Origin of the sequence: Rhizobium sp. FKY42 (genome assembly GCF_005222835.1) — a bacterium.
Classification (GTDB): Bacteria; Pseudomonadota; Alphaproteobacteria; order Rhizobiales; family Rhizobiaceae; genus Neorhizobium.
Window position 1 is genome coordinate 171796 of sequence record NZ_STGA01000029.1, and the last position, 56746, is coordinate 228541.

General features: G+C 57.6%; 58 protein-coding genes (2 of these 58 running past the window's edge). 40 read left to right on the forward strand and 18 right to left on the reverse strand.

What is annotated here, in order from left to right; genetic code table 11:
- Both E8M78_RS11635 and E8M78_RS11640 read left to right on the forward strand, forming a co-directional pair.
- Positions 1-954 carry the 3' end of a prolyl oligopeptidase family serine peptidase gene (locus tag E8M78_RS11635; protein WP_137135203.1) on the forward strand. Its footprint begins 1113 nt before the window's first position, so the window shows 954 of its 2067 coding nt (coding positions 1114-2067); its start codon lies beyond the left edge, outside the window; the stop codon is at positions 952-954.
- A 101-nt stretch (positions 955-1055) separates the two neighbouring features.
- Positions 1056-1904 carry a polysaccharide deacetylase family protein gene (locus tag E8M78_RS11640; protein ID WP_137135204.1) on the forward strand — a complete coding sequence of 283 codons (849 nt, stop codon included), beginning with the start codon at positions 1056-1058 and terminating at the stop codon, positions 1902-1904.
- 65 nt (positions 1905-1969) lie between these two features.
- On the opposite strand, the gene E8M78_RS11645 is transcribed toward E8M78_RS11640, so the two are convergent.
- The 3 genes from E8M78_RS11645 to E8M78_RS11655 form a co-directional block, all read right to left on the reverse strand.
- Complete coding sequence (locus tag E8M78_RS11645; protein WP_137135205.1) at positions 1970-2563, reverse strand: nitroreductase family protein; 594 nt, start codon at positions 2561-2563, stop codon at positions 1970-1972.
- Positions 2564-2768: 205 nt separating this feature from the next.
- The gene (locus E8M78_RS11650) at positions 2769-3218 is read right to left on the reverse strand and encodes a DNA polymerase III subunit chi (RefSeq protein ID WP_137135206.1); all 450 of its coding nucleotides are present in this window, start codon (positions 3216-3218) and stop codon (positions 2769-2771) included.
- An 8-nt stretch (positions 3219-3226) separates the two neighbouring features.
- The gene (locus tag E8M78_RS11655; protein ID WP_137135207.1) at positions 3227-4714 is read right to left on the reverse strand and encodes a leucyl aminopeptidase; all 1488 of its coding nucleotides are present in this window, start codon (positions 4712-4714) and stop codon (positions 3227-3229) included.
- Positions 4715-5004: 290 nt separating this feature from the next.
- Between E8M78_RS11655 and E8M78_RS11660 the strand changes: the two genes are divergently transcribed.
- From E8M78_RS11660 to rsmA, 7 genes are all read left to right on the forward strand, one after another.
- Positions 5005-5679 carry a phosphatase PAP2 family protein gene (locus tag E8M78_RS11660; RefSeq protein WP_246658299.1) on the forward strand — a complete coding sequence of 225 codons (675 nt, stop codon included), beginning with the start codon at positions 5005-5007 and terminating at the stop codon, positions 5677-5679.
- 112 nt (positions 5680-5791) lie between these two features.
- Positions 5792-6967 carry an LPS export ABC transporter permease LptF gene (gene lptF / locus E8M78_RS11665; protein ID WP_137135208.1) on the forward strand — a complete coding sequence of 392 codons (1176 nt, stop codon included), beginning with the start codon at positions 5792-5794 and terminating at the stop codon, positions 6965-6967.
- Complete coding sequence (lptG, locus tag E8M78_RS11670) at positions 6967-8055, forward strand: LPS export ABC transporter permease LptG (protein ID WP_137135885.1); 1089 nt, start codon at positions 6967-6969, stop codon at positions 8053-8055. Before lptF ends, lptG begins: the two co-directional genes overlap by 1 nt.
- The gene (locus E8M78_RS11675; RefSeq protein ID WP_137135209.1) at positions 8055-10376 is read left to right on the forward strand and encodes an LPS-assembly protein LptD; all 2322 of its coding nucleotides are present in this window, start codon (positions 8055-8057) and stop codon (positions 10374-10376) included. Before lptG ends, E8M78_RS11675 begins: the two co-directional genes overlap by 1 nt.
- A 129-nt stretch (positions 10377-10505) precedes the next feature.
- Complete coding sequence (locus tag E8M78_RS11680) at positions 10506-11447, forward strand: SurA N-terminal domain-containing protein (protein WP_137135210.1); 942 nt, start codon at positions 10506-10508, stop codon at positions 11445-11447.
- Positions 11448-11449: 2 nt separating this feature from the next.
- Complete coding sequence (pdxA, locus tag E8M78_RS11685) at positions 11450-12472, forward strand: 4-hydroxythreonine-4-phosphate dehydrogenase PdxA (RefSeq protein ID WP_137135886.1); 1023 nt, start codon at positions 11450-11452, stop codon at positions 12470-12472.
- Positions 12472-13299, forward strand: a complete 828-nt coding sequence (gene rsmA, locus E8M78_RS11690; RefSeq protein ID WP_137135211.1) for a 16S rRNA (adenine(1518)-N(6)/adenine(1519)-N(6))-dimethyltransferase RsmA — start codon at positions 12472-12474, stop codon at positions 13297-13299. Before pdxA ends, rsmA begins: the two co-directional genes overlap by 1 nt.
- Positions 13300-13462: 163 nt before the next feature.
- Here the strand turns inward: rsmA and gmk are convergent, their stop codons facing one another.
- From gmk to fabD, 7 genes are all read right to left on the reverse strand, one after another.
- Complete coding sequence (gmk, locus tag E8M78_RS11695) at positions 13463-14131, reverse strand: guanylate kinase (protein WP_137135212.1); 669 nt, start codon at positions 14129-14131, stop codon at positions 13463-13465.
- 3 nt (positions 14132-14134) lie between these two features.
- Complete coding sequence (locus E8M78_RS11700; RefSeq protein WP_137135213.1) at positions 14135-15022, reverse strand: YicC/YloC family endoribonuclease; 888 nt, start codon at positions 15020-15022, stop codon at positions 14135-14137.
- Positions 15023-15120: 98 nt separating this feature from the next.
- Positions 15121-16332, reverse strand: coding sequence for an endolytic transglycosylase MltG (gene mltG / locus E8M78_RS11705; RefSeq protein ID WP_137135214.1), 1212 nt, complete (start codon positions 16330-16332; stop codon positions 15121-15123).
- A gap of 110 nt (positions 16333-16442) precedes the next feature.
- Positions 16443-17705 carry a beta-ketoacyl-ACP synthase II gene (gene fabF / locus E8M78_RS11710; RefSeq protein WP_137135215.1) on the reverse strand — a complete coding sequence of 421 codons (1263 nt, stop codon included), beginning with the start codon at positions 17703-17705 and terminating at the stop codon, positions 16443-16445.
- Between the two features lie 114 nt (positions 17706-17819).
- Positions 17820-18056 (reverse strand): acyl carrier protein, encoded by a 237-nt coding sequence (locus E8M78_RS11715; protein ID WP_003502080.1) that lies wholly within the window; start codon positions 18054-18056, stop codon positions 17820-17822.
- A gap of 290 nt (positions 18057-18346) precedes the next feature.
- Positions 18347-19084 (reverse strand): 3-oxoacyl-[acyl-carrier-protein] reductase, encoded by a 738-nt coding sequence (gene fabG, locus E8M78_RS11720; RefSeq protein ID WP_137135216.1) that lies wholly within the window; start codon positions 19082-19084, stop codon positions 18347-18349.
- Between the two features lie 18 nt (positions 19085-19102).
- The gene (fabD, locus tag E8M78_RS11725; RefSeq protein WP_137135217.1) at positions 19103-20047 is read right to left on the reverse strand and encodes an ACP S-malonyltransferase; all 945 of its coding nucleotides are present in this window, start codon (positions 20045-20047) and stop codon (positions 19103-19105) included.
- A gap of 227 nt (positions 20048-20274) precedes the next feature.
- Between fabD and E8M78_RS11730 the strand changes: the two genes are divergently transcribed.
- The 6 genes from E8M78_RS11730 to rplI all read left to right on the forward strand — a co-directional run bounded on the left by E8M78_RS11730 (position 20275) and on the right by rplI (position 25135).
- Positions 20275-21318: an aldo/keto reductase gene (locus E8M78_RS11730; protein WP_137135218.1), complete on the forward strand. Its 1044-nt coding sequence runs from the start codon at positions 20275-20277 to the stop codon at positions 21316-21318.
- A 195-nt stretch (positions 21319-21513) separates the two neighbouring features.
- Positions 21514-22395, forward strand: coding sequence for an RTX toxin (locus E8M78_RS11735; protein ID WP_137135219.1), 882 nt, complete (start codon positions 21514-21516; stop codon positions 22393-22395).
- Between the two features lie 284 nt (positions 22396-22679).
- Positions 22680-23135: a 30S ribosomal protein S6 gene (gene rpsF / locus E8M78_RS11745; protein WP_137135220.1), complete on the forward strand. Its 456-nt coding sequence runs from the start codon at positions 22680-22682 to the stop codon at positions 23133-23135.
- A 26-nt stretch (positions 23136-23161) separates the two neighbouring features.
- Positions 23162-23410, forward strand: a complete 249-nt coding sequence (gene rpsR, locus E8M78_RS11750; protein WP_137135221.1) for a 30S ribosomal protein S18 — start codon at positions 23162-23164, stop codon at positions 23408-23410.
- 227 nt (positions 23411-23637) lie between these two features.
- Complete coding sequence (locus E8M78_RS11755; protein WP_137135887.1) at positions 23638-24534, forward strand: DUF2232 domain-containing protein; 897 nt, start codon at positions 23638-23640, stop codon at positions 24532-24534.
- Positions 24535-24559: 25 nt separating this feature from the next.
- Positions 24560-25135, forward strand: a complete 576-nt coding sequence (rplI, locus tag E8M78_RS11760) for a 50S ribosomal protein L9 (RefSeq protein ID WP_137135222.1) — start codon at positions 24560-24562, stop codon at positions 25133-25135.
- A 77-nt stretch (positions 25136-25212) separates the two neighbouring features.
- Here the strand turns inward: rplI and E8M78_RS11765 are convergent, their stop codons facing one another.
- From E8M78_RS11765 to E8M78_RS11775, 3 genes are read right to left on the reverse strand one after another with little or no spacing between them, the layout of a single operon-like run.
- On the reverse strand, positions 25213-26274 hold the full coding sequence (locus tag E8M78_RS11765) for an HlyD family secretion protein (RefSeq protein ID WP_137135223.1): 1062 nt from the start codon (positions 26272-26274) through the stop codon (positions 25213-25215).
- Positions 26275-26278: 4 nt separating this feature from the next.
- Complete coding sequence (locus E8M78_RS11770) at positions 26279-28006, reverse strand: MFS transporter (RefSeq protein ID WP_246658300.1); 1728 nt, start codon at positions 28004-28006, stop codon at positions 26279-26281.
- Positions 28003-28458, reverse strand: coding sequence for a MarR family transcriptional regulator (locus tag E8M78_RS11775; protein ID WP_137135224.1), 456 nt, complete (start codon positions 28456-28458; stop codon positions 28003-28005). Before E8M78_RS11775 ends, E8M78_RS11770 begins: the two co-directional genes overlap by 4 nt.
- A 381-nt stretch (positions 28459-28839) precedes the next feature.
- Here E8M78_RS11775 and E8M78_RS11780 point away from each other — a divergent pair, with 381 nt between their 5' ends.
- Positions 28840-30336: a replicative DNA helicase gene (locus E8M78_RS11780; RefSeq protein ID WP_137135225.1), complete on the forward strand. Its 1497-nt coding sequence runs from the start codon at positions 28840-28842 to the stop codon at positions 30334-30336.
- A gap of 42 nt (positions 30337-30378) precedes the next feature.
- On the opposite strand, the gene E8M78_RS11785 is transcribed toward E8M78_RS11780, so the two are convergent.
- The 3 genes from E8M78_RS11785 to E8M78_RS11795 form a co-directional block, all read right to left on the reverse strand.
- Positions 30379-30681, reverse strand: a complete 303-nt coding sequence (locus E8M78_RS11785; protein WP_137135226.1) for an AzlD domain-containing protein — start codon at positions 30679-30681, stop codon at positions 30379-30381.
- Complete coding sequence (locus tag E8M78_RS11790) at positions 30678-31379, reverse strand: AzlC family ABC transporter permease (protein WP_137135227.1); 702 nt, start codon at positions 31377-31379, stop codon at positions 30678-30680. The genes E8M78_RS11785 and E8M78_RS11790 overlap by 4 nt, the downstream gene beginning before the upstream one ends.
- Before the next feature lie 65 nt (positions 31380-31444).
- On the reverse strand, positions 31445-32302 hold the full coding sequence (locus E8M78_RS11795) for an AraC family transcriptional regulator (RefSeq protein ID WP_137135228.1): 858 nt from the start codon (positions 32300-32302) through the stop codon (positions 31445-31447).
- An 81-nt stretch (positions 32303-32383) separates the two neighbouring features.
- On the opposite strand from E8M78_RS11795, the gene alr reads away from it, so the two are divergent.
- From alr to E8M78_RS11860, 13 genes are all read left to right on the forward strand, one after another.
- Positions 32384-33550: an alanine racemase gene (gene alr / locus E8M78_RS11800; RefSeq protein WP_137135229.1), complete on the forward strand. Its 1167-nt coding sequence runs from the start codon at positions 32384-32386 to the stop codon at positions 33548-33550.
- A gap of 114 nt (positions 33551-33664) precedes the next feature.
- Positions 33665-35065, forward strand: a complete 1401-nt coding sequence (gene radA, locus E8M78_RS11805; protein ID WP_137135230.1) for a DNA repair protein RadA — start codon at positions 33665-33667, stop codon at positions 35063-35065.
- Between the two features lie 123 nt (positions 35066-35188).
- The gene (locus E8M78_RS11810; RefSeq protein ID WP_137135231.1) at positions 35189-35770 is read left to right on the forward strand and encodes a CvpA family protein; all 582 of its coding nucleotides are present in this window, start codon (positions 35189-35191) and stop codon (positions 35768-35770) included.
- Positions 35771-35901: 131 nt separating this feature from the next.
- Positions 35902-37392 carry an amidophosphoribosyltransferase gene (purF, locus tag E8M78_RS11815; RefSeq protein WP_137135232.1) on the forward strand — a complete coding sequence of 497 codons (1491 nt, stop codon included), beginning with the start codon at positions 35902-35904 and terminating at the stop codon, positions 37390-37392.
- A gap of 54 nt (positions 37393-37446) precedes the next feature.
- The gene (locus tag E8M78_RS11820) at positions 37447-38187 is read left to right on the forward strand and encodes an SDR family NAD(P)-dependent oxidoreductase (protein ID WP_137135233.1); all 741 of its coding nucleotides are present in this window, start codon (positions 37447-37449) and stop codon (positions 38185-38187) included.
- Positions 38188-38212: 25 nt separating this feature from the next.
- Positions 38213-39100: a DMT family transporter gene (locus E8M78_RS11825; RefSeq protein ID WP_137135234.1), complete on the forward strand. Its 888-nt coding sequence runs from the start codon at positions 38213-38215 to the stop codon at positions 39098-39100.
- Positions 39101-39361: 261 nt separating this feature from the next.
- Positions 39362-40819: a cysteine--tRNA ligase gene (cysS, locus tag E8M78_RS11830; protein ID WP_137135889.1), complete on the forward strand. Its 1458-nt coding sequence runs from the start codon at positions 39362-39364 to the stop codon at positions 40817-40819.
- A gap of 139 nt (positions 40820-40958) precedes the next feature.
- Positions 40959-41426, forward strand: a complete 468-nt coding sequence (locus E8M78_RS11835) for a GFA family protein (RefSeq protein ID WP_137135235.1) — start codon at positions 40959-40961, stop codon at positions 41424-41426.
- Positions 41423-41902, forward strand: a complete 480-nt coding sequence (locus E8M78_RS11840) for a GFA family protein (RefSeq protein ID WP_281405071.1) — start codon at positions 41423-41425, stop codon at positions 41900-41902. The genes E8M78_RS11835 and E8M78_RS11840 overlap by 4 nt, the downstream gene beginning before the upstream one ends.
- A 1-nt stretch (position 41903) precedes the next feature.
- Complete coding sequence (pip, locus tag E8M78_RS11845; protein ID WP_137135237.1) at positions 41904-42863, forward strand: prolyl aminopeptidase; 960 nt, start codon at positions 41904-41906, stop codon at positions 42861-42863.
- Positions 42864-42924: 61 nt separating this feature from the next.
- Entirely contained in the window at positions 42925-44541 is a 1617-nt protein-coding gene (gene cimA, locus E8M78_RS11850) for a citramalate synthase (RefSeq protein WP_137135238.1), read from the forward strand.
- Positions 44542-44653: 112 nt separating this feature from the next.
- A complete protein-coding gene (gene rarD / locus E8M78_RS11855; protein ID WP_137135239.1) occupies positions 44654-45562 on the forward strand; it encodes an EamA family transporter RarD in 909 nt (302 codons plus the stop codon).
- A 15-nt stretch (positions 45563-45577) separates the two neighbouring features.
- Entirely contained in the window at positions 45578-45907 is a 330-nt protein-coding gene (locus E8M78_RS11860; RefSeq protein ID WP_137135240.1) for a DHCW motif cupin fold protein, read from the forward strand.
- Here E8M78_RS11860 and E8M78_RS11865 read toward each other — a convergent pair.
- The gene (locus tag E8M78_RS11865; protein WP_137135241.1) at positions 45904-46509 is read right to left on the reverse strand and encodes a TIGR00730 family Rossman fold protein; all 606 of its coding nucleotides are present in this window, start codon (positions 46507-46509) and stop codon (positions 45904-45906) included. The two genes, E8M78_RS11860 and E8M78_RS11865, sit on opposite strands and share 4 nt — an antisense overlap.
- A 167-nt stretch (positions 46510-46676) precedes the next feature.
- Between E8M78_RS11865 and E8M78_RS11870 the strand changes: the two genes are divergently transcribed.
- The 5 genes from E8M78_RS11870 (at position 46677) to E8M78_RS24040 (ending at position 52638) form a co-directional block, all read left to right on the forward strand.
- Complete coding sequence (locus E8M78_RS11870) at positions 46677-48515, forward strand: LysM peptidoglycan-binding domain-containing protein (RefSeq protein ID WP_137135242.1); 1839 nt, start codon at positions 46677-46679, stop codon at positions 48513-48515.
- A gap of 122 nt (positions 48516-48637) precedes the next feature.
- A complete protein-coding gene (locus E8M78_RS11875) occupies positions 48638-50524 on the forward strand; it encodes an ABC transporter ATP-binding protein/permease (RefSeq protein WP_137135243.1) in 1887 nt (628 codons plus the stop codon).
- A gap of 243 nt (positions 50525-50767) precedes the next feature.
- Positions 50768-51469: a phosphatidylserine decarboxylase gene (locus tag E8M78_RS11880; protein WP_137135244.1), complete on the forward strand. Its 702-nt coding sequence runs from the start codon at positions 50768-50770 to the stop codon at positions 51467-51469.
- 25 nt (positions 51470-51494) lie between these two features.
- Complete coding sequence (pssA, locus tag E8M78_RS11885; protein ID WP_137135245.1) at positions 51495-52310, forward strand: CDP-diacylglycerol--serine O-phosphatidyltransferase; 816 nt, start codon at positions 51495-51497, stop codon at positions 52308-52310.
- Between the two features lie 196 nt (positions 52311-52506).
- Positions 52507-52638, forward strand: a complete 132-nt coding sequence (locus tag E8M78_RS24040) for a hypothetical protein (protein ID WP_281405061.1) — start codon at positions 52507-52509, stop codon at positions 52636-52638.
- 59 nt (positions 52639-52697) lie between these two features.
- Here the strand turns inward: E8M78_RS24040 and E8M78_RS11890 are convergent, their stop codons facing one another.
- Positions 52698-53462, reverse strand: a complete 765-nt coding sequence (locus E8M78_RS11890) for an SOS response-associated peptidase (RefSeq protein WP_137135246.1) — start codon at positions 53460-53462, stop codon at positions 52698-52700.
- Between the two features lie 180 nt (positions 53463-53642).
- On the opposite strand from E8M78_RS11890, the gene E8M78_RS11895 reads away from it, so the two are divergent.
- The 6 genes from E8M78_RS11895 to E8M78_RS11925 form a co-directional block, all read left to right on the forward strand.
- On the forward strand, positions 53643-54068 hold the full coding sequence (locus E8M78_RS11895; protein ID WP_137135247.1) for an NUDIX hydrolase: 426 nt from the start codon (positions 53643-53645) through the stop codon (positions 54066-54068).
- A gap of 4 nt (positions 54069-54072) precedes the next feature.
- Positions 54073-54516 carry a TIGR02301 family protein gene (locus E8M78_RS11900; RefSeq protein ID WP_137135248.1) on the forward strand — a complete coding sequence of 148 codons (444 nt, stop codon included), beginning with the start codon at positions 54073-54075 and terminating at the stop codon, positions 54514-54516.
- A 107-nt stretch (positions 54517-54623) separates the two neighbouring features.
- Positions 54624-54881, forward strand: a complete 258-nt coding sequence (locus E8M78_RS11905) for a hypothetical protein (RefSeq protein WP_062552757.1) — start codon at positions 54624-54626, stop codon at positions 54879-54881.
- A 66-nt stretch (positions 54882-54947) separates the two neighbouring features.
- On the forward strand, positions 54948-55709 hold the full coding sequence (locus E8M78_RS23285) for a hypothetical protein (RefSeq protein ID WP_170973400.1): 762 nt from the start codon (positions 54948-54950) through the stop codon (positions 55707-55709).
- Positions 55710-55792: 83 nt separating this feature from the next.
- Positions 55793-56635 carry a folate-binding protein YgfZ gene (locus E8M78_RS11920; protein ID WP_137135251.1) on the forward strand — a complete coding sequence of 281 codons (843 nt, stop codon included), beginning with the start codon at positions 55793-55795 and terminating at the stop codon, positions 56633-56635.
- Positions 56632-56746, forward strand: the start of a protein-coding gene (locus E8M78_RS11925; protein ID WP_170973401.1) for an HD family hydrolase. 503 nt of this gene lie beyond the right edge of the window; 115 of the gene's 618 nt are visible here — the first part of the coding sequence; it begins with the start codon at positions 56632-56634; its stop codon lies off the right edge, out of view. Before E8M78_RS11920 ends, E8M78_RS11925 begins: the two co-directional genes overlap by 4 nt.

A 56746-nucleotide genomic window follows, 5' to 3' on the forward strand; every position in this document is an offset into this window, starting at 1 on the left:
TCCTTGCAGCATTCCGACTTGCATCTCGGGATGGACCGTTTGTGGGTCACCGGGCGAGGTTTTCTGACGCCACCTACATGCTTTGAACTGGATCTTTCGGATCGCTCAACGCTGCCCGTCCTGAAGAATGGTCGCTCGTCTCCAGCCTATTTCGACGCGGAGGGAATGCAGTCACTGCTTCTGGAGGCGACTTCCGAGGATGGCACGCAGATTCCCTATCACCTGGTCTTGCCGAAAACCTGGGAAAACGGCGAACTTCCGGTTCTGATCTATGGATATGGCGGGTTCAGCGTGCCGCTTTCGGCCGGCTATTCCGGCGTGACCGGCGGTTGGCTGCAACAGGGTGGCGCCTACGTGCAGGCTTATATCCGCGGCGGAAGCGAGCTCGGCCCCGACTGGCACACCGTTGCCAAGCGCGAGGGCAGACACAAGGCCTTCGAGGACTTTGTGGCGATCGCACGAGATCTCGTAAAGCGCGGTTATTCCAAGCCAGCACGCATTGCCTGCACCGGCGGCAGCAATGGCGGCCTGCTGACGGGCGTCATGTTGACGCGCTATCCCGACGATTTCGGCGCTGTATGGTGCCGCGTTCCGGTCCTTGACATGATGCGGTTCCACGAGTTCCCGGCAGGACGCGCCTGGATGGACGAGTATGGCAATCCTGAAAAGCCGGAGGATAGAGCGTTCCTGCTCGACTACTCTCCGCTCCAGAACGTGCAGCCTTCTGCCGCCAAACGCTATCCGCCGATCTACATCGAAAGTTCGAGCAATGACGACCGCGTCCACCCCTCCCATGCACGGCGCTTTGCAAAGCGCCTGGAAGAGGCCGGACATCAGCCACTGTTCCATGAATATGGATCAGGCGGGCACGGCGGCGCCGGAAATTCGGCAGAGATGGCTCGACGTACCGCCATGGGTTACAGCTTCCTGCGGCAGACGATCATGAAGTCCTGACTCGATCCTTTGCTGCATCGCATAAACGGGCCATTAACGATGTTGAGTGAAAGTGGTGAGGCATATCAGTGCTTTGCCTCCTTCACCTCAAAGTTGGTTTCATGTCCGCCCGCGTCCTTTGCGCCATAGCTTCTCTCGCCTGCCTGCTCTCCTCCTGCGCCGGACGCCCTGTATCGGAAGGCGGTACGCTGATCTCCTCCTTCGCTGCGGCACCCGCCATAGATACGCCGGTGAAAAAGGGACCACAGGATCCCGTCGCTCTGACACCGGTTGCCTGGGGCCGCCTGAACAATCCTGCCGGCCTTTCCGGACGAACCATCGAAGTCGCCTCCATCGCCGATCTCAAGCTTCGCGACAAGGAAGTGGTGCTGACCTTCGACGACGGGCCGATGCCAAAGAAAACCGAGCGAATTCTGGCGACGCTCGACGAGTTCGGCGTCAAGGGCACCTTCCTGATGGTGGGTGAGATGGCAAAAGCGCACCCGGATATTGCAAAGTTGGTGGCGCGCTCCGGCCATACGATCGGTAGCCATACCTATCGCCACGCAAATCTAAGATCGCTCTCCTTCGATGCGGCGGTTGAAGAGATCGAAAAGGGCAAGTTGGCAGTCAGCCACGCGACAAATGAAGAGGTCGGTTTTTTTCGGTTCCCCTATCTGGCGGACAGTTCGCGGTTGCGAAGCTGGGTAGCTGCCAATGGCATGGTGGTTCTGGATGTCCAGATCGACTCGAAGGATTATTTCAGCGATTCACCGGCCGCCGTCGCAACTCGGACCATGAATGCCTTGCGCAATCACGGCCGCGGAATCATCCTGCTGCATGACATTCACAATCGCACTGCGGCGATGCTGCCGGCTCTGCTGACGCAGTTGAAGGCTGAAGGATACAAGGTCGTCAACCTTCAGCATTCTCACAAGCCATCGCTGCTGATGGCATCTCTCGCGAACTGATTTTTGAGCGGTTAAACAAGAAAGACGGCCCGGAGACCGCCTTTCTTGAGAATAATCAATTGGCATCAGCCCTTGAAACCGCCATGGAAGGCAATCTGGCCGACGGCATGGCGTGGGCTTGGCACTTCACGCGCCTGCAAGGGCTCAGGCAGCAGAGACGCATCGCCCTGCTTTCCAATAGCGACGGCTGCATGCAGCACATGATTTTCGGGCAGGCCAACCACTTTTGCCAAGGCTTCCTTGTCGAACCCGGCCATGCCATGCGCTGCAAATCCTGAGATGTGCGCCTGCAGTGCGAGATAACCCCAGGCAGCGCCTGCATCGAACACATGGGTACCGTTGTCGACAGCTTCTGTCTTGCCGGGAGGAACGAACTTCGTTTCGCTGGCAACAATGACCAAAGCTGACGCGGTCTTCGCCCAAGTCTGGTTGAACGGCAGCAGAGCGCCAAGAATTGCATTCCAGGCAGCATCGCCGCGCAGGGTGTAGATGAAACGCCAGGGCTGCGCGTTGAAGGCGGATGGCGCCCAGCGCGCGGCTTCCAGAATGGTCAGAAGCTCATTTTCACTGATCGTTGCCTCGGTAAATGCACGGGGCGACCAGCGACCTGGAAAAATTTCTGCGACAGGATGATCTGCCTTACGGGTATTTGTAGTCATTAAGCGGCTCCAGCTCAAGCGCGTCGCGATCTTTCAGATTCGCTCCTGGCGCTTTATCTCTTTGTTTTTCCGCATGTCGTTATCGCAAAACCGCTGCACACTTTTGCGCGCCATGCTCTAGGGGTAGCAAAAACTCCCGCCTATCAGCTAGCAATACCTTTCGCATCGCACAAGCGAAGGAGAGTTGCTTTCTGGACCATTCTGATCAGGCTTTCTTGACCCAGCGGCCTTCAGGAGATTGCTGCCAATAGGTCAGAGCATGGCCTCGAGCCTTCAGGCTCTTCCACTGTTCGCGCGCGCCCTCCAATTGAGCATTGTCATAGCCGTCAAACATGAAGACCACCCGCTCATAGGGATCGAGTTCAGGGGGCTGCGCTCCATCAACGATGAAGCGCACACTTGCTGCGTTGCCGTTCGCCGAACTCTCGGTCAACAAAACAGGCTGATCGCGTTCAAACGTATCCCCATCCGCGCCATGAGGCAGGAAACTGTCCTCTCGAAACGTCCAGAGGTGTTGATCCAGCATGTCCACGCGATCCCTGCCGACCGTCTGGACGATGACCCGCCATCCGCGCTCGACGCTTTTTTCCAGAAGGGCCGGAAGGGCATCCTCCAGCTTGGATTCGGTCAGATGATAAAACAGCACCTCTGTCATGCGATAGGTCAGCCTTCGTGACGATCCCGGATCAACTGGTCGAGCAGCCGGACGCCATAGCCGGATCCCCAAGATTGATTGATCTCAGTCGAGGGAGATGCCATGGCCGTACCCGCAACATCAAGATGTGCCCAGGGAGTTTCTCCCACGAAGCGTTTGAGGAACTGGGCGGCGGTAATGGAGCCGCCATAGCGACCGCCGGTGTTTTTCATATCCGCGAACTTGGAATCGATCAGTTTGTCGTATTCCTTGCCGAGCGGCATGCGCCAGACCTTTTCGCCGGTCTTTTCTCCAGCGGCAAGAAGCCCTTCGGACAACGGATCGTCATTGGAGAACAGGCCCGCGTGGAGATTGCCGAGTGCCACGACAATAGCCCCGGTCAGGGTCGCAAGGTTCACCATGAATTTCGGCTTGAAGCGGTCGTTGCAGTACCACAGTGCGTCCGCCAGAACGAGGCGCCCCTCCGCATCGGTATTGATGATTTCGATCGTCTGGCCGGACATGGATGTTACAATATCGCCGGGACGCTGCGCCTTGCCATCGGGCATGTTTTCGACCAGACCCAGAATACCGACCGCATTCACCTTCGCCTTGCGGGCCGCCAACGTATGCATCAGGCCGATGACGGCTGCTGCGCCGCCCATATCGCCTTTCATGTCCTCCATGTTGGCAGCTGGCTTGATAGAAATGCCGCCCGTATCGAAGACTACTCCCTTGCCGACGAAGGCCAGCGGCTTATCTCCTGCCTTGCCGCCCTTCCACTGCATGACCGCCAGGCGCGGCGGCCGCTCCGAACCCTGGGCCACGCCCAGCAGCGCACCCATTCCAAGCGCCCTCATCTCGGTTTCAGTCAGAATTTCGACCTCGACACCAAGTGTGACCAGTGCCTTGGCATGATCTGCGAACTCTATGGGACCAAGAACATTCGGCGGAAGATTGACGAGTTCGCGCGCGAGATTGACACCGCCCGCCACTGCCTGAACGTCGCCGAGCAATGCGGCTGCTTCATCCGACACTGCGCTGATGATAGTGACGGAGACGGTCTTCACGTCGGTTTCTTCATCTTCGCCCTTCCTGGTCTTGAACCGGTCGAAGGAATAGGCGCGAAGCAGCATTCCAAGCGCAACATCCGCGACCTGACGGGGGGTTGGCATCGTTCCCGGCGCATCGAGATAGACCGCTACAGTCTCGGCTTTCTTGATGAGACTTGCGGCCTTGCCTCCCGCCCGCAGCCAGTCATGGTCCGTCAGAGCCTGCGTCTTTCCAAGGCCAATGACAGAGACGCGATCGAAGGGTGATTGATGCGGAGCAATCAAATCCAGCACCGTCATCGATTTTCCATGAAACTTCGCTACACCCGCAGCCCTTTCGAGGATCTCTGCAGGATCGGCCTCACGTGCCCCTGCAGGCCGTTTCTCGTCAGAGACCTGAAAGAGGATTGCAAGATCGGCACGCTCCGTGCCGGAGGCAAAGCGGATATCGAGTTTGGAAGACATGTCTTCTCCGTGGGACACAAAAAGGCAGGATTGATTTGACAGGCATCTGGCGTGCAGACGCGCAACGACAAGCCCTGAATCGTTCAGGTATAGTTTACCGCACCGCTCTATCCCTTGCTAGAAGACAGTTCTCGTGGCAATTGTCTGCCGCGGTTGGGGCCGGAAAATAGAGCGTGGCGTATATCTTACAATCTAACTCTCTGTCATTTAAGGATGCCTTCGTCGGTTTGCTTCGTCGGCCTGTAACCTGGTTCGTTTTTTTGTTCGCGCTTTGGTGGATATTGCTCGGCGTGTTCTACGTGTTTCCACAGATTGACCTGTGGGTGGCCAATGCGTTCTTTCGCGAGAGTGGGTGTGCACTTGGAAGTGCGGATGTGAGAACATGCGGCTACTTTCCGGCGGCGCGAGAGCCTGTCCTGATTTTCGTTCGGAAATTCTACTTCTATGTTCCGATTGCTGTGGCCCTGGTGATCATCGCGTTGATGATCCGCAATTTCCAGCAGCACGGATCTACCTATGACGCGACAAGAACCAGACGCTATTCGGTTGCGCTTCTGTCTTCGATCTTGGGTCCCTATCTGTTGGTCAACCTGATCCTGAAAACCATTTCGGGTCGGCCTCGCCCCTACGAAACAGATCTGTTTGGCGGCACCCATGCCTTCGCTTCAGCCGGAACTCTAGATGGATCTTGCCTGTCGAACTGCTCTTTCATCTCTGGCGAGGCAGCAGGAGCCGGCTGGCTGGCCTGTCTCGTGGTGCTGCTGCCGCATCGTTTTCGTATTGTTCTTGCACCACCCATTCTGATGCTTTGCCTCGTCTCCCCCTATCTCAGGGTCGCCTTCGGCGGGCATTATCTATCGGATGTGACACTGGGCTTCCTCTCCTCCTGCGTGGTCTATGCTGCAGTGGCGGTGTACTACGAGACACAGGAAGAAAAAAATCGGTGGTCGAAAACGGCTTTGTGAGCAGGCGACTGTCGCCTTGACCACATAAATTGCGTAAGAGCCGATTAAGGCGTAGCTCAATTTCATTGGGCTGCGCATCTAGCCGCAGCAGATGTTGGCGTATCGGATCCGTATGAAAATACTCGAACTCTACATTTTCCGGCGTGCTTTCCAGATGTTTCTGGTCACATTGGTGCCGGTCCTGACAATCATCTGGACGATCCAGGTGTTGGGACGGATCAATCTGGTGACCGATACCGGTCAGTCCATGGGCTCGTTCATGACGTTGGCAACGTTTATCCTGCCGACGATCATTCCCGTCGTGCTGCCCTTTGCAATCGTCATTGGCATCACTCAAACGCTGAATGCGATGAACAATGATTCGGAGCTTGCAGTCATTGATGCCGCCGGTTCCGCACGGTCGATCATCTATCGTCCGGTGATGATCCTCGCGATTACCATGGCAGCGTTCTCGTTCCTGATCACCAATTTCGTCGAGCCTGCTGCTCGCGTCAAAGCGCGAGAAATGGTCGCCGCAGCCTATGCGGATCTTTTGTCTTCGGTCATTGAGGAAAAAACGTTCCGCAGCATTGAAGACGGACTTTACGTTCAGATCTCCGAGCGGCATTCCGGTCGCGTTCTGACCGGGATTTACATGGTCGACTATCGCGATCCAAACATGGATCTCATCTACTACGCCCGCGAGGGATCGATTGCCGAAGACGGCAAGACGCTCACGATGCGCGATGGTGAGGTTCACCGCAAGACGAAGGAAGGTCGCATCTCCATCGTCAAGTTCGTGTCCTATGCATTCGATTTGTCTTCCATGACCGAATCGACTGATGGCGCGCCTGTGTTTGCGAGTGACAGAAGCCTGTCCTTCCTGCTGAAGCCCGACCCGACAGACAAAACCTTCCTGTTTTCGCCGGGCAGCTTCCGCTCGGAGCTGCATAGACGCATGTCCGATTGGCTCCTGCCCGTTGCTTTCGCCCTTATTTCGCTGGTCGTGGCAGGCGGCGCTCGCTCCAGTCGTCGGGCGCGCCTTCATCCCATGGTCCTGGCGCTCATCTTCTGCTTTACCCTTCGATGGCTCTCGTTCTATGTGACGAATCTTTCGAAGAACAATTCCGCGGTGACCCCGCTCGTCTACGCCGTTCCGATCGGTTTCGGCCTGATATGCACTTACATGCTGATGACGAACAGGCAGTTGGCAATGCCGCGCTTCATTTCGCAGCCATTGGGTCGCCTTTCGGATCTGGCGCGCCGTCGCCTGGCGAGCGTCAACTCGGTCCAGGGAGGTTCGCAATGATTGCAGCGCCGACCCTCAGCCGCTACTTCTTCAAGCGCTACATCATCACCTCCGTCTGGTTCCTGCTCGGCGTCTGTGGCATTATCTTTCTCGCCGATTTCAGCGAGACAAGCCGTCGTATGTCCGGCTTCGTCGGTTATAGCGTCACAGGCGGCTTGCTGATGAGCGCTCTGCGCCTGCCGCTTATCTTGCAGCAGACCATTCCGACACTCACCCTTTTCATCGGCATGACGACCCTGATTGCGCTGAATCGACGTTCGGAACTCGTAGTGACGCGCGCAGCAGGCCTTTCCGTCTGGCAGTTCGTTCTGCCCTTCGTTGCTGGTGCATTCGTAATCGGCATCGTGACAACGACGGTGATCAATCCTCTGGGTGCCTGGGGCCAGGATCTGGCCACCTCCATGGAGACAGACTGGCGCAAGGCTAGCAACGCATCGAAGCCTTCGAACTTTCTGCCGTGGCTGAGACAGATTGATGGGGATAGCGATACAGTTATTGGTGCCAAGAGCTTTGACAACGGCGGAACGCGTCTATTCAATGTCGTCGTGTTCCATTTTAACAAGAATGGTCGCATCACGCTCCGGCAGGATGCAGACTCGGCGACCTTGGAAAATGGTTACTGGAAGCTTAACAACGTTCTCGATACCCGAACCGATGCTCCGGCATCCCGAAAAGAAACGGCGCAGGTTCGGACCAACTTGAAACAGGAGTTTCTGCAAGAGTCTCTGTCAAAGCCCGAAAGCGTTGCTTTCTTTAACATTTTACGAAAAATTGAGGTTGCCCGATCCTTCGGTATCTCTACAAAGGCTCTGGAAACTCAGTTCCATTCGCTCTTGTCCTTGCCGCTCCTCTTGGTGGCAATGACGCTCATTGCAGCAACCGTATCTCTTCGTTTCAGCCGAATGGCGCAATCGCGCTCGGTGATTCTGGGTGGAATCGTTTGCGGCTTCGTGCTTTATGTTGTGTCTGTGCTTGTGAAAGCATTTGGGAGTAGCGGTGTCGTGCCACCTTTCGTAGCAGTCTGGATTCCAGTGATTGTTGCGTTGGCGCTCGGTGCAACGATCCTGCTCCATCAGGAGGATGGCTAGTGGCGGTAAATGACCGCGGGAATATCAGACGGCTTTTCGCTGCCCTGCTGACAAGCACGGCTGCGTGTGTTGCGGCTGCCTACCCGTTGCCTGTTTCTGCGCAGGATTCACCCCTCGCACCCGCAGTTGCCGATGGAGCAAAGATGCTCCTGCGCGCGAACGAACTGACCTACAATCAGGATTCGCAGCGCGTTACGGCAGTCGGTGGCGTTCAACTCTATTACAATCGCTACCGCATGGTGGCGCAGCGTGTCGAATACGACCAGAAATCCGGTCGCGTGATGGCAACGGGCAATATCGAGCTGATCGAGCCCGGTGGCACCCGTGTCTACGCCGATGCCATGGACGTTACGGATAATTTCGGCCAGGGCTTCGTGAACTCGCTTCGCATTGAAACCACCGATAACACGCGCCTCGTTGCGGAGAGTGCCGAACAACTTCCCGACGACAAGATGGTGCTGAACAACGGCGTATACACGGCGTGTCTGCCCTGCGCCCAGCGCCCGGACAAAGCCCCGCTTTGGCAGGTGAAGGCGCAGCGCGTCATCCGTGACGGAAAGGCACACACAATCCGTCTCGAGCACGCCCAGTTCGAACTGTTCGGCATGCCGATCGGCTATGTTCCTTTTGTAACGGTCCCAGACGAAACTGTTGAGCGCAAGTCAGGATTCATTTTCCCGCGCGCCACTGTGACCGACAAGCTTGGCGTAGGTCTGACCGTCCCCTACTACCATGTCTTCTCGCCGAGCATGGATGCAACGATCAGCCCAACCTACTACACCAAGCAGGGTCTTCTGCTGCAAGGTGAGGTTCGCAACCGCTTTGAGAATGGCGACCATACGTTCCGGTTCGCCTATATCGATCAGAAAGATCCGGGCGCATTCGTGAAGGGTACGAGCGATGAACGTGCCGATCAGCGTGCTATGGTCGCATCCAAGGCGCGTTTCGAGATCAATCCGCGCTGGGCATTCGGCTGGAACGTCATGGCCCAGACGGACAATAACTTCTCGAAGACCTACAAACTGACCGACGTTGCGGGGACGCCGTTTACCAACGACATCTACCTGACGGGTGTTGGACAGCGGAACTATTTCGACCTGCACAGCTACTACTTCGATATTCAGGATACGGATGCTCGACGTACGGCCGAGAAGCAGCAGGCGATCGTCTATCCGTCGCTGGACTATATATACTACGCACCGGAGTCGGTTGCCGGTGGTGAGTTGAAGGTCACCTCCAACTTCACAAACCTGTCGCGTCGCCTGGACGACTTCTATACGGAAGGAACTTCAACCCGTTTTCGCGGGCTCGAAGGCAGCTATAGCCGCCTTTCCAGCGAAGCTGAATGGAAGCGTACCTTTACCACCGACGAGGGTCTGCTGTTGACGCCAATCCTTGCTGCGCGCGGGGATGTTCTGCGTCATACTGGTGATGCAGCGCCCGGATATAATGGCGTAACTTATGCCGGCGGCTTCGAAGGCGACAGCGCAAGCACGCGCTACATGCTGACAGCAGGCCTCGAAGCTCGATATCCGATTTTGATCGAAGGCGCAGGCGGCAGCCACATCATCGAACCCATGGCGCAGATCTTCGCCCGTCCAAACGAACAGCTTGCTGGTCGCTTGCCGAATGAAGACGCCCAAAGCTTCGTTTTCGATGCCACCTCGTTGTTCGACCGCGACAAGTTCTCCGGTTTCGACCGGGTTGAAGGCGGCACGCGCGCGAACGTCGGTATCCGCTACAATGGTTCCTTGGATAACGGCATTGGCCTTCGCGGTATCTTCGGCCAGTCCTACCAGATTGCGGGGCTGAATTCGTTCGCTACCGCAGATCTCGTAAACGTCGGCGCGCAGTCTGGCCTGGAATCGGACGTTTCCGATTTTGTTGCCATGGCAGCGATAGATCTTCCGCAGGGTTACAGCTTCCAGGGTCAGGGTCGCTTTGATGAAAAGACCTTCGAACTGCGCCGTGCCGATGCATCGATCAGCTATTCGCTGCCGCGGATCAGCGGGTCGTTGATCTATACCAATATTCAGGCGCAACCAGATTATGGTCTGAATCGGGATAGTCAGTACATCAAGAGCACCGCCAACTTGCGCATTAGCGAATACTGGTCGCTCGGCACCTCGGCGACCTGGGACCTCAACAATGGCAGCGTGATTCGCCGCGGGATTGGCTTTACCTATGATGACGAGTGCACCATCTTCACCGTCGGGTACACAGACAAGCCAGCAAGTACGGACGCCAATGACTGGACCGTCACAGCCCGCTTGAGTTTCCGCACGCTTGGCGACATCAATATCGGCGGCGAGAGCAAATAGGGAGCCAACATTTGACATGCGGCTGAAACGTCATTGTTTCGCCGCATGAAATGTGCAATCCACCATTCGAAGCGCACTAATTGGGCGGGAGGCGCATGAGCCGCCTCGCTGCCAGGAAGAGGATGAGAAATGTTCGCAAGCGTAGCATGGCGCCGGATTGCCCTTGCCACAACAGCGCTCGCCATATCCTTTGTTGCTGAGCCGATGGCGCGGGTTGGTGTGGCGGCCAGCGAAGTGGTGGCGGTGGTCAACAAGACGCCGATCACCAATACGGACGTTGCAAAGCGGGTGGCTTTCCTCAAACTGCAGCGGAAAACCGGCAATCTTCAGAAGATGGCCCGCGACGAACTGGTGGAAGAAGCCCTCAAGCGCGATGAGATTGCGCGCGTTCGAATGTCGGTGAGCACCGATGACGTCGATCGTTCATTCGAAAAATTTGCCGCGAGTAACAAGCTGACCCCTGCGCAAATGAGCGAGATCCTCAATAAAGCCGGCGTTGGCGTCGAACATTTCAAAGCCTTTATCGCCGTGCAGATGAGTTGGCCTCGTCTTGTCAACGCGCGCTACGGTGCTGGCCGCATGTCGAATGACGAACTGGTCAAGCGCATGATGCAGAACAAGGAAAAGCCGGTTACCACGGAATATTTCCTCCAGCAGATCATTTTCGTGATCCCGGAATCCAAGAAGGGAAAGATTACCGCACAGCGCAAGGCTGAAGCGGAAAAATCACGCTCAAGCTTCCCAGGATGCGCACAGGCAAAGGATTTTGCCAAGACCATGCGCGATGTTTCAGTGCGCGATCTGGGCCGTCTGATGAAGCCGGAATTGCCGGAAGAGTGGAAGCCGTTGATCGAGAAAGCCTCCGCCAATGGTACGACTGGTACCCGCGTGACTGAAAAGGGCGTCGAATTCCTGGCCATCTGCAATCAGCGTCAGGTCTCGGATGATGCGGCGGCGGAAGTGGTGTTCCGTGCGGAAGATATCGGCAAGGCGAAGAAGGGCGGTGAAGACCCCAACAGCGCCAAGTATCTGGAAGAACTGCGCAAGAAGGCGCAGATCGTAAATCCGTGAGCCTGACATTGGTTGAACGTCCACTAGCTCTGACGCAAGGTGACCCGGCAGGCATCGGTCCCGACATTGCAATTTCGGCATGGCTGAAGCGCAAAGAGCTGCGGCTGCATCCCTTGATCTATATCGGAGACCCGGAAGCTCTTGCGGCGCGTGCGCGCCTGCTGGGTGAAGAGATCCCGATCCGCGAGACTGACGCACAAGACGCCTGGAAGCATTTCGATCAGGCTTTGCCTGTGCTGCCAGTGCCCATTGGTAGCGTCATCGCGCCGGGGCGCCCACATATTGCTGCTGCCCGATCAATCCTTGCTTCGATCGAAAACGCGGTTTCGCTCACCATGCAGGGTATCACCGCTGCGGTTGTGACCAATCCGATTGCGAAATCGGTGCTCTACGAAGCTGGTTTCAAGTTTCCGGGCCACACGGAATTTCTCGCCGATCTTGTGCAGCGCGCCACCGGCAAGGATTGCAGACCGGTCATGATGCTTGCCGGGCCAAAGCTCCGGGCAATTCCGGTCACGATCCATATACCGCTCTCGGACGTCCCACGTAGACTGACAGCCGACGCGATCATCGAGACATGCTCGATTGCTCATCACGACTTGCGATACCGCTTCAACATTGCTTCTCCGCGGATCGCAGTCGCAGGCTTGAACCCACATGCAGGCGAGGACGGCGCCATGGGGACCGAAGATCGCGATGTCATCGCACCGGCCATCGAGCAGGTGCGTGCGCGCGGGATCAATGCATTTGGGCCCCTTCCTGCCGATACCATGTTCCATGATGATGCCCGTAGCCGCTATGATGTCGCGGTGTGCATGTATCACGATCAGGCTCTCATCCCGGCGAAAGCGCTTGGTTTCGACGACTCCGTCAACGTGACACTTGGCCTGCCATTTATCCGGACATCTCCGGATCACGGCACTGCCTTCTCGCTTGCGGGCACCGGTATTGCGCGCGACACCAGCCTCATTGCTGCTTTGAGGCTCGCAGCCAGATTGGCCGCACATGAGGTTCAGCAAAACTGATGGGCACATTGGACGGGCTTCCGCCGCTGCGTGATGTCATCAGCCGGCATGGGCTTGATGCGCGCAAGGCACTTGGCCAGAACTTTCTGCTGGATCTCAATCTCACGCAGAAAATCGCGCGCACGGCAGGCTCTCTGGAAGGTGCCACTGTCTTCGAGGTCGGCCCCGGTCCGGGTGGTCTCACGCGCGCAATCCTGTCTCTCGGTGCGAAGAAGGTCATTGCCGTCGAGCGCGATTCCCGCTGTCTACCTGCTCTTGCGGAAATATCGGATTTCTATCCGGGACGGCTTGAAGTGATTGAGGGAGATGCGTTGAAAACCGATTTTGCAGCTCTTGCGCCGGAAGGACCGGTTAAGATCATCGCAAATCTGCCGTATAATGTTGGCACTCAATTGCTGATCAACTGGCTTCTCCCCCTGCAATGGCCGCCGTTCTGGGAATCGTTGACGCTCATGTTCCAGAAGGAAGTGGGCCAGCGCATTGTCGCACGCGAAGATGATAACCATTACGGCCGCCTGGGCGTGCTGTGCGGATGGCGGACAGATGCCCGCATGGCCTTTGACGTGCCGCCGCAAGCGTTTACACCGCCGCCGAAGGTGACCTCTTCTGTCGTCCATCTGGTGCCGAACCAGAATCCACTTCCGTGCGATGTGAAGAAGCTTGAAAAGGTCACGGAAGCAGCGTTCGGACAGCGCCGGAAAATGCTGCGGCAGAGCCTGAAGCCACTTGGCGGCGAGATTCTTTTGGCAAAAGCCGAGATCGATCCGACGCGGCGGGCTGAGACACTCTCCGTCCACGAGTTCGTGGCACTGGCCAACCTTCTCTGACAGCGTGAAAAAGGCGCGAAAGCGTGTCGCGATCTTTCAGATTCGCTCCTAACGCTTTGATTGTTTGTTGTATCGCATGTCGTTATCGCAAAACCACTGCACACTTTTGCGCGACATACTTTAGTGGAAAACCACGGCGCCTATTGATGCACTCCGCTTGAGCTCAGCGCGATAGCACCGGCTCTTCCTCAAGCAGTTCCCGAACGAAATCGAACAAACCATGGCGGCGATCGCGGCGAACGCGTTCCGCATTCACGATGCAGTTCACGTGACCGAAAGCCTCATCAAGATCATCATTGACAATGACATAGTCGTATTCGCGCCAGTGTTCGATCTCGGCGCGTGAATTCACCAATCTCGTGCGGATGACTTCCTCGGTATCCTCAGCACGGCGATGCAGGCGCGACTGAAGTTCCGTCATGCTGGGCGGCAGGACAAAGATGGAGACGATGTCTGCCTTCATCTTTTCCTGAAGCTGTAGCGCGCCCTGCCAGTCAATATCGAACAGCATGTCACGGCCTTCGGCCATGGCCTTTTCGACGGGTTCACGGGGCGTACCGTAATAATTTCCATGCACTTCCGCCCATTCGAGAAGCTCACCGTTATCGCGCATGCGCTCGAATTGCGGGATGGAGATGAAATGATAGTGCTTGCCTGCAATCTCGCTTGGACGCTTTGCGCGCGTCGTGACGCTGACCGAGATTTCCAGGCTGTGGTCGTCCCGCAGCAGGTTGCTGGCAATCGTGGATTTGCCTGCACCCGATGGTGACGACAGCACCAGCATCAGGCCACGCCGGGCGATTTTTGTTGGCACGGAAGACACCGGGCTCATTGGCTACTCCAAATTCTGAACCTGTTCGCGAAACTGGTCGATGACCACTTTCAACTCGATACCGGCTGCGGTTACCGCGGAAGAGTTCGATTTGGAACAGATCGTATTCGACTCGCGGTTAAATTCCTGTGCAAGAAAATCAAGACGGCGGCCAACCGGGCCACCTTTCTGCAGAAGTTCCTCGACTGCGCCGACATGGGCCTTCAACCGATCGATCTCCTCGCGCAGATCAGCCTTGGTCGCAAGCAGCGCGACTTCTGCGTAAAGCCGCTCACGCTCCAGCCCACCGTTGCCATCGAGGAGGCTTCCGACATGAGCTGCCAAGCGCCGGGCGATCTCCTCCGGCGAACGGGAAGCATCCGACTCTATAACCGTCGTCAGGCGCGCGATTGTTTCCAAATGCTGGCGCAAAACCGAAGCAAGCGCATTTCCCTCATTGATCCGCATGGACACCAAATCGGAGAGAGCCGTTTCCAAACCTGCGAGAATGTCCCGATCCCTGATCTCGAGTGCTGCTGGCTCCTCGCCTGCTTCCCGAATATCCACAAGTCCACGGATAGAAAGCACAGTGTCGAGCTTGAGCGGCGCGCTATCGACCAGATCTCCCAACTCTTCTCGAAGTTTAAGAACGGCTTCCAGCGCGTCTCGATTGAGAACGGCCTCCATTCTGGATTCTGCCACGGAGACGGAGAGCGTCGCCTGAATATTGCCACGGCTCAGATGCTTCGAGGCACGCGCCTTGATTTCGCCTTCCATGGCTTCGAAACCTGGCGGCAGACGCAGACGGAAATCCAGGCCCTTGCCGTTGACGGAACGCAACTCCCAGACCCAACGAAAGCGACCACTGGTGCCCTCGCAGCGGGCAAACCCTGTCATGGATTGTACAGTCATATCTGGCCTCAGAATTCATGCAGCAGCCGGAACCGGCTAGTTCGATAAAGAAAAGCGCCGCCGGAGCGACGCCTGGAATTTGTTATGTGAACGCCGCGTCAGTTGCCCTTCGGCGGCTTCTCGGCATCGGCACCACCCGGTGAACCGCCGTTGAGCGTATCACCCGAGGCGTTGGCCCGCTCGGCCTCGATCTTGCGCCAACGCCGTACATTGGCATTGTGCTCGTCGAGCGTCGCCGCAAAAGCGTGCCCGCCGGTTCCATCCGCGACGAAATACAGGTCATTCGTCCGCCACGGATTGGCGACGGCTTCCAGTGCTGCCCGACCGGGGTTTGCGATCGGTGTCGGAGGAAGCCCCTTGATCTGATAGGTATTGAATGGTGTCTGCTTGTCGATGTCAGAGCGCATGATCGGGCGATCGGCAGGACGCCCAGCGCCACCAAACAGGCCATACAGGATCGTTGGATCCGATTGCAGGCGCATGCCTTTGTTCAAACGGTTCATGAAGACCGAAGCGACATGCGCGCGCTCGTCGTCCTTACCGGTTTCCTTTTCCACGATCGAGGCGAGCGTTACGAATTCCTGCTTTGTCTTGATCGGAAGATCGGGGTCGCGCTTGGCCCAGATCTGATCGATCAGCTTTTCCTGCGCTGCCCGCATCTGAGCCAGGATTTCGCCGCGGGTCGTGCCGCGCGAGAACTTATAGGTATCCGGACGCAGGCTTCCTTCTGGCGGCAATTCGTTGGGAACGGGTCCCTCCAGAACCGGGTCGTCTGCCAGACGCTTGACCATCTGCTGAACGGTCAACCCTTCCGGCATGGAGACCGAATAGAGAATGGACTTGCCGGATTCCAGCAGCAGGGCAATGTCCTTCATCGACATTCCTGCCTTGATCTCGTACTCGCCCGCCTTCAGAGTCTGCTCCTTATGGAGATAACTCGCCGTCATGTAACGGAAGACACGCGCATCGGAGACGATGCCATTGCGCTCCAGCATTTGCGAGATCTGGGCGAGACCCGCACCATCCGGCACGACGAAATGGGTGTTCGTGGCGAGGGGTCCGGGTTGCTGGTAAGCGGATATTACGTAATAGAACGCGGCAACGGCCACAACACTGACGAGAACGATCAAGGTCATCAGGAAATTCAGGAAGATGACCAGCTGGCTTCGTGCCTTGCGGGAACGACGCGGTGGCTCGGGCACCCGCTCCGGCTTGAGAGCCTCGTTTGGCGACTTTGGCACGAACGGGCCACTGCCGGAGCTGCTGCCGTTTGCCGAATTCGGTTCGCTTGTGCTGTTCGTATCGGTCACCGCTACTCCTTAAATCAGCTCAACAATGCCGGTCTGTGACCAAGCAATGCGGCGAAAACAGGGATTAAAAGCGGGAATCGGTCAATCACGACGCGGCTCCCACTTCGAAATCAGCCTTCGTAGCGACGCAGGACCAATGATGCGTTCGTGCCGCCGAAGCCGAAGGAGTTGGAGAGTGCCACGTTGATTTCGCGCTTGCGCGCGACATGCGGCACCAGATCGATGGCCGTTTCTACGTCCGGATTATCCAGATTGAGCGTCGGCGGCGCGATGTTGTCGCGGATCGCAAGCGTCGAGAAAATCGCTTCGATTGCCCCGGCCGCGCCAAGCAGATGGCCCACGGCCGACTTGGTCGAGGACATGGAGATCCTGGAAGCCGCATTACCCACCAGCCGCTCCACCGCGCCAAGCTCGATCGTATCGGCCATGGTCGATGTCCCATGCGCATTGATGTAATCGAGTTCGGAGGCGCTGATCCCTGCCCGCTTCAAGGCAGCCGTCATGCAGCGGAAAGCCCCGTCACCATCTTCAGAAGGTGCGGTAATATGGAAAGCATCGCCAGAGAGCCCATAGCCAACGACTTCGGCATAGATCTTGGCGCCGCGCGCCTTGGCATGCTCCAGCTCTTCAAGCACGACGATGCCCGCGCCCTCGCCCATAACAAAACCGTCACGGTCGCGATCGTAAGGGCGCGAAGCCTTCTGCGGATTGTCATTGTGTTGCGTGGAGAGCGCCTTGCAGGCAGCGAAGCCAGCAAGCGAGATGCGGCAGATCGGCGATTCTGCACCGCCGGCCACCATGACATCTGCGTCACCAAGCGCGATAAGCCGCGCCGCATCGCCGATGGCATGCGCGCCAGTTGAGCAGGCGGTGACGACGGCGTGGTTTGGACCACGCAGCTTGTGCTTGATCGATACCTGACCGGAGACCAGATTGATCAGACGGCCAGGAATGAAGAAGGGGGATATGCGCCGAGGGCCTTTGTCGCGCAGCGTATAGCCTGCTTCGACGATGCCTTCGAGGCCACCGATACCGGAACCAATCAGAACGCCCGTGGCGCACTGGTCATCATCTGTTTTCGGATGCCAGCCAGCATCTGCCAGCGCCATGTCGGCAGCCGCCACACCGTAGACGATGAACGGATCGACCTTGCGCTGTTCCTTGGGCTCCATCCAGTCATCAGGATTGAAAGCACCTTCGATGGACGGATCTGTGGGAATGCGGCAGGCAATTTTTGCGGGGAGATCTTCGACCTCAAACTCCGTAACCAGCCTTGCTGCGTTTTGACCGGCAATCAGCCTGGACCAGCTGATTTCCGTACCACAGCCGAGAGGAGATACCATACCGGTACCGGTGATAACGACACGCCTCATGCCAGCGCCCCACCCGCCAAGAATTGATGATGTCATATGACTGAAACGGCCCGAACATGCCGGGCCGTTGAAGAGCGACCGCCATCAAGGCGTGCTCCAGCTCTTGAGTTCAGATCAGGCCTGAGCCTTCTCGATGAACTTCACGGCATCGCCGACGGTCAGGATGGAGTCAGCAGCGTCATCCGGAATTTCAACGCCGAACTCTTCTTCAAAAGCCATGACCAGTTCGACCGTGTCGAGGGAGTCAGCGCCCAGATCATCGATGAAGCTCGCGCCTTCGACAACCTTGTCGGCATCGACGCCGAGATGATCAATGACAATTTTCTTAACGCGCTCTGCGATATCGCTCATGTCGGTTTCCTCGACCTTTATCTTTTCGGACCGCCCTCACGGCAGCCGTACCCTGTTGGAACCCTTGGCCGTCTTTTGCAGAACGGCTCCCGGGCAAACTCGCTCAACCCGAAGCTAGACTGCGACCTTGTCATGCGTCAATCGCACCGAGGAGGTCCGCATTCGGGGTGACTGTAGACAGTCATTGGCCCGATTAACACGGTTTCACCGCGCCGCAAAGCCAGAAAATGACCACTTTCACCACCGCCAACAGCCAAACCTGTGGGCGGAAGCAAAGGAATGCAAGCTGTTCAGATCATTGCCATGCCGCCGTTCACGTGCAGGGTCTGACCCGTCACGTATCCGGCTTCATTCGAAGCAAGGTAGACAACAGCCGTAGCGATGTCGGCGCCGATTCCCATGCGCTTCATGGGAATTGCGCCCAGAATGGCTTCTTTTTGCTTGTCATTGAGCTTTCCGGTCATCGCACTTTCGATGAAGCCCGGAGCGATGCAGTTGACCGTCACGTTACGCGTGGCGATTTCCTGAGCCAGCGACTTTGAAAAGCCGATCATGCCTGCCTTGGAGGCACAATAGTTTGCCTGACCCGGGTTACCGGTCACGCCGACCACCGACGTGATGTTGATGATGCGACCGAACCGGCGGCGCATCATCGGATGTGTCAGTTCGCGGGTCAGGCGGAAGGTGGAGGTCAGGTTGACTTCCAGGACATTGTCCCAGTCCTCGTCGCTCATGCGTACAAAGAGGCCATCCTTGGTGATGCCGGCATTGTTCACAAGAATGTCCACGCCGCCAAGCTCGGCTTCGGCCTTTTCGCCAAGCGCCTTGACGGCATCACGGTCACCGAGATTTGCCGGGAACACATAGGCGCGCTCGCCAAGCTCGGTTGCCAAGGCTTCGAGCTTCTCGGCGCGCGTTCCGTGCAGACCAACGATGGCGCCCTGAGCATGAAGGGCACGGGCGATCTCTTCGCCAATACCGCCAGTCGCACCCGTCACAAGAGCCTTGCGGCCAGTCAGATCAAACATGTTCGTAATCCTTCGAGATCAGCCGAGCAGCGTCTTCAGCGCCGCATCAATATCAGCAGGTGTGTTGACGGCAATGCCTGTCACGTTCTTGTCGATGCGACGCGCCAGACCGGTCAGAACCTTGCCGGAGCCCAGCTCGTACAATGTCGTCACGCCGTTTGCACCAAACCATTCGACGGTTTCACGCCAGCGAACCTGACCGGTGACCTGCGCGACCAGCAGCTTGACGATCTCGTCCGCGTTGATAACAGGGGCCGCGCGCACATTGGCGACGACCGGAACGACCGGGTCCTGCTTGGCTACCTTGTCCAAGGCATGCGCCATGGCTGTCGCGGCAGGTGCCATCAGATCGGAATGGAACGGCGCGGAGACGGGCAGCATGATGGCGCGCTTTGCGCCCTTTTCGGTTGCCAGAGCGGCAGCCTTCTCGACCGCAGCCTTGGAGCCGGAAATCACGAGCTGCCCGCCGCCATTATCATTGGCAATCTGGCAGACACCCGCCGCCTTCGCCTCTTCGCATGCCGCCTGAACGTCAGCATGTTCGAGACCAATGATGGCTGCCATGGCACCCTCGCCCACAGGCACTGCAGACTGCATCGCATCACCGCGAATGCGCAGCAGGCGCGCGGTATCGGCTATGGAAAATGTTCCGGCAGCCGCGAGGGCAGAATACTCGCCCAGAGAGTGACCAGCCACATGGGAAACCTTGTCGGCAAGCTTAAGGCCGCCAGCCTCCAGAACGCGAATAACCGCCATGGAAACCGCCATCAATGCGGGCTGGGCATTGGCCGTCAGCGTCAGCTGATCTTCCGGACCATTCCACATGATGTCGGAGAGTTTTTGACCAAGCGCATCGTCGACTTCCTGAAAGACGGCGCGCGCTTCCGGAAATGCATCGGCAAGATCCTTGCCCATGCCGACAGCCTGGCTGCCCTGACCGGGGAATGTGAAAGCAATGCTCATCGGGCCTGTATCCTTCCCTATTTTTGCCTTCCATTCACATTCTGGCCGAGCAAGTCAAGACTTTCGGCCAATGGACTAGGCCTGGAGACCAGCTAGACCACACTTTATGAACGTCCACGAGAAAGACGGCTTTCTCGAAGTTGCAATTTCGGGGCGCGTCTTGTGTTGCCTGAGAAGCGGCCTACATTGCAGCCGCCCTCCCATCATGGCCACCACGGATATACCTCATGAAATTCAAGAAACTTGGACGAACCGACATTTCCGTTTCGGAAATCTGCCTCGGAACGATGACCTGGGGTTCGCAGAATAGCGAAGCCGAGGCGTTCGAACAGATGGACTATGCGCTCGACCATCAGGTCAATTTCTTCGATACGGCAGAACTCTATCCGACCACGCCTCTTTCCGCCGAGACCTATGCCGATACCGAGCGCATGATCGGCAACTGGTTCCAGAAGACCGGCAAAAGAGACAAGGTCGTTCTGGCAACCAAGGTCGCCGGTGCCGGACGCCCGTATATTCGCGGCGGCGCACCGATCACGGCACAGGCTATACAGGACGCTGTGGATGCAAGCCTCAAGCGCCTGAAGACCGACTACATCGATCTCTACCAGATCCACTGGCCGAATCGTGGCAGCTATCACTTCCGCGCCAACTGGGGTTACGATCCCTTCAAGCAGGACAAATCGCAGACGCTGGCAGAGATCGAAGAAAAGCTGGATGTGCTGGGCGCCTGCATGAAGGCCGGCAAGATCCGCGCCATTGGTCTTTCCAACGAGACGACCTGGGGCACGCAGAAATTCCTCTCGCTTGCCGAAGAGAAGGGTCTGCCGCGCGTTGCCACCATCCAGAATGAGTACAGCCTGCTGTGCAGGCATTTCGATCTGGACCTCGCAGAGCTCGCCCATCATGAAGATGTGGGCCTTCTTGCCTATTCACCGCTCGCAGGCGGTATTCTTTCCGGCAAATATCTCTCCGGTGAAAAGCCAGCCGGTTCACGCGGCGCCATCAATGGCGATATCGGCGGGCGTCTTGTCCAGCACCAGCAGGCGGCAACGCAGGCCTATGTGGATCTGGCGGCAAGGCACGGGATCGACCCTTCGCAACTGGCACTGGCCTTCTGCCTCACCCGCCCCTTCATGGCGGCAGCAATCATCGGGGCAACCTCGATGGAACAGTTGAAGATCAATATCGGTGCGGCTGACGTCACACTGTCCGACGAGATCCTGCGGGAGATCAACAAGATCCACCGTCAGTATCCGATGCCGATCTGACAATAAGCACAGAAACTAAACAACACGGCAGCCCTCTTCAGCGGCTGCCGTTTCACTGAATGCTAACCTATTCCCATAGTGTTGCTGGATCGTCTCAAGCCCGGATTGTAAGCTCGGGAAAGCACCTCCGCGCAATCCGTTCAGCGCAATCCGTTATGAGGCTGCAGTATCGATCTGTCCGGGGAGCAGGCATTCATGAGCACGATCAGCGGCTTCTTTCGCAGCCCCAGCGCCGCGCGCGACATAGATCTGCTGTTTTCACCCCCCAAAGCTGCCAGTGGCACCTTATATTCCAGCAGTCGTCCGCCTGCCGTGCAAACTGATACTGCGCCAACCGCAAGCCAGCGCGCGCTCTCTCGGATTATCGAGATCATCACTCTCAATTCCTCTGAAGCGCAGGACAAGGCGACCATGGAGGAACAGTTGGGCTATGTCACCTCTGGCACTGGTGGCGAGGGTGACGATACGCTGACGGTCACGGGTCGCGGCATCACCAACATCGATGCAGGTGCAGGCAATGACAGCCTTATCCTCAAGAGTGATTCCATTTCGGACATTCGCGCGGGCAGCGGCGATGATAGCATCAAGGCGGCAGGCACCTTTGTCGGATCGATTGACGGCGGCGACGGCAATGACGATATTCAGATCAAGGCAAAACTCGCTCTCGACCTCCTCGGCGGGGCTGGCGATGATACGATGAAGGTCGCAGCCGACACGATCCGCAATCTGGATTCTGGAGACGGCAACGACAATCTGGTGCTGGAAGGCAACCGGATCTTTGCGCGCGGCGGCCTGGGTAATGACACTGTCAGCCTCAAGGCCACCGGCGCCGATTCCCTGATCGAGTATGGCTTCGGACGCGGCGACGGACAGGACACCGTTCGCAGCACGTCGGGTCTTGCCATCGCACTCGGAGGCCTCACGGCAAATGATCTGGACATCGCAGTTTCCGGAAACACGCTGACTGCATCCATCAAGGGCAGCGAGGATCGCATCACCGTCACGCTGGACGGCAAGACCACCGCCAGCTTCAGCTTTGCCGTCAAGGACGGACAGACGATGCTTCGGATAAACTGAGCCCACAAGGCGGTAATTTCCCCTGAAGGCTTGCATTCGCGTGAAATGAGCGTATAAGCCCGCCTGTTCGAAATGCCCGGTCTTCTGGCTGGTGGCTGAACGGAGGGCCGGTTTCGCAAATGGAACCGTTGGAACCACAAGGGTTCCGGCCTCCCGTGTCTCCGCTCTCGACCGTCTCGATCGTAACGCTTTTCTTGCTTGGGCTTTTGCTCTTTCCAAGACCAGTCGTTGAGGCTTAGCCGCCGATTACCGGGCCAAGACAACCGCAAGAAAGGCAAGCTACAATGGCTCTTTACGAACATGTATTCCTTGCCCGGCAGGATATGTCCGCTCAGCAGGTTGACGCCCTCGTAGAACAGTACAAGGGTGTTATCGAAGCTAACGGCGGCAAGGTCGGGCGCATTGAAAACTGGGGCCTCAAGTCCCTGACGTACCGCATCAAGAAGAACCGCAAGGCTCACTACGCTCTCCTCGACATCGATGCACCGGCTGCTGCCGTGCACGAAATGGAGCGCCAGATGCGCATCAACGAAGACGTTCTTCGTTACATGACGATTGCTGTCGAAAAGCACGAAGAAGGCGCGTCTGCCATGATGCAGAAGCGTGACCGTGACGATCGTCCGCGTCGTGATGGTGATGACCGTGGCCCGCGTCGTGACTTCGGCGATCGTGGTCCGCGTCCGCCGCGTGATGGCGACCGTGACCGTGGTCCGCGCGCTCCGCGCGAAGACCGTGCGTAATTTCGAGAGCTTAAGGAGAATTACCAATGGCTGACTCATCCTCTGCTCCGGCACGCCGCCCCTTCCACCGCCGTCGCAAGACCTGCCCCTTCTCGGGCGCCAATGCACCGCGGATCGACTACAAGGACGTTCGTCTTCTGCAGCGCTACATTTCCGAGCGCGGCAAGATTGTTCCTTCGCGTATCACAGCAGTTTCCCAGAAGAAGCAGCGCGAACTGGCCCAGGCCATCAAGCGCGCCCGCTTCCTCGGCCTGCTGCCTTACGTCGTTTCCTAAATGAAACAGTCGCCGCTGGAGCTTTCAGTCTTCGGCGGCGTCTCCCTTCCGCGATGGGCGCGGATCGGAACCTTTAAAACCCATGTTGGGGACCACGCGACCTGAGGCTATGATTCAGGTGCCTCCCCTAACTGCTTGAACTGGCAGGACAGCGAGACGTGAACGGATTGAACCAGACAGTGCTGACGACCGGCATCATCGCCGGTATTGCCGCAACGCTGCTCGTGATGGGCGCGAATGCGCAGCCGTCTTTTGCGTCTGTCCTCTATGCCTCCTCCGCGCTTCCCGTTCTTGTGGCCGGTCTCGGCTGGGGGAATCGTACGGCGATCATCGCCATTATCACGGCAGCAATTCTGGGCGCGGTTCTCGTCACGCCCATGTTCGCACTGGCCATGGCAATCTTCACCTTGATCCCTGCTGGCTGGCTTTCGCATCTCGCCAATCTTGCTCGCCCTGCCTCGGAACTTGGCGGTCCAGACCATTTGATGGCCTGGTACCCGATCTCAGACATCCTGCTGCATCTGTGCGGACTGGTAACGGCCGCTGTCATCATCCTGGGCATGGTCATCGGCTACGGCCCACACTTGACGGACCGCATGGTCGACCTGATGGCGGAGAGCTTCAACCAGCAGAGTCCGGGGCTTGCACCGAATGCAGAAAGCCTCGCCCAGACCAAGGTTCTAATCGTTCTGATGCTGCCGATGATCCAGGGCGGCATCTGGGTGACCTTGCTGTTTACCGCCTTTTATCTAGCCATCCGCATCGTATCCCGCAGCGGTCGCGCGCTTCGCCCACGTGAAGACATGCCATCTGCGCTGCGCATGAACCGCAATGCGATCTTCGTTTTCCTCGCCGGCATCGTCCTGATGTTTGCAGGTGGCGTGCCAGCCATGGTCGGAGCCACGATCTGCGGCACGTTCGGCGCCGGTTTCCTAATGGCCGGATTTGCTTCGCTGCATTTTCGGCTGCGCGGCAAGGACTGGCGCGTGCCTGCGCTCGTCCTGGCCTATCTCTCGACCATGATGCTATTGCCGATGATCGCCATCTTGGTCGTCGGACTTTCCGATACGCGGCGCACAATCGCATTGACGCCTGCCCGCCCCACTGACAACAAAGACACCTAAATTAGAACTCGAAAGGACAACGAAGATGGACGTCATTCTTCTTGAACGCATTGCCAAGCTCGGCCAGATGGGCGAAACCGTAAAGGTTCGCGATGGCTACGCCCGTAACTTCCTGCTGCCGCAGGGCAAGGCGCTGCGCGCCAACGAAGCCAACAAGAAGCGCTTCGAAGCCGAGCGTGCAACGCTTGAAGCCCGTAACCTCGAGCGCAAGTCCGAAGCCCAGAAGGTTGCTGAAGTCCTCGAAGGCAAGAGCTTCATCGTGGTTCGCGCTGCTGGCGAAACCGGTCAGTTGTACGGTTCTGTCGCTGCTCGTGACGTTGTTGACGTTCTGGCCGCAAACGGCTTCAACGTTGGCCGTAACCAGGTCGACCTGAACAACCCGATCAAGGAAATCGGCCTGCACAAGGTTACGCTGCATCTGCATGCTGAAGTCGAGCTGGAAGTTGAACTGAACGTTGCCCGTTCCGCTGAAGAAGCCGAGCGTCAGGCCAAGGGTGAGAGTCTCACCTCTGCCGATGCCATCTACGGCGTTGACGAAGACGCGCTTCGTCCGGAAGACTTCTTCGATCCGGATGCAGACCGCGACGAAGACGAAGCGTGATTGCTTCCGCCATTTCTGGCGCAACAAACCCCGGTTCCTTCGAACCGGGGTTTTTGTTTCCGCGAGAATGATTATTTTTAGTTGGCCGCGGTTCTAACCGGTGGCTCGGTCTTGTCGACGCGGACGACGACGGATAGTCCCGGCTGAAGATCTTCGACCGCAGACTGGTCCGCATCCAGTTTCACGCGAACACCGACACGTTGCGCGATCTTGACGAAGTTGCCCGTCGCGTTGTCCGATCTGATGACAGCAAACTCGGAAGCCGCAGCCGGGGAAAAGCGTTCAATTGTACCGCGCAGTTCACGATGGCCAAGAGCATCGACGCTGACCTGGACCGGTTGGCCTACCTGCATGCCTTGCAACTGGGTTTCCTTGAAATTGGCGATGATCCACACGTCATCCTGCACAATCGCCATCAACTGGGTGCCGGCCGTGGCATACTGGCCGATACGCGCGCCCACCTCACCAACCCGCCCGTCCCGTGGTGCATGGATTTCGGTGTTGGCAAGGTCGATCTTCGCGAGCTGTACGGTTGCCTCTGCGCTTGAGACGGCTGCCTCCAGCGAACCGCGATTCACAACAATCGTTTGCAACTGCTGGCGGGAAACCTCAAGAGCGGCTTCTGCCTGCTGAACGCCAGCCCTCGCCTTTTCCAGTGCGGCCTCCGCCTGTTCCTGCACACTGGTCGTGCCAACACCGCTGCGGCTGAGATTCTGCTGTCGCTCGCTGGCGAGACTTGCCTGCGTCAGGGCCGCATTCGCACTGGTCAGCGATGCTTCGCTGGACGTGATGTTTGCCTTGGCTGAGACTTCCTGCTGGTGCGAATTATCCAGTGCGGCTTTCTGGCTGGCCAAGGTCGCCTGCGCCTGCGCCAGCTTCTGCTGGTATATACGATCATCAATCCTGGCCAGCACGTCGCCCGCCTTGACCTTCTGATAGTCCATGATCGGAACGTCGACTACATAGCCGCTAACCTGTGGGCTGAGTGTCGTCACGTAGCCGCGGACATAGGCGTTGTCTGTCAGCTCCACGCTACTGGTAAACGGCGGCAGCCTCCAGGCGTAAAGAACGAGGCCAAAACCAATCAGGCCCACGAGCAGGATGAGAAGCGTGACCGGGGAAAATAGTTTCTTCAACATGTCTTTATACCTGAGATGGAACTGTTGCCTCGTCCTGAGAGGTTTTCGCAAGGTGTCGCGCAGCCAATGCCGCTTTCGCGCTATCCCAGGAGAGGTGAATGAGGAGACCGATCAGTGCGGCCGTCGTGGCAATGCCGATCAGAAGGAAGGTGTCGTTGTAAGCGAGGATATAGGCTTCTCGCGAAACCTGCCGGCCGAGAAGCACCAGACCTTCGGCATTTAAAAGCGTTTTGTCCGTCAGCGCCTTCGCATAGCCCGCAGACAATTGCGCAACCCTCTGGGCAACATCGGGGTCGGTGAGAAGTATGTTTTCCACCAGAATGCTGGAGTGAAACTTCTCACGTATTGTCACGAAGGTGCCGAGCAGACCCGTTGCAATAACCGAACCGCTGATCTGGGTGAACAGGAAGATCGCGATGAAATTCACCAGATAGGGAGCCCCCTTCTGAATGGCCGCAGCAAAGCCACGCGCCATGACGGGAGGCAGGAACATGGCTGCGCCGAAGGCGATCAAGGACTGGCTGACATAGAACTGTTCCGGCCTGGTGAGGTTCGTCGACTGGCTGTCCAGGAATGCGCCGGTCGCAATCATGGCGAGCGCGATGAAGTGGGCGGTGCCCAGATATTGCCGCGACATCAGGAAGGCGCAGACCGCACCGCCGACAAGCGAGGCAAGCAGGATGTAGCCAAAGAGAACACCCATCTGGTCGTTCTGGATTCCGAGCTGCTGCAGGAAGCCGACCATGGTGCTGGACTGCTCCGCAGTAACAGCACGAAAGATGATGAGAACCGCCGCCAGATGGAGGTTCTGCCAGGAGAAGATCCAGCGCAGATCCAGCAAGGGATTGGCACGGTGCAGCTCGATCATGGCAAAGACCGTCAACGTCGCAACGCTGGTCGCCAACAGGATGCCGAGCCATGGGGCCTCGAACCACCAATAGAAGCGACCGAGCGTGAAGAAGACAGCGAAAGAGCCAAGACCGACTGCCAAAAGCATGTAGGTGAAGACATCCATGCGTTCGATTGCCTTGACGCGAGGCGGCGCTGTGAGAGGCAGAACGAAAATCAGCGGCAGAGCCAGCAAAGCAAGGCCCAGCTCCATCGTATAGAGCGTCTGGTAGCCATCAATATCCATGAGAACCGGAGAAATGATCCGCGCGACGGGCGCTGCGAGCAGTGTTCCAGTCAGGGCGATGCTGAGGCCGACAGTCAGTTTCTTCTGCACAGGGAATGCTTCCAGAATGTAGAGAAAGCCGAGAGACGACAGCGGAGCCGCCGCCATGCCGCTGACAAAGCGGACGACAAGCGCTGAATGGAAATCAGTCACGAAAAGATTGAGGCAGGAGGCCAGAACAAAGGCGGCGATACTCAGTTCAGCAAAGGGACGCAGGCCATACTGCACGCGGATCTTGAAGAGCGCGAGCGAAAGGCTGGCATAGGGCGCCATGTATGCCGCAGACAGGGCGGCGACTTCGGCTATTGTTGCTGAGAAGGTTCCCTGCAACTGATAGATATTGGCGGTAACAATGTTCATACCCAGACCCTGGGTCAGGAACATTAGAAGCCCAGAAAAGATATAGGCAAGCGTCAACCAGACCGGTCGCTCTTCAACCGGCACAGGCTGGCGCGGACGAAAGGTGGAAGACAGGAAGCCAACCGGCGTCGGCGAGGGTTCGCTGACGGCTTTGGGCGTGTCCGCCTGACGTTCCATCGTTGCACTGACACTGCTCATAAACGCTGCTCCTCGGCGCTCGAAACGGCAAGGTTCCGGTTGAGTTGCAAGAGAACGCGCAGAGTGACTTCCAGATCCTCAGGCGAAATGTTTTCCACAAGTCGTGCCCTCAGATCGCGCGCCAGGGTCTGAACCGCACGTCCGGCAATCTCTCCTTCCGCGGTTACATGGATCTCCTTGACTCGTCGGTCACCCTCGCCAGCGCGTCGTTCGATAAGGTTCTGCTTCTCCATGCCGTCGAGCACGCGAACCAGTGTCGGCGTTTCGATCTCGAGTTCCTGTGCCAGATCCTTTTGCGAAAGATGACCCCGCCGGCTCAGCGCAAAAAGCGCCCTCGCCCGCGTCAACGTCAGGCCCATCTCGCGCGTTCGCATGTCGAACATCGCACGCAGTCGCCTGTTGAAGGCCGACATCTCGTCGAACAGCCGCTCATTAATCGTGTGACGCGACATTGTTATTGATCCCTGATGATTAGGTTACTAATGATTTACAACCTACGTATGTCAGGGAATTATAATATTCAACAATTCATGTCAGGGCACAGCTATGCAAATTTGACAGGGATCAAAGACGTCCCATGCGCGCGTTCACCAAGTTTTGCAAAAGATGCAACCGACATCTGCACCGGGGGAAAGAGATCTCTATAATATGACCTCCGCGACCTGATTCGGGGAAAAGCACAGTCAACGGAAAACTCGCATCACTCACGCTTTTCCGTCATTCGGCGGTTGGGGGCTGTGAATCGATGTGAGTTATGCGCTGGCGTCTGTTATCTCCTTCCGGGACAGGTAAAGTGGCAGCACACCGAACATGATCATGATTGGATCGAAACGATGAACGAAGCCGCGCGCAAACTTGCGCCCGCTCTCTCTAACGAGCCTCACTACCGCGAAGCCCCAAGCAATCTTGAGGCAGAACAGGCTCTGCTGGGCGCAATCCTGGTCAATAATGACGCCTATTATCGCGTTTCCGATTTCCTGAAGCCGGGCCATTTCTATGAACCGTTGCACCGAAAGATCTTTGAGGTTGCAGGCGACATCATTCGCATGGGCAAGATCGCCCATCCTGTGACGATCAAGACCTTTCTTCCCGCCGAAACCAAGGTTGGCGATCTGACGCTGGCGCAATACCTCGGTCGTCTAGCCGGGGAAGCCGTCACCATCATCAATGCGGAAGACTATGGCCGCGCGATCTATGATCTGGCGCTCCGGCGTGCACTAATCACCATCGGCGAAGACATGGTGAACATCGCTTATGACGCGCCGCTCGACATGCCGCCCCAGACGCAGATCGAGGATACCGAGCGGCGTCTGTTCGAACTGGCGGAGACTGGTCGCTATGATGGTGGCTTCCAGACCTTTTCTGACGCCGTTGCGCAGGCCATTGATATGGCAGGTGCTGCATTCGAGCGAGACGGCCATCTGTCCGGCATCTCGACCGGTATCATGTCGCTGGATGCGAAGATGGGCGGGCTGCAAAGGTCTGACTTGATCGTTCTCGCCGGGCGCCCCGGCATGGGTAAAACCTCTTTGGCTACGAATATTGCCTACAATATTGCGGCAGCCTATGAGCCGGAAGTGCTTCCAGACGGCTCCTTCAAAGCCAAGAATGGCGGCGTTGTTGGCTTCTATTCGCTCGAAATGTCCTCCGAACAGCTGGCCACCCGTATCATCTCCGAACAGACGGAGGTCTCATCCTCGAAGATCCGCCGTGGTGACATCACCGAGGCAGATTTCGAGAAACTGGTTGCCTGCAGCCAGATGATGCAGAAGGTGCCGCTGTTCATCGACCAGACCGGTGGTATTTCCATCGCGCAGCTTTCCGCACGTGCCCGACGCCTGAAGCGCCAGCGCGGTCTTGATGTTCTGGTTGTGGACTATATCCAGCTGATGACCGGCTCCGGCAAATCCGGCGAAAACCGCGTGCAGGAAGTGACGCAGATTACGACCGGCCTGAAAGCGCTCGGCAAGGAGCTGAATGTGCCGATCATTGCGCTTTCGCAGCTCTCGCGTCAGGTGGAAAGCCGGGAAGACAAGCGTCCGCAGCTTTCCGACCTTCGCGAATCCGGTTCGATCGAGCAGGATGCCGACGTGGTTCTCTTCGTATTCCGCGAAGAATACTACGTGAAGAACATGGAGCCACGTGACATCAGCGACCCCAAATACCCTGAGTGGGAACAGCAAATGGAAAAGGTGAAGGGCACGGCTGACGTGATCATCGCCAAGCAACGTCACGGACCCACCGGTACGGTCAAGCTCGCGTTCCAGTCTGAATTCACGCGCTTTGCCGATCTGGCTGACCCGAGTTTTATTCAATACGAAGAACATTGATGCGTGAGGATGAGCGCCCCGATCACAATCGGGGCGTTTTCGTTACAGGCCGACGGCTCTCAGACCGGCAACGGTCAAGACGCCCGCCCCTGCGGCTGGAAGAAGCGGCAGGCGGAGAGCTGCAAGGGCGGTGACACCGCAGGCAACGGTTTCCGCAATGCCGGTCGCCAAGGCTGTTGGCGCGACCACCGCCATCAAGACGGCGGGCGGAACCGTTTTCAGCGCTCTTTCGGTTCGGGTTGAAAGGCTTATCCGGCCGATCAGAAACGCGCCAAACAAGCGGGTGAAAACAGTTGCCAACATCATGGCGAGTACGGCGGCAAGGGTTGCAGCGTTGAGCGTCATGCCCGCACCTCCGCCCTGCGATCCGGCATTAGCGCTGCTGCCAGCCCGGCCAATGCACCGGCGGCGATATACCAGGCACCCGGAACAAGCGTGTGAACGGCAAGCGACGCCGAGGCGCTGGCAAGCAGCACAAGCCCCGTCTGCCTACCCTTCCAGAAGCCCATCAGCAGCACGATGAATACGGCAGGAAAAGCGAAGTCCAGGCCATAGACCGCCAGATCTCCCAGAAGTGTGCCGAACAGGGCGCCACTGAGACTTGCCATGATCCAGCCCAGATAGAAGGGCAGCGCAAGACCAAGATAGAAGGCTGGCGTTAACGCCTGCCTGTTGGCACGCGCTTCCGCCAGTGCCCAGTTTTCATCCGCCATCACCAGCAAGGCCGGTATTTTTTGCCAGATCCTGAACAGGCCGAGGCTCCGCGCCAAGGATGCGCCCATGAGAATATGGCGCAGATTGACCAGAAGCGCGGCAAGGCCAAGCGCGCTCCAGGACGCCGGATGCTGCCAGAGATCCATCGCGACGAATTGCGAGCCGCCTGCGAAAACGAGTGCGCTCATCAAGGTCGTTTCGAGCGGAGAGAGCCCGTTGCCGCTTGCGACCGTGCCAAATACAAAGCCGATCGGCAGAGCAGCCAGCACAAGGGGAAGAATTGATTTGATGCCTGCAGAAAACTCTGCCCGGCGCGAGTGATGATGCATCGATGCCTCCATTCGAAGGAGGCTTTAGCCATCACGTACCAATCGGTCTTGAACGAAAGTGATGTTCAACCGGCTCTGAAGACAGCTGGGGTCAGGCCTGTGCGGGCTTTGAAGTGACGGGTCAGGTGCGCCTGGTCGGCAAATCCACAGGCAAGGGCCGTATCCGACGGAGTTGCTCCCCCTCGTAGCAAATGACGCGCGTGCCGGATCCGGAGATCGGTCTGATAGGCATGCGGTGTAATGAAATAATGCTTGCGGAAAGCGCGGATCATATGGGCACGGCTGAGGCCGGCAATGCGGGCCAAGGCTTCAAGCCCGATATCCTGATCGAAATTCTGGGCGATATAGTCTCGCACCCGGCGCATGGCGACCGGCTCACTGTAATCCGGCAGATGGATGATGGCGCTGCCATGCCTCTTGAACATGTTGGCGAGCACCCCATACATGCCTTGCTCTCCGGCAAGCCCTGTCTCTTCTTCCACGGCGCGATGGGCGCAATTGAAAGCTGCAGCCAGTGGCGCATCTGTGAGCAACTGCCGGGAAAAACTCGGAGATCCGTGAAAGGCACGCCCTGTCATATCCTCGATGATATCGACCAGAAGCGCCGTATCCGGATAGATCATACGGTAACGATAGCCCTCCGGTCCGCCTGGCTGGCCGTCATGGATCTCGCCGGGATTGATGAGGTACAAGGCACCAGGACCCGTTGCTTCCCGCTCTCCCCGAATGTTAGCGACCTGACATCCGTTTTCTATGGCACCGATCGAAAACGTATCATGCGAGTGCGGAGAAAATTCATGCGTAATGAAGGAGGCGGTCAGGCACTCCATGTTCCGAAAGTGCCTTGCCCGCCAGAAGCGTGTTCTTTCCGTCCCCGATACGGGCGTTGCCTCGGCGGCTTGCTGCTGCGAAACATTGTGCATGACTGCAGAATAGACGTGTTCGTTATGATCGTCTTGAACAAAAGTGATAGGGTCCGCAGGACGTAGCAGAAGGATCCAAGAATGCCCGACACCGAGCCGCCGATCGAAGAAGCCGATCCGTTCGACATTGCGCCGGTGCGCCTGACCGTCGATCTGGCGGCTTTGGCCGAGAACTGGGTCGAGCTTTCCAAACGCTCCGGTCGCGCAAGAACCGGCGCCGTGCTGAAGGCCGATGCCTACGGTCTCGGCATCGAAGATTGCGGTCTGACACTCTACGAAGCCGGTGCACGGGACTTCTTCGTGGCCGCCGCTTCCGAAGGCGCAACGCTTCGTGCCTATGCGCCCGATGCCAGGATCTTCGTTCTATCGGGGATCTGGCCCGGACAGGAGCGCCTGTTTCTGGAGCACGACCTGGTGCCCGTTCTCGCCTCTGAAGAGCAGATGACGCACTGGATGTCCGTCATTGCCGAGGTGGGTGCCTATCCGTGCGCGGTACAGGTGGACACCGGCTTCAACCGGCTCGGGCTTTCCTTTGACGACGCGATGGCCTTGGCGCAGGATGTCTCTCGCCCGGCGAGTTTCGATCCGGTCCTCGTGCTCTCCCACCTGCACACAGCCGATGCCGCCGATGCGGAGACGACACGCAACCAGCTTGATCTTTTCCAGCAGGTTAGCGCCGCTTTCGAAGGTGTCGAATCAAGCCTCTCAGCGTCTGCCGGAATTTTCCTCGGACCGCGCTATCACTTCGATCTCACGCGACCCGGAATAGCACTCTACGGAGGTAAGGCTTCGCTGGCGATGGACCGCCCTTTGAGAACCGTGGCGACCGCGGAGGCACGTATCGTGCAGATCCGGGATGCGAAGGCGGGCGAGACAGTCAGTTATGGCGGTACGCACCGGCTTCTCCGCGACAGTCGGCTTGCTGTTGCTTCCGTTGGATATGCAGACGGCTATATGCGTTCGCTATCAGGCTCAGGTATTCCCTTGCGCAACGGACCAATTGGCGGCGCTGCTGCCGCGTTTGACGGGTACAAATTGCCGGTTCTTGGGCGCATCACCATGGATCTGGCGGTCTTCGATGCGACGGATCTACCGAGCGGAGCTTTGCGAACCGGCGATTATGTCGAACTTGTCGGGCCGAACATGCCGCTGGATGACGTTGCAGAAGCAGGCGGCACCATCGGCTACGAACTCCTAACAGGTTTCGGCCTGCGCTATGAGCGTCGGTATACCGGCGACGAGGTCTGAGCTTTCCAATTCTCCGGTTCCGGTGCTCTTGCAAAGTTGCCGCCAAGAGGATACGAGAACAAAACATGATCAAAATGGGCCGTTAATTCCGAGGCCTGCAAGCATTGGATAGTCATGGCCAAGGCAAAAACGCAATTCGTCTGCCAGAACTGCGGCACGGTGCACACGCGCTGGGCCGGCAAATGCGATGGCTGCGGCGAATGGAACACAATCATTGAGGATGATCCGCTGGGCGGCATCGGCGGCGGCCCTGGCAAGACACCCAAGAAGGGCCGTGCCGTTGCGCTGACGACGCTTTCCGGGGAAACCGAAGAGGCACCTCGCGTCCAGACAGGCATCAGCGAACTGGATCGCGTGACAGGCGGCGGCTTCGTGAGGGGCTCTGCGGTGCTGGTGGGAGGTGATCCCGGCATCGGCAAATCGACCCTGCTCATGCAGGCGGCGGCAGCCCTCTCCAGGCGCGGGCACAGGATCATCTATGTCTCGGGGGAAGAGGCCGTGGCGCAGGTGCGGCTTCGGGCGCAGCGCCTTGGGGCGGCGTCGACCGATGTGCTTCTGGCTGCCGAAACCAATGTCGAAGATATCCTCGCCACGCTTGCCGAGGGCAAGCGGCCGGACCTCGTCATCATTGATTCCATTCAGACACTGTGGAGCGATATTGTCGATTCGGCACCCGGTACGGTGACGCAGGTGCGCACGGGTGTTCAGGCCATGATCCGATTTGCCAAACAGACCGGTGCCGCCATGGTTCTGGTGGGCCATGTGACGAAAGAAGGGCAGATCGCAGGACCTCGTGTGGTCGAGCACATGGTGGATGCCGTGCTATACTTCGAAGGCGATCGCGGCCATCACTACCGGATCCTGCGCACGGTGAAGAATCGCTTTGGCCCGACCGATGAAATCGGCGTCTTCGAAATGTCCGATAAGGGTCTGAGGGAAGTGACCAATCCGTCCGAGCTTTTCCTCGGCGAACGCAACACCAAGGCCCCCGGTGCTGCCGTATTCGCCGGAATGGAGGGAACGCGTCCGGTTCTGGTTGAGGTGCAGGCGCTCGTTGCACCGACCTCGCTTGGCACGGCACGCCGTGCAGTGGTCGGATGGGATGGATCCCGGCTCGCCATGATCCTGGCCGTCCTTGAGGCGCATTGTGGCGTTCGGCTCGGACAACACGATGTTTACCTGAATGTTGCCGGTGGATACAGGATCAGCGAACCGGCTGCGGATGTTGCCGTGGCTGCGGCCCTTGTCTCGTCGCTTGCCAGCACGCCCTTGCCCGTCGATTCGGTCTTCTTCGGCGAGGTAAGCCTTTCGGGAGCGGTGCGTCCCGTTTCACAAACCGCGCAACGTCTGAAGGAAGCGGAGAAGCTTGGTTTTGCACGTGCAACGCTGCCTGCATCGTCTGCCGAACTGCCAAAGGGTCGTAAAGGCCTGACCGAAATCGAGGGGCTGCCCGATCTCGTGGTGCAGATTGCAGGTTCCGCCCGCAAGTTCGGCAAGCAGACAGATGAGGATTGATCTTCCCCCGGCCTCGCCACTGTTGTAAGAGGAGCGCAAAATTCTTGCCTTTCTGCGGAGTTCCGCTAAGGCCACATCATGCATCCCCGCCGCGGGACCGATCAGTCTTGGAGTAGATCATCTATGCCCATCACGATTTTTGACGGCATTGTTCTTGGCGTCACGCTTTTCTCGGCGGTTCTTGCCATGGTTCGCGGCTTCTCCCGCGAAGTGCTGTCCATCGCAAGCTGGGCGGGCTCCATAGCAGCAGCCTACTATCTGCACCCGCTGCTCTTGCCCTATGCCAAGAATTATACAGCCGACGACCGTATCGCACTCGCGGGATCCGCAGGCGTTATCTTTCTCGTTGCGCTGATCATCATCACTTTCATTACGACACGCATTGCCGATTTCATCATCGACAGCCGGATCGGTGCGCTGGATCGCACGCTTGGCTTCCTGTTTGGTGCAGCGCGCGGCATTCTGCTGCTCGTCGTTGCCGTCGCCTTCTGGAACTGGCTGGTCGATGTAAGGTCGCAGCCGGCCTGGGTTACGCAGGCCAAGTCAAAGCCGTTTCTGGATACGCTCGTTTCACGGCTTGAGACCGTTCTGCCGACGGATATCGAGCCTCAGATCCGCGCCCGCATCCTGGGACGTGGCGAGGCGAAGGGCAATGAGGCGGCTCCGTCTGACGAAGCTCCGAACGCACCTGTTACAAATAATTGACGAACCTGGACTACCGAGGGAAGCCAAAAGCCTCCATTTGTGTTACAACCCCATGACAGAAGGCCGGATGATGTTCTTAGCGAACCCTACCGGCCTCTTTCAGTTTTTTCTGAGTTGGCAAGGACCTGCAGATGAATCAGCCGGTTTCGCATGACGCATTCCATGATCTTGATGGTGACACTCTGCATGAAGAATGCGGCGTGTTTGGTATTCTCGGTCATCCCGATGCAGCAACACTGACAGCACTCGGCCTGCATGCCCTGCAGCATCGCGGTCAGGAAGCAGCGGGTATCGTGTGCTTTGATGGAACACAGTTCCATACCGAAAAGCATATGGGTCTGGTGGGCGACCACTACACCAACCCTGCGACGCTGGCGAAACTGCCGGGTGACATGGCGATTGGCCACACGCGCTATTCGACGACCGGCGAAGTTGCTCTGCGCAACGTGCAGCCGCTGTTTGCAGAACTCGAAGTCGGCGGCATTGCGGTCGCCCATAACGGCAATTTCACCAATGGCCTGACACTGCGCCGTCAGTTAATCGCCGGTGGCGCCATCTGTCAGTCCACGTCCGATACGGAAGTGGTTCTACACCTCATCGCCCGCTCCCGCTACACATCGACGACAGATCGGTTCATCGATGCCATACGCCAGATGGAGGGTGGCTATTCCATGCTGGCGCTGACCCGCACGAAGCTGATTGCTGCGCGCGATCCCACGGGCATCCGTCCACTGGTGATGGGCGAACTCGACGGCAAGCCGATCTTCTGCTCGGAGACCTGTGCGCTGGATATTATCGGCGCCAAATATGTCCGTGATGTTGAGAACGGCGAAATCATCATTTGCGAAATCCAACCGGACGGCTCGATCGAGATCGATTCGCGCAAGTCGCCAACAGCACAGCCGGAGCGGCTCTGCCTGTTCGAATATGTCTATTTTGCCCGCCCCGATTCAGTAGTCGGCGGTCGTAGCGTTTATGTTTCCCGCAAGAACATGGGCATCAATCTTGCCAAGGAAGCACCGGTCGAGGCGGATGTCGTTGTGCCCGTGCCCGATGGCGGCACACCGGCGGCACTTGGCTATGCGCAGGAAAGCGGCATTCCCTTCGAGTATGGCATCATCCGCAACCATTATGTTGGCCGCACCTTCATTGAGCCCACCCAGCAGATCCGCGCTTTCGGCGTCAAGCTCAAGCATTCGGCCAATCGGGCGATGATCGAAGGCAAGCGCGTTGTGCTGGTGGATGATTCCATCGTTCGCGGCACGACTTCACTGAAGATCGTTCAGATGATCCGCGATGCGGGCGCCAAGGAAGTGCACTTGCGTGTTGCCAGCCCGATGATCTTCCATCCGGATTTCTACGGTATCGATACGCCGGACGCGGAAAAGCTGCTGGCAAATCAGTATGACGGCGTCGAAGCCATGTGCCGCTATATCGGCGCAGACAGCCTGCAGTTCCTGTCCATCAACGGCCTTTATCGTGCCGTTGGCGGTGAAGACCGCAACCCGGCCCGTCCGCAATTTACCGACCACTACTTTACCGGCGACTATCCGACGCGCCTGCTTGACAAAGCAGCCGAGACGATGGGACGGAAGGTTTCGGTTCTCGCCAGCAACGGCTGAGACAATCCGGCGGGGTGCATTGCCCTCCGCCGGATCATTCATAGTGGGACGGATATGAGCATTGACTTGAAGGGCAGGATCGCGCTGGTCACTGGCGCATCGCGAGGTATTGGCTATTTTACGGCCTTGGCGCTGGCCAAAGCTGGCGCGCATGTGATTGCCTGTGCGCGCACAGTAGGCGGACTGGAAGAGCTGGATGATGCGATACAGGCGGCGGGCGGCACGGCAACCCTGGTTCCCTTCGACATTACCGACATGCAGGCGATCGATCGGCTGGGCGCTTCGATTTTCGAACGCTGGGGCAAGCTCGATATCCTCGTGGCCAATGCCGGTATCCTGGGCGTTATTTCGCCCGTCGGCCATATCGAAGCCAAGGTCTTCGAGAAGGTGATGCTGACCAATGTTACAGCCACCTGGCGGCTTATCCGCTCGGTCGAGCCGCTGTTGCTGAAGTCTGACGCGGGGCGCGCGCTGATTTTGTCTTCAGGTGTCGCTACCAATGCCCGTCCCTTCTGGGGTGCCTATGCCACCAGCAAGGCGGCGGTGGAAATGCTGGGTCGCACCTGGGCTGCGGAAACCGAACACACGAAGCTACGTGTCAACAACGTGAACCCCGGTGCAACACGCACCGCCATGCGCGCGCAAGCGATGCCCGGGGAAGACCCGTCAACGCTGCCACATCCTTCCGAAGTGGCGGAAAAGCTTTTGCCGCTTTGCGATCCGGCAATGACGGAAACAGGCCGCCTCTATGTGGTACGTGAGGGTAAGTTCGTAGATTATAAAATGCCGGAATAATCCGGCGTCGAATTCAGATCATCCCATGCGCCCTCGCGACATCCTCGTCTATATCTTTCTTTCGGTCGCATGGGGGCTCTCGTTTCTGCTGCTTCTGCATGTGATTGCGGCCTTCGGTTGGGTGGGTTCGGTCACCTTTCGCTGCCTTCTCGCGGGCATTCTGCTTTTTGTGCTGGCGCGTCTGACCAATCGCAGACTGCGTTTTCCCAACAGCTGGAAGCCGCTTGCAGTCGTTGGCGCAACAACCGTTGCCGGTCAGCTGATCGGCATTTCCTACGCAACGCCCCTGATCGGCACCGCAATGGCCGCCATCTTCGTGGCGACCATACCCCTCTTCTCCATGTTGATTGCCCGGTTATGGGGGACGGAGTTGATCACGCCCGCGAGAGTGGCAGGGCTTGTTCTGGGAACCATTGGCATCATCATGCTCGTTGGTTTTCCGGCGGTGCCTATCGACCGGAATTTCATTCTCGGCTGCGTTGCCATGGTCTTCAGCACCTTCTGCGCCGCCTTTGGCAGCAATTATGCCAGCCGCCACCTGAGCGACACTGGTCCCTGGGAAGTCACCATCGGCGCCTTCCTGTTTGGCGGGGTCATGGCGCTGCCGCTGCTGTTTCTCGTTCCGGTTCCGGGTGTGCCGCAGGCAATCGATTATCTCTATCTGCTCGTTCAGGCAGGCGTCATGAGCGCCCTCACCTATGTGCTCTACTTCGGCCTCGTCAGCAGCATCGGGGCAACGCGGGCTATCAGCGTCGAGTTTGTGGTGACCGTGATCGCTGTGCTGGTTGGAGCCTTCGCCTTGCATGAGCCGCTGACCCTGCTGCAGTTTGCGGGAGGAGGTGTCATCATTGCCGGATGCGCCCTGGTGCTCGGCATTTTTCCCGCCAAGGACAAAATCCCGCTTCAGCCCTGAGCTTCTCTCCAGCGCTTGCAGTCTGCTAGAAAGAATATTCTGTCGGGATCGGATACAGCGAACGTTTGCGCCTTGACGCCCCCTTGACCATTACTGGCTCTCGCGCCATAAGCTTTGCCCCATGAACAAGGCCAACTGCTGCATCATTTGCGGGATTATTATTCGCTAGCGTTTCGCTGGCCTGGCCGTTCTCGTCTCTCGAAATTCCAAGAAGACAAGGGAACCGGTTCCGGCCGGTGGGGGAATTTCATTCGGGAGAGACTGTCCATGAGCCTCAAGCTCAAGCTTTACAACACGCTGACCCGCGAGAAGGCTGAATTCCAGCCAATCGACCCGAACAATGTGCGCATGTATGTCTGCGGTCCCACCGTTTATGATTTCGCGCATATTGGTAATGCGCGCCCGGTCATCGTGTTCGATGTTCTCTTCCGTCTGCTGCGCCATGTTTATGGCGAGGGACAGGTGACCTATGCCCGCAACATCACCGACGTGGATGACAAGATCAACGCGCGGGCTTTGCGCGATCATCCGGGCCTGCCTCTCAACGAAGCGATCCGTGCCGTCACCGAGCGCACCGAGCAGCAGTTCCAGGCGGATGTGAAGGCACTTGGCTGCCTGGAGCCGACCGTGCAGCCGCGTGCCACTGACAACATTACCCAGATGATCGACATCATCGAGAAGCTGATTGCCCGCGGCCATGCCTATGCGGCAGAAGGCGAAGTGCTGTTCGATACGCGCTCCATGAGCGATTACGGCCAGCTTTCCAAGCGTCCGCTGGATGAGCAGCAGGCCGGTGCGCGCATCGCCGTCGATGCTCACAAGAAGAACCCCGGCGATTTCGTGCTCTGGAAGGCTTCCAGCGAAAGCGAACCCGGCTGGCCAAGCCCCTGGGGTCGTGGCCGTCCCGGCTGGCATATCGAATGCTCGGCAATGAGCGCACGCTATCTGGGCGAAACCTTCGATATTCATGGCGGTGGACTGGATCTCATCTTCCCGCATCATGAAAACGAAATTGCCCAGTCCCGCTGCGCACACGACACGCATGTGATGGCCAATGTGTGGATGCACAATGGCTTCGTGCAGGTCGAAGGCCGCAAGATGTCGAAGTCGGAAGGCAATTTCGTGACCATCAACGAACTTCTGGAAACGGAAAAGTTCGGCGGTCGCAAATGGCCAGGCGAAGTGCTGCGCCTTGCCATGCTGATGACGCATTACAGCGAGCCGATCGACTTTTCCGTCAAGCGGCTGGAAGAGGCAGAAAAAATTTTCAAAAAATGGGCTGACACCCTTCGGTTGGTGGAATCACGAGCAATTGTGCCTTGGAAGAATTCCATCGGCCCCGCACATTTTGGTCCGGTAGGGACGCAGTTGCTTATGTATCTACAAGAAGACTTGAATACCCCTGCATTGATTGCGGCAATTAGCAGGCTTGGCAGGGAAATCGCCGCTGGAGAGCTTGAAGCAGTTGACGATTTTATCAACTTGATTGACTTGTTGGGTTTTGATTTCGCTCTTTTCTTCGAAGGTGAGGAAACCTCTCCCGCAGAGCAAAATTTCATCTTCACAAAAGTCCAAGAGCGCCTCGAACTGCTGAAAGCCAAGAATTTCGCAGAAGCAGATCGAATTCGCGATGAGCTGGCAGCCAAGGGCATCCAGCTGAAGGACAGCAAAGACAAGGATACCGGCGAACGCGTCACCACCTGGGACATGAAGCGCTAACAGGACAGAAGGCCGATGGCTGAGAACCCGAACACCAAAATGCCGAAATGGCTGCTTTACGGGCTCATTGCAAAAGGTGTTCTGGTTGCCGCGATCACGATCGGCGTGGTTGTCTATGTAAGTTTGAGGTAGGAGAGGCATGATGGAAGGCGTATTTACCGGCGGATGCCAGTGTGGCGCGGTTCGCTTTCGGGCTGAAAAGCTTGGAAGGGCCTCGATCTGTCATTGCCGCATGTGCCAGAAGCAGTTCGGCAGCTTCTTCGGTGCGCTCGTCACGGCTGATCAGGCACATCTCACATGGACGCGTGGGCAGCCTAGCCTCTTTCGCTCATCCGCCAAGGTGAAGCGTGGTTTTTGCCCGAAATGCGGAACGCCCCTCACCTATCAATCTGATGAGGGGGTAGAGATCGCCATCGGCGCATTCGACCACCCGGAACTCATCGAGCCGGAAATCCAGGTAAACTATAGCCATCGCTTGCCCTGGATCGATCACCTGTTTGAGAAGACGCAGTTTTCTAGTCCTGAATACGATGCAAAATGGGCATCAGTCGAAAGCTACCAGCACCCGGACCACGATACGGCCGAGTGGCCGCCGAAGGACGAATAGCGGTGGCCTTTTCCGGTGGATGCCAATGCGGAGCTGTACGGTATCGGATCGATGGTGACATCGGTAATCCGCACATATGCCATTGTCGCATGTGCCAGAAGGCATCCGGCAACTACTTCATGCCCTTGGGCTGGGTCCAACGTGAAAGCTTCACTCTGACGCGCGGGGCGCCGAGCTGGTTCCGGTCTTCAGATATGGTTAGGCGGGGGTTTTGCCAGGCCTGCGGCACACCACTCTTTTTCGAGCCGGTCAATTCTGAGGGTATCAATGTAACGCTTGGCTCTCTGGACGAACCGGAAATGGCCAAACCGACCTTGCAATCCGGCCAAGGCTCGCGCCTATCCTTTTTTCACAATCTGTCTGAGTTGCCCGATGAGGCTCAGGAGGTGTCCGCCGATTGGCTTACAGCTGTTGCCCGGAAGACCTACCAGCACCCGGATCACGATACGGCCGAATGGCCGCCGAAGGACGAATGACATGAGCGAGTTGCGGACATTTTATCCCGAGACAGAGCCCTTCGAGACCGGTTTTCTGGAAACCGGCGATGGTCATCAGGTCTACTGGGAGCGGGTCGGGACGAAGGGGGCGAAGCCTGCGGTCTTTCTGCATGGCGGTCCCGGCGGCACCATCAGCCCAACCCAGCGGCGTCTGTTCGACCCGGCACTTTACGATGTGATTTTGTTCGACCAGCGCGGCTGCGGCAAAAGCACGCCGAATGCCAGCCTTGAGAACAACACGACCTGGCATCTGGTGGCAGATATCGAACGCCTGCGGGAGATGATGGGCGTCGAGAAATGGCTGGTCTTCGGCGGCTCCTGGGGTTCCACGCTGGCGCTTGCCTACTCGCAAACCCATGCCGACCGTGTGTCCGAACTCGTGCTGCGCGGCATCTACACCCTCACCAAAGCGGAACTCGACTGGTACTATCAGTTCGGTGTCTCCGAGATGTTCCCCGACAAGTGGGAGCGTTTTCAGGCTCCCATTCCAGAAGATGAACGGCACGAGATGATGGCCGCCTATCGCCGCCGTCTGGTGGGTGATGACCGCGAGGAGCAGCTGCGTTGCGCCCGCGCCTGGAGCATCTGGGAGGGCGAGACGATTACGCTTCTGCCCAACCCAGCCTATTCCGGCACGTTTGAAGAGGATGATTATGCGCTGGCATTTGCGCGGATCGAAAACCACTATTTCGTTCACGCCGGCTGGCTGGAAGAAGGGCAATTGCTGCGGGATGCCTATAGACTGAAGGATATTCCCGGCACCATTATTCACGGACGCTACGACATGCCCTGCCCGGCAAAATATGCCTGGGCTCTGCACAAGGCTTGGCCGAAGGCTGATTTTCACCTCATCGAAGGAGCCGGTCACGCCTATCTGGAGCCCGGCATTCTGGATCAACTGATCCGGGTAACGGACCGTTTTGCCGGCAAGACGGACTGAAGCAAGCTTTTGGCCCGGATGGGCCGGTGACAAAATTCTGCGGCCCGGGGAGGCGCAACTGATGAGTATGGAACGCATCTATCTTTTCGACACGACACTTCGTGACGGGCAGCAGACGCCCGGCATCGATTTTTCCGTTGAAGACAAGATCGCGATTTCGAAGCTTCTCGACGAGTTCGGCATCGATTATGTGGAAGGCGGCTACCCCGGTGCCAACCCAACCGACACCGCATTTTTCGCACGCAAGCAAACGCATGCGGCCAAATTTACTGCATTCGGCATGACGAAACGTGCGGGGGTCTCGGCTGCCAACGATCCTGGTCTGGTTGCTCTTTTACAATCGAAAGCCGATGCGATCTGTCTTGTCGCGAAGAGCTGGGACTATCATGTCGCAGTGGCTCTCGGCTGCACCAACGAAGAAAATATTGAGTCGATCCGGGACAGCGTAAAGGCTGTGATAGCCTCAGGTCGTGAAAGCCTGATTGACTGCGAGCACTTTTTCGATGGCTACAAGGCCAATCCGGACTATGCGCTGGCCTGTGCAAAGACGGCCTATGAGGCGGGTGCGCGCTGGGTGGTTCTCTGTGATACGAATGGCGGTACCCAGCCGGACGAAGTGCGCAGAATCGTTTCCGCCGTCATCGCATCCGGCATTCCCGGCGCGTCATTGGGAATCCATGCGCATGACGATACAGGTCAGGCCATTGCCAATTCGCTGGCTGCAGTGGAGGCCGGTGTTCGCCAGATCCAGGGAACGCTAAATGGCATTGGCGAGCGTTGCGGCAATGCAAATCTCATCACGCTGATCCCCACCCTCGCCTTGAAGAAGGTTTACTCGGACCGATTTGAAACTGCGATCGATGCTGATCGCCTAACCGGCCTCACCCGACTGTCTCATGCCTTCGATGAATTGCTGAACCGCTCGCCGCATGCGCAGGCACCTTATGTGGGCGCATCCGCCTTCGCGACAAAAGCAGGCATTCATGCCTCCGCTCTGCTGAAAGACCCGCGTACCTACGAGCATGTGGTGCCGGAAAGCGTTGGCAACTTTCGCAAGGTCATGGTGTCTGACCAGGGAGGCAAGTCCAACTTCCTTAACGCCCTGAAGCGCATCGGGCTGGACGTCGCGAAAGATGACCCGCGTCTCGATACGCTGATTTCCATCGTCAAGGAGCGCGAGGCCCAAGGCTATGCCTATGAAGGGGCAGATGCGAGCTTCGAGCTTCTGGCCAGACGCACTCTCGGCACCATTCCGCATTTCTTCGATATCGAAGGTTTCCGCGTGATGGTGGAACGGCGGTTTGACGCAAATGGACAGTTGAAGACCGTGTCGGAGGCTGTGGTTCGCCTGATCATCGACGGTCACCGCATTATGTCAGTCGCTGAGGGTGACGGTCCGGTCAACGCGCTGGATCTGGCCTTGCGCAAGGATCTTGGCAAATTCAACAGAGAGATCGAAGAACTCGAACTGGTGGATTACAAGGTGCGCATTCTCAATGGCGGCACCGAGGCGATCACCCGCGTTCTCATCGAATCCATGGATGGCGACGGAACTCGTTGGTGGACCGTGGGCGTTTCGGAAAACATAATCGACGCCTCCTTCCAGGCGCTGATCGATTCCATCATCTACAAGCTGATGAAGAACCGGCACATGGCAGGCAAGATCGCGGCAGAATAATCGGCTGCGGCAAAGCTTCACATTCTGGAATATTCGCTTCAGCGAAATGAATTGGTTACGCCTGTGGATCAGGCGTAGACGGTTGCGCTTGCGGCAAAGAAAGGCATGCAGAATGGCAAGCAGCGAAACAAACCCTGCCCTGAATGGCGACACGCCGAAGGGATTTGCCTATGCCTTTGCCGCCTATGGCCTCTGGGGCTTCATGCCAATCTACCTCAAGATGCTTTCGCATCTTTCGCCTTTTGAAGTGTTGGCACACCGTGTCGTGTGGTCCTTGCCGCTGGCAGCAGTTGTTCTGCTTGTTACCCGCCGCATTGGTGACCTGAAGGCAGCGGTCCACTCTGGCAAGACCATGGCCATGGCTCTGGTGACGGCATGCCTGATTACCGTGAACTGGTGCACCTATGTCTATGCGGTGGGTTCAGGGCATGCGATCGAGGCGGCGCTCGGCTATTTCATCAATCCGCTTTTCAGCATCATGCTAGGGGCGATATTGCTGAAGGAGCGAATGACGAATGCCCAGAAGGCTGCCATCTCACTTGCATTCGTGGCCGTTGGTATCCTGACATGGGACGCCGGTCGTCTGCCATGGATCTCGCTGACTCTCAGCATCAGCTGGGGCTTTTACGCCCTGTTTCGCAAGACACTGCCCGTGGGGCCCAATCAGGGGTTCTTTCTCGAAGTTGCAATCCTCACAGTTTTTGCCTTGCCGTATATTGTCTGGCTCGAAGTCCATGGCGTGGGCCACCTGACCAATGGAACAGAATCGGACAGCTGGCTTCTGGCTTCCGCTGGCCTGTTCACTGCTATTCCGCTGATGATTTACGCCAATGCGGCAAAGCTTCTCAGACTATCCACCATTGGCATCATGCAATATATGACGCCAACCTTCGTGTTCCTGATTGCGATCTTCGTCTTCCATGAGCCGATGAACCCCGTAAAGCTGTTTGCCTTCGTTCTCATCTGGTCAGCTCTGGCTCTCTATAGCGTATCGATGCTACGAAACTACCGCGCGCGCTAAGACGGGAGGTGCGTCATGAAAATGTCCAATATTCCGTTCGGGACGACGGACTGGTCGCAGATTGAGCGCACCGAGCATTTCGGCGAAACGGGTCGGGCCTACTGGCGAACGCAGAAGTTTGGCGACATCCGTGTTCGTATGGTGGAATATACGCCGGGCTACAGGGCGGATCACTGGTGCGAGAAGGGCCATATCCTTCTGTGCCTGGAAGGCGAGATGGTCACCGAACTTGCAGATGGACGCGTATTTACCCTGAAGCCCGGCACAAGTTACCAGGTCGCTGATCATGCCGAGCCTCACCGGTCCTACACCAAAACAGGTGCGTTGCTGTTTATCGTGGATTAAAGGCGCTCGATCACGCTGCTGTCACCTTTTGCCAAAGGAGCATCGCCCCAGGCATCCATGATTGCGGGAACGATATCCTCCACATTATCGATGACAAGTGGCTGAACCAGATTGGCGTTGTGGATGAAGCCCTGCCTCTTCATGTGATCGATGAGTTCCAGCATTGGATCCCAGAATCCGCCGATATTGGCAAACACCATCGGCTTTCCATGGCGGCCAAGCTGCGCCCAGGTCATGATTTCTACGATCTCCTCCAGGGTTCCAATTCCACCCGGCAGTGTGACGAAGGCATCGGCGCGCTCGAACATCTTGTGTTTGCGCTCGTGCATATCCGCGGTGATGATAAGCTCATTCAGTTGGCCGAGAGAATGGCGCGTTGCCTCCATATCCACGAGGAATTCCGGGATGATGCCGGTGACTTTTCCGCCATTGGAGAGAACGCCAGAGGCGACCGCCCCCATGATGCCTTTTGTACCGCCGCCATAGACCAGATTGAGGCCATGTGCAGCGATGGACCTGCCCAGTGTTCTACCCGCCGAAACATAGGCGGGGTCTCGTCCCGGCTGTGAGCCACAGTAAGCACAAATGGATCGAATTGGCACAGCGTTCTCCGTATTTCATGTATCGGATGCCGAAGTTCACGGCCCTGTCGCCAAAAGTGACGGGGAATCAAGCTGTGAGCAAGTGCAAAAGACGGCGAATCCTTGTTAACTCTCGATGAACACTGTAATCCGGAACCGTTGGCGCGGTGACGCCAGGAGAGGTTTTGATGATCCATAATCGTGCCGGTTGGCTCGCTCTTGCTGTTCTTGCTGTCGCAACCCTGTTGATGGTGTTTTTCGTCATGCCCCGGCTATCGGGCGATGAGAAGCCGCAGACGACTGCAATGACCCCTGCAGCACCGGCAACCCAGGCGCCGACACCGGCCGCAACGGAAAGTTCGGCATCACAAACCACGACGGCAGACAAGGGTGCAAAACCGCAGGCCGAGGCGAAGCAGGATGTCCTGCCCACACCAGAAAAGCCCGCGACGGCACCGGCTTCGCCTGCACCGCAGAAGGCCGAGGCTCCTGTCATCATTCCGACATTCGACGTTCTTCGCGTCGAGCCCGATGGCTCCACGGTAATTGCAGGTCGCGCGGCTCCAGGCTCCAAGCTGGAAGTCACTGATCAAGCGAACACGGTTGCCACGACCACAGTCGACAAGGCTGGTGAGTTCGTGGCCATTCTTGACAAGCCGCTTTCTCCGGGCGACCACCAACTGGTCCTCAAAGCCACGAGCCCAGATGGCAAGACGGTGATCTCCGAAGAAATAGCGACAGTCTCCGTTCCCCAGGGCAAGGAAACAGAATTGCTGGCCATGGTCACAAAGCCGGGCGAAGCCAGCCGCATCATCGCCAAGCCGACGGCGCCCGCGAAGACCGACCGTGTCGCAACAACTGCGCCTGATGCATCGTCCGCACAGCCATCGGCCGAACCTGCGAAACCTGCCCCACAGGTCATGAATGCTCCGGTTGCCCAACCGTCTACCAAGCCTCAGCAGCAACAGCCGACGGTCGCAGCGCCTGCAACAGGCACAGCTCCAGCACAGCAAAACGCGAGTCCCCAGGCTGCGGCAACTGCGGCGCCAAAATCGCCGGACGCGGGCAAGGCTGATCTTCAAATTAGTGCCGTAGAGGTCGAGGGAAGCAAGCTTTTCGTCGCGGGCGTCGCAAAGCCCGGTTCGCGTCTCAAGGCGTATGCTGATGGACAGGTCATTGGCCAGACAATCGCAGGCAGTGACGGAAGTTTTGTCATTGACGGCGTTCGCGAACTCACGGTCGGGCAGCATACAATTGCCGTCGATCAGATCGGCGCAGACGACAAGATCATTGTTCGCGTCGAAGTTCCGTTCAACCGTCCCGCCGGAGATCAGGTGGCTGCCGTTGCGACGCAACAGAATTCTGCGGCGAGCCTGACACCCATCGACGCCGGGGCCTTCGACAAACTGCGCAACGAAGTGGCCAAGGCCTTCCAACTGCTGCAGAACCTCTACGCCAACAATGCGACGCCAAGTCTTGAGCAGGTCGCAGCAGCGCGTTCCGCCGTGACCATTTCACTACGGTCGCTGACGGAGTACCGTCTGCCGGCCGGTGTCAGCGCCAACGCCGCAGGGATTGCGGACACAACGATCAAGGCCGCGGCGGATGCTCTGGCTGCCCTTGAAGCGCTACCGAAAGATGTCGAAGCCATTCGAAAGAACTTGGGGACACTGAGCGCAATGATCGCGCGCGTTACCTCTTCCACCCTGCCGTCTGCGCCTTCGACAGCCCAGGCAACCCCACCTGCGACCAATCAGGATACGGGCGCGCCCAGGACAATTGCGCAGGCTCCTTTGACGCAGAGCGATGCGGCGTCGGTGATCATTCGCCGTGGGGATACGCTCTGGCAGATTTCCCGTCGCGTCTACGGCCAGGGTGTCCGCTACACGACTATCTATCTGGCAAACCAGGATCAGATTGCAAACCCGGACATTATCCAGCCAGGCCAGATATTTGGCGTCCCGAAGGACGCCATGCCGGAAACAGAGGCAGAAAAACTGCATAGGCAGCGCTTGAACAAGACCTGAAACGAGATTGGAGCCGCTTCTGCGGCTCTGATTTTATGATGAACTGCTTCCCGGCCTATGCCTGAATTGCGTTGCGATCAGCGTAAGCAGGCCTTAAACAGAACCTCCTTCCGGAGGCAGTCATGCAGAACAAACAGAAGACCGTATCGGCGGACGCAAGCAATCCGTTCGCAACGATCGTGAACCTTTGGCCGTACATGTGGCCAGCAGGACGAAGCGATCTGAAAGCGCGTGTCGTTTGGGCGACGGTCTTTCTGATTGTTGCGAAGCTGGTGCTGATCGGGGTTCCCTACTTCTTCAAGTGGGCCACCGATGCCCTGAACGGCAAGCTGGATATGGTTGGCGTACTGCCGATGTTCCTCCTGGGCGCCGTCGCTTTGGTCATTGCCTATAATGTAACGCGAATCATCCAGCTCGGCCTCAACCAGTTGCGCGATTCGCTGTTTGCCAGCGTTGGCCAGTATGCGGTGCGCCAGCTTGCCTATCGTACCTTCGTGCACATGCATCAACTGTCTCTGCGCTTCCATCTGGAGCGCAAGACAGGCGGCCTTTCGCGTATCATCGAGCGCGGAACCAAGGGGATCGAAACGATCGTCCGCTTCACCATTCTCAATTCAGCGCCCACGCTGATCGAGTTTATTCTGACAGCGGCCATCTTCTGGATCAGCTACGGCTTTACCTATGTGGCAATTACGGCAGTAACCGTATGGGCCTATATCTGGTTCACCGTGAAGGCCAGCGATTGGCGCATCAGCATTCGCCGCTCCATGAATGCGAGCGATACCGACGCCAACACAAAGGCTATCGATTCGCTGCTGAACTTCGAGACCGTCAAATACTTCGGCAACGAGAAGATGGAAGCCGAGCGTTTCGACGCCTCCATGGCGCGCTATGAAAAATCCGCAACCCAGGTCTGGACATCTCTCGGCTGGCTGAACTTCGGTCAGGGCGTAATTTTTGGTCTCGGCACGACGATCATGATGGTGATGTCGGCGCTTGCCGTTCAACGCGGGGAACAGACAATCGGCGATTTCGTGTTCGTGAATGCCTTGCTCATTCAGCTCTCGGTGCCGCTCAATTTCATCGGTTTCGTTTATCGCGAAATTCGCCAGGGCCTGACGGATATCGAGCAGATGTTTGACCTGCTGGATGTGAAGGCGGAAGTTGTCGACAAGCCGGATGCGAAGCCGCTGGCAATTGCGCAGGGTGCCATTCGCTTCGAGAATGTTCATTTTGCCTATGATTCCGAGCGTCCGATCCTGAAGGGCATTTCCTTCGAGGTTCCGTCCGGGAAAACGGTCGCCATCGTCGGGCCATCGGGTGCAGGAAAATCCACGATTTCGCGGTTGCTTTACCGGTTCTACGATATTCAGCAGGGTGCCATAACAATCGACGGGCAGGATGTGCGCGATGTGACCCAGACCAGCCTGCGATCCGTCATCGGCATGGTTCCGCAGGACACGGTGCTGTTCAACGACACGATTGCCTACAACATTCGCTATGGACGAATTTCCGCCAGCGAAGACGAGGTGCTGAAGGCCGCGGAAATAGCACAGATCGGCACCTTCATCCGCAGCCTGCCGGACGGTTTCAAAACCATGGTCGGTGAAAGAGGCCTCAAGCTTTCCGGCGGCGAAAAGCAGCGCGTCGCAATCGCCCGGACCATCCTCAAGGCGCCACCGATCCTCATCCTCGATGAAGCCACATCCGCGCTTGATACGACCACGGAACAGGAAATTCAGTCTGCGCTTGATCTGGTTTCAAAGAACCGCACGACGCTCGTCATCGCGCACCGGCTTTCGACCGTCATCAATGCAGATGAAATCATCGTCTTGCGTCACGGTGAGATCGCTGAACGCGGCACACATGCCGCACTTCTGGAGCAGAACGGTCTTTACGCCTCCATGTGGAACAGGCAGCGGGAAGCAACGCAGGCCGAAGAGCATCTTCGTCAGGTGCGTGAAAGTGACGACATGGGCGTGGTCGTGCGCCGGGAGCCTGCGAACTAAAGCGCGGCGCACCTTATTGGATTCAGTAGAGCCGCGCTTTCGATCTTTTCTTGCCGCATGTACGTTATCGTTCAATCGAGGACGATTGAACGATAACGTACATACCGTAGGGTCAAAACCCAATCACGGTCTTTCTCGGGATCTCGTGAATGTGCCGAACCCAGGAACCGGATTGCCCCCAAAACGGTTTGCCTGTAGTCAGCTAAGCCAAGCATCAAGAAGCTCGACATTCTGGAGACACCATTGGTCAATCTGCTCGACACGATCCGCAACACGCTGGTTCCGATTCACAAGGAAGGCTATGTCTTTGTGATCGCCTTCTTCGTAGCGTCCCTGCTGCTCGGCCTCATTGCCGCGCCGCTGTTCTGGATTGGCCTTGTTCTAACGCTCTGGTGTGCCTACTTCTTCCGGGACCCGGAGCGCGTGATCCCGCAGGATGACGACATTATCGTCAGCCCGGCAGATGGCCGTGTGTCCTCGGTACAAATGGTCGTTCCTCCAGCCGAGCTCGACCTTGGCTCCGAGCCGATGCTGCGTATCTCCGTGTTCATGAACGTATTCGATTGCCATGTGAACCGCTCGCCCGCACGCGGACGCGTGTCACAGATCGTTTATCGCCCCGGCCAGTTCGTCAATGCGGAACTGGACAAGGCGAGCGTCGATAATGAACGCAATGGCCTGGTGATCGAAACAAAGCATGGCAAGCTGGGTGTCGTGCAGATCGCCGGTCTCGTTGCGCGTCGCATTCTCTGCTTTGTGCATCAGAACGAGCCGCTGGATGCGGGTGAACGTTTCGGCCTTATCCGCTTCGGCTCTCGCCTTGACATTTACGTGCCGGAAGGTGGTCAGCCGCGTGTATCTCTGGGACAACGCACAATCTGCGGCGAAACGGTCATAGCCGAGTTCAACTCGGGCAAGGGCCCAACCATCAGCCGTCGCAACTGATCAGGATCAAGAGCAGGACATCGCCATGCAGGATCAGGCCAGAACGGATCAGCAGGACAATGATGACGCACGTGGCCCGCGCCTGAGGGAAATTCCCCTTCGGCTGATGGTGCCCAACCTCATCACCGTGCTGGCAATCTGCGCAGGCCTGACCGGCATTCGGCTGGCCTTCGAAAGCCGCTTCGAACTCGCAGTCGCCATGGTCCTGCTGGCAGCCTTTCTGGATGGAATTGACGGACGCGTCGCGCGCGCGCTGAAGGCGACGTCTAAATTCGGCGTCCAGATGGATTCGCTCGCCGACATCATCAACTTCGGCGTGGCGCCCGCGCTGGTTCTCTATGTTTTCATTCTCGACAAGGTCGGCTCTATCGGCTGGATCGCGGCACTCATCTACGCCATTGCGGCCGGCCTGCGGCTCGCGCGCTTCAACGTGATGGCCGAGCGTGAGTATAAGGCAAAATGGCAATCCGAGTTTTTCGTCGGCGTGCCTGCACCCATGGGAGCAATGCTCGTCATGCTGCCGGTCTATCTCGGCTTTCTCGGCCTCGAACTTGACCGATCATTCGCCATTCTTGCGACCGGCTATACGCTCCTGATTGGCTATCTGCTTGTCAGCCGTGTTCCCGTATGGTCTGGCAAATCCGAAACGCGCGTGAGACGCGATCTGATGCTGCCCCTCCTCCTAAGCGTTGTTGTCTATGTCGCCCTGCTGATGAGCTTTACCTGGCAGATCCTGGCCCTGACTGCCGCGGCCTATCTCTGCTTTCTGCCCTTCTCTGCCAGTGCCTGGAAGAAGCGGTATGGCACACTGACAATTGAAGACGACCACGCCAATGTTTGATGCAGTGCAGCAGCAATGTTGCACTGCAATGCCAGGGAATAATTAACGTCACTCTCACTAAATAACGAATTATTAATATTTAAAAAAATATATCAAATTTTATTCTGACTCTGGACAAGACAAATTTTCGCCTGTTTCCTCTTCGAAACAGTCCGCCCGCACAGGCGGCAAAAGAATCATTTTTGGAGGAAAACTCATGAGCCAGAATGCAACACAGACGCTGAACCCGAAAACCGCTGAACTCCACACCCCTCTTCGTCCCCTGGGTATCAAAGCAGTTGTTGCTGCCGCTCTGATGCTGAAGCGCAATGTCCTGAAGAAGGCATAATTGCTTAACGCTTGAAAATCACTTGGGAGAACGGCCTGCGCCATATGGCGCGGGGCTGACTAGAACAGAGACAGTTGATCGCTTCCCGGTTTCGCCGCTGTCACGGCCTTGAGCTTCACGCTTGGCTCTACGGGCGTCTGAACGTCAGGCCCCATGTTCGAAACCTTGTTCACCAGATCTGATACAGGGATTGCTTCAAAGAAATCTGCCTGCGTTGGCTGCATCAGATGCTCGATATCGCGCGGCTCCTGCGTCTTGCAATCAAGCCACTGCTCGAAATCCTGCGGCTGGATGACAACTGGCATCCGGTTGTGGATGGGCGCGATTGATGCGTTTGCATGGGTTGTGAGGATAGCGGCGGTATCCACTTCCGAACCATCCGCAGAACTCCATGTTTCCATGAGACCGGCGAAGGCGACCACGGCACCGTTGCGAGGACGGATCCAGTAGGCTTGCGCCTTTCCGCCCTCCTCCTTTGAAGGTCTATGCCATTCGTAGAAGCCCGATGCCGGGACAAGGACGCGCCGATGACGCATGGCAGCACGAAACGATGCCTTGCCGATGGCCGTTTCAGCGCGTGCATTGATGAGCAATGGGAAATCCTTGGGATCCTTCACCCATCCGGGCAAGAACCCCCAACGCGCCAGTACGGCACGACGCTCTGGAAGATTGCTTCCGGGTGCCATTTTTTCGCCAGCCACGACGAGCAGGATAGGCTGTGTTGGCGCGATATTGTAGCGCTTGGGAAAGTCATCGATGTCGATGACGCTGAGGAATTCGAGGATCTCCTCCGGCGTCGCGGTCAAGGCATAGCGTCCACACATGAAACTGAGATGGCATCGCGGGGATGAGGCGTCAAGCCGCGCAGTTCGTCGACGGTGCGCGTGACCTCTCGCTTTCAAGGGTCGAAAAGAGAAGATAGGTTTTCGTGATTCGTGCGTATCGACTGTCGTTACACACAAGCGATCGGCGCTGGATCCCATTCAACGGAGTGATCAAAGTTCATGCCTGAACAGCCGCGGCTTGCTTCCTCTGCCATCCTGGAACGCGACGGCCGATTTCTGTTGATCCGCCGCCGGAACCCGCCGTCTGCGGACCTGTTTGCATTTCCGGGAGGTCGCGCAGAACCGGGAGAGACGCCAGAGGAAACAGCCGTGCGGGAATTTGAGGAAGAGACCGGGATTCCCGTCCGCGACCCTAAGCTTTTCGCGACCTATGATCTTCCGACCCGCGCCGAAAATGGCCAGATGACAAGTCCCTTCCTGCTCTCCGTATTTCTGGTGCAGAGCGATTCCTGCGATGAGGCGATCGCCGCGGATGATGCAAGCGATGCCGGATGGTATACGGCGGAAGAGATCAGGTCCCTTCCCGTTCCGGCCAGTGTACTGGAATGCGCGGAACGTCTCGCTCAACGCGGAAAAACGAAGTGAGGATATGTTGGTGACTGGGATTACAAGAATGCCAAGGCTCATCCTCTTTATTGTCCTGGCAGGGCTTTTCGGGCAGCCCGCGCTCGCGCAGAAGAAGCCGACCCCGCAGCCGACAGTAACGACGCCGCCCCAAACTGAGGAAAAGCCGACGCCTTATGACGGCCAACTGGCGCGGCTAGCGGAAGTCCTTGGTTCCATACACTATTTGCGGTCTCTGTGCGGCGCGGCCTCCGGTGACTGGCGCAGTGCGATGCAAACTTTGCTCGACACGGAAACCATAAATGAACCCCATAGACGGGAAAAATTGACGGCGGCCTTCAATCGAGGCTACAGGGCATTTGCAGCGGTGCACACGTCGTGCACACCCGCCGCACGTACAGCCGAAGAACGCTACCGTAACGAAGGTGCAACACTTTCTGGCGAAATCGCCACACGTTACGGAAATTAAGGTTTTATTAGCCTCTTTCGCGGTGCGGGCGTGTCGTTTTGATAAAAGGCTGCTAGTGTTGTTAACGTGCCGGTAACAACAGGCACCACCTTGTAAGAGGAATACACATGCAGACTGCGCGCAACGACATCGACGACATGATTGTGCACGAGAAGATGCAGGTGGCGCTCGAGTATCAGAACGAGGCCTGGGCGGATGGCCGCGCCGATGGCATCGAGCCTGAGATCATCGCGGACGCTGCAATTGCACTTGCCATGCGCGAAACAATTCGTCTGCATGGGGAAGCTGGCGCGGAAGCAATGCTGGATTCTCTTCGTGAGCGCATGCTCGCGGGCGAATTCTCCCCCGAACGCAAGATTCAGTGAATATGCTGCGTCAGTGAAAGACACAGCGTTTCATTTTTTCTCCTCGAAAATGCCAGGGACTTCCTCATGCCCAATGCATCGACGCAAGCGCGTATTGCGAAAGCGCTGATTGCCAGTGTCGCATTGTCCTCGACCCTTCTGATCGGCGGCACATCGCCCGGTTGGAGCTTAAGCATTTCGCACATCGATGGAACACGTATGGCGCAGGCGGAAACGCCTGCCGCACCCGCCGCGCCTGCGGCACCGGCCTCGCCTTCAGTACCTGCGGCACCGGTTGCACCATCTGCACCAGCCCCGTCGCCCGATGCTTCGTCTGCCCCTTCCCCGACAGACCCGGTTGCAACACCTGCGCAGGTCCAGTCCAGTGGAAAGGTGGAAATCATTCGTGATCTCTCCAAGCTTCCAGCGCCTGTTGCCCGGATGCGCAACCTGATCAACGAGGCGGCCGCGACGGGCGACATTGAAAGGCTTCGTCCCTTGGCTGCTTTCGATCCGGCCCAGATGCAGGTCGGCGCTGAAGGCGACGCGATCGAGGCCATCAAAAGCCTGTCCGGCGATCCTGATGGTCAGGAAATAATGGCCATTCTGATGGACCTTCTGCAGACGGGGGCCGCCCATATCAATGTGGGTAAACCAGACGAAATGTATGTCTGGCCCTACTTCGTCGGCAAGCCGCTCAATAAGCTGACCGGCCCCGAGCGCGTTGAACTGCTGCGCATCATCACAGCAGGTGACCTGATGTCCATGGAAGAAGGCAACAACTACAATTTCTACCGCATTGGCATCACGCCGACCGGGCAGTGGAAAGTGTTCGCCGGCGGCGATTGAGCCAACACCTCCGCTCAATCCGGTGGCTTGCCTCAATGGTGAGTGCTGATTATCTGTGATGTTACAACACGGATACGAATCTCATGCCTTCTGCCAGCCTTTCAGACCGAAGCTTCATCCATGTCGGCGGTGCCGATGCGCAGAGTTTTCTGCACAATCTCATCACGACCGACGTCAATGGTTTGCCCACAGGCGAAGCCCGCCCCGGTGCATTGCTGACCCCGCAAGGCAAGATCCTGTTCGACTTTCTGATCTGGCGGACCGGCGAAGGCTTCACCCTCGAATGCCCATCAGGAATTGCCGATGCGCTGCTCAAGCGCCTGACCATGTACAAGCTTCGAGCCGCGGTTTCTCTTTCCGCAACGGCAGGTGGCGTGAGCCTGCTCTGGGGCGAGGAGGCTGACTCTGCGCAAGGCATATTGGACGCTGCCTTCGCCAAGGTAGGCCTCCGCGTCATTCGGCAACCCGAGACTGAAGCCTTTGACTCAAGGGAAGCCTATGATCGTCTTCGCATAGAAGCGGGCATTGTCACGGCACCACAGGATTACGCGCTTCAGGATGCCTTCCCGCATGATGTCCTGATGGATATGAATGGGGGTCTGTCCTTCCGCAAGGGCTGCTATGTGGGTCAGGAAGTGGTTTCGCGCATGCAGCACCGTGGCACGGCACGGCGCCGCGTTGTACAGGTCGTAGCAGACGATGCACTTCCCGAAACGGGCACCGAGTTGACCGCAGACGGCAAGCCAATAGGTCAGCTGGGTACGGTGGTCGGGAACCGGGCACTGGCAATCGTGCGGATTGACCGGGCGGGCGATGCCATGGCCAATGCAGTGCCAATCCTCGCTGGCGCGGTGACGGTAAGGCTCGCACTACCGGGCTGGACCGGCCTCAGCTTCCCCACCAATGCGGACGGGACTGAGTCGTGACAACGGCATCTTCTACGCGCGCCTGGCAGCGCATGCTTTCCGGCCGAAGGCTGGATCTTCTCGACCCCTCGCCGCTGGATGTAGAGATTTCCGACATCGCCCATGGTCTTG

Bases quoted from the DNA above. Each gene is read 5' to 3' on its own strand.
- E8M78_RS11640 (WP_137135204.1), top strand. From the start codon at position 1,056: ATGTCCGCCCGCGTCCTTTGCGCCATAGCTTCTCTCGCCTGCCTGCTC.
- E8M78_RS11645 (WP_137135205.1), bottom strand. From the start codon at position 2,563: ATGACTACAAATACCCGTAAGGCAGATCATCCTGTCGCAGAAATTTTT.
- E8M78_RS11650 (WP_137135206.1), bottom strand. From the start codon at position 3,218: ATGACAGAGGTGCTGTTTTATCATCTGACCGAATCCAAGCTGGAGGAT.
- E8M78_RS11655 (WP_137135207.1), bottom strand. From the start codon at position 4,714: ATGTCTTCCAAACTCGATATCCGCTTTGCCTCCGGCACGGAGCGTGCC.
- lptF (WP_137135208.1), top strand. From the start codon at position 5,792: ATGAAAATACTCGAACTCTACATTTTCCGGCGTGCTTTCCAGATGTTT.
- E8M78_RS11680 (WP_137135210.1), top strand. From the start codon at position 10,506: ATGTTCGCAAGCGTAGCATGGCGCCGGATTGCCCTTGCCACAACAGCG.
- rsmA (WP_137135211.1), top strand. From the start codon at position 12,472: ATGGGCACATTGGACGGGCTTCCGCCGCTGCGTGATGTCATCAGCCGG.
- gmk (WP_137135212.1), bottom strand. From the start codon at position 14,131: ATGAGCCCGGTGTCTTCCGTGCCAACAAAAATCGCCCGGCGTGGCCTG.
- E8M78_RS11700 (WP_137135213.1), bottom strand. From the start codon at position 15,022: ATGACTGTACAATCCATGACAGGGTTTGCCCGCTGCGAGGGCACCAGT.
- fabF (WP_137135215.1), bottom strand. From the start codon at position 17,705: ATGAGGCGTGTCGTTATCACCGGTACCGGTATGGTATCTCCTCTCGGC.
- E8M78_RS11715 (WP_003502080.1), bottom strand. From the start codon at position 18,056: ATGAGCGATATCGCAGAGCGCGTTAAGAAAATTGTCATTGATCATCTC.
- fabG (WP_137135216.1), bottom strand. From the start codon at position 19,084: ATGTTTGATCTGACTGGCCGCAAGGCTCTTGTGACGGGTGCGACTGGC.
- fabD (WP_137135217.1), bottom strand. From the start codon at position 20,047: ATGAGCATTGCTTTCACATTCCCCGGTCAGGGCAGCCAGGCTGTCGGC.
- E8M78_RS11730 (WP_137135218.1), top strand. From the start codon at position 20,275: ATGAAATTCAAGAAACTTGGACGAACCGACATTTCCGTTTCGGAAATC.
- E8M78_RS11735 (WP_137135219.1), top strand. From the start codon at position 21,514: ATGAGCACGATCAGCGGCTTCTTTCGCAGCCCCAGCGCCGCGCGCGAC.
- rpsF (WP_137135220.1), top strand. From the start codon at position 22,680: ATGGCTCTTTACGAACATGTATTCCTTGCCCGGCAGGATATGTCCGCT.
- rpsR (WP_137135221.1), top strand. From the start codon at position 23,162: ATGGCTGACTCATCCTCTGCTCCGGCACGCCGCCCCTTCCACCGCCGT.
- E8M78_RS11755 (WP_137135887.1), top strand. From the start codon at position 23,638: ATGGGCGCGAATGCGCAGCCGTCTTTTGCGTCTGTCCTCTATGCCTCC.
- rplI (WP_137135222.1), top strand. From the start codon at position 24,560: ATGGACGTCATTCTTCTTGAACGCATTGCCAAGCTCGGCCAGATGGGC.
- E8M78_RS11765 (WP_137135223.1), bottom strand. From the start codon at position 26,274: ATGTTGAAGAAACTATTTTCCCCGGTCACGCTTCTCATCCTGCTCGTG.
- E8M78_RS11770 (WP_246658300.1), bottom strand. From the start codon at position 28,006: ATGAGCAGTGTCAGTGCAACGATGGAACGTCAGGCGGACACGCCCAAA.
- E8M78_RS11775 (WP_137135224.1), bottom strand. From the start codon at position 28,458: ATGTCGCGTCACACGATTAATGAGCGGCTGTTCGACGAGATGTCGGCC.
- E8M78_RS11780 (WP_137135225.1), top strand. From the start codon at position 28,840: ATGAACGAAGCCGCGCGCAAACTTGCGCCCGCTCTCTCTAACGAGCCT.
- E8M78_RS11785 (WP_137135226.1), bottom strand. From the start codon at position 30,681: ATGACGCTCAACGCTGCAACCCTTGCCGCCGTACTCGCCATGATGTTG.
- E8M78_RS11790 (WP_137135227.1), bottom strand. From the start codon at position 31,379: ATGCATCATCACTCGCGCCGGGCAGAGTTTTCTGCAGGCATCAAATCA.
- E8M78_RS11795 (WP_137135228.1), bottom strand. From the start codon at position 32,302: ATGCACAATGTTTCGCAGCAGCAAGCCGCCGAGGCAACGCCCGTATCG.
- alr (WP_137135229.1), top strand. From the start codon at position 32,384: ATGCCCGACACCGAGCCGCCGATCGAAGAAGCCGATCCGTTCGACATT.
- radA (WP_137135230.1), top strand. From the start codon at position 33,665: ATGGCCAAGGCAAAAACGCAATTCGTCTGCCAGAACTGCGGCACGGTG.
- E8M78_RS11810 (WP_137135231.1), top strand. From the start codon at position 35,189: ATGCCCATCACGATTTTTGACGGCATTGTTCTTGGCGTCACGCTTTTC.
- purF (WP_137135232.1), top strand. From the start codon at position 35,902: ATGAATCAGCCGGTTTCGCATGACGCATTCCATGATCTTGATGGTGAC.
- E8M78_RS11820 (WP_137135233.1), top strand. From the start codon at position 37,447: ATGAGCATTGACTTGAAGGGCAGGATCGCGCTGGTCACTGGCGCATCG.
- E8M78_RS11825 (WP_137135234.1), top strand. From the start codon at position 38,213: ATGCGCCCTCGCGACATCCTCGTCTATATCTTTCTTTCGGTCGCATGG.
- E8M78_RS11835 (WP_137135235.1), top strand. From the start codon at position 40,959: ATGATGGAAGGCGTATTTACCGGCGGATGCCAGTGTGGCGCGGTTCGC.
- pip (WP_137135237.1), top strand. From the start codon at position 41,904: ATGAGCGAGTTGCGGACATTTTATCCCGAGACAGAGCCCTTCGAGACC.
- cimA (WP_137135238.1), top strand. From the start codon at position 42,925: ATGAGTATGGAACGCATCTATCTTTTCGACACGACACTTCGTGACGGG.
- rarD (WP_137135239.1), top strand. From the start codon at position 44,654: ATGGCAAGCAGCGAAACAAACCCTGCCCTGAATGGCGACACGCCGAAG.
- E8M78_RS11860 (WP_137135240.1), top strand. From the start codon at position 45,578: ATGAAAATGTCCAATATTCCGTTCGGGACGACGGACTGGTCGCAGATT.
- E8M78_RS11870 (WP_137135242.1), top strand. From the start codon at position 46,677: ATGATCCATAATCGTGCCGGTTGGCTCGCTCTTGCTGTTCTTGCTGTC.
- E8M78_RS11875 (WP_137135243.1), top strand. From the start codon at position 48,638: ATGCAGAACAAACAGAAGACCGTATCGGCGGACGCAAGCAATCCGTTC.
- pssA (WP_137135245.1), top strand. From the start codon at position 51,495: ATGCAGGATCAGGCCAGAACGGATCAGCAGGACAATGATGACGCACGT.
- E8M78_RS24040 (WP_281405061.1), top strand. From the start codon at position 52,507: ATGAGCCAGAATGCAACACAGACGCTGAACCCGAAAACCGCTGAACTC.
- E8M78_RS11890 (WP_137135246.1), bottom strand. From the start codon at position 53,462: ATGTGTGGACGCTATGCCTTGACCGCGACGCCGGAGGAGATCCTCGAA.
- E8M78_RS11895 (WP_137135247.1), top strand. From the start codon at position 53,643: ATGCCTGAACAGCCGCGGCTTGCTTCCTCTGCCATCCTGGAACGCGAC.
- E8M78_RS11900 (WP_137135248.1), top strand. From the start codon at position 54,073: ATGTTGGTGACTGGGATTACAAGAATGCCAAGGCTCATCCTCTTTATT.
- E8M78_RS11905 (WP_062552757.1), top strand. From the start codon at position 54,624: ATGCAGACTGCGCGCAACGACATCGACGACATGATTGTGCACGAGAAG.
- E8M78_RS23285 (WP_170973400.1), top strand. From the start codon at position 54,948: ATGCCCAATGCATCGACGCAAGCGCGTATTGCGAAAGCGCTGATTGCC.
- E8M78_RS11920 (WP_137135251.1), top strand. From the start codon at position 55,793: ATGCCTTCTGCCAGCCTTTCAGACCGAAGCTTCATCCATGTCGGCGGT.